The organism is Labrys sp. F242, assembly GCF_057813875.1.
Window position 1 is genome coordinate 1 of sequence record NZ_JBVASG010000006.1, and the last position, 56,608, is coordinate 56,608.

The 56,608-nt window shown below is 63.7% G+C and carries 48 protein-coding genes (1 of these 48 cut by a window edge); 21 read left to right on the plus strand and 27 right to left on the minus strand.

All coding sequences use genetic code 11. The features are described from left to right. Positions 1 to 247: 247 nt before the first annotated feature. The 6 genes from ACZYTC_RS28335 to ppaT are packed head-to-tail and all read right to left on the minus strand — an operon-like array spanning position 248 to position 6,554. Entirely contained in the window at positions 248 to 1,021 is a 774-nt protein-coding gene (locus ACZYTC_RS28335; RefSeq protein WP_488991109.1) for an ABC transporter ATP-binding protein, read from the minus strand. After that, positions 1,014 to 1,919, minus strand: a complete 906-nt coding sequence (locus ACZYTC_RS28340) for an ABC transporter ATP-binding protein (RefSeq protein ID WP_488991110.1) — start codon at positions 1,917 to 1,919, stop codon at positions 1,014 to 1,016. The genes ACZYTC_RS28335 and ACZYTC_RS28340 overlap by 8 nt, the downstream gene beginning before the upstream one ends. After that, entirely contained in the window at positions 1,916 to 2,746 is an 831-nt protein-coding gene (locus ACZYTC_RS28345; protein WP_488991111.1) for an ABC transporter permease, read from the minus strand. Before ACZYTC_RS28345 ends, ACZYTC_RS28340 begins: the two co-directional genes overlap by 4 nt. After that, positions 2,743 to 3,723 carry an ABC transporter permease gene (locus ACZYTC_RS28350; RefSeq protein ID WP_488991112.1) on the minus strand — a complete coding sequence of 327 codons (981 nt, stop codon included), beginning with the start codon at positions 3,721 to 3,723 and terminating at the stop codon, positions 2,743 to 2,745. The genes ACZYTC_RS28345 and ACZYTC_RS28350 overlap by 4 nt, the downstream gene beginning before the upstream one ends. 10 nt (positions 3,724 to 3,733) lie before the next feature. Further along, positions 3,734 to 5,347: an ABC transporter substrate-binding protein gene (locus ACZYTC_RS28355; RefSeq protein ID WP_488991113.1), complete on the minus strand. Its 1,614-nt coding sequence runs from the start codon at positions 5,345 to 5,347 to the stop codon at positions 3,734 to 3,736. Next, positions 5,331 to 6,554 (minus strand): pyridoxamine--pyruvate transaminase, encoded by a 1,224-nt coding sequence (ppaT, locus tag ACZYTC_RS28360; RefSeq protein ID WP_488991114.1) that lies wholly within the window; start codon positions 6,552 to 6,554, stop codon positions 5,331 to 5,333. Before ppaT ends, ACZYTC_RS28355 begins: the two co-directional genes overlap by 17 nt. A gap of 385 nt (positions 6,555 to 6,939) precedes the next feature. Here ppaT and ACZYTC_RS28365 point away from each other — a divergent pair, with 385 nt between their 5' ends. Beyond that, a complete protein-coding gene (locus ACZYTC_RS28365; protein WP_434959773.1) occupies positions 6,940 to 7,995 on the plus strand; it encodes a lysylphosphatidylglycerol synthase domain-containing protein in 1,056 nt (351 codons plus the stop codon). Between the two features lie 44 nt (positions 7,996 to 8,039). On the opposite strand, the gene ACZYTC_RS28370 is transcribed toward ACZYTC_RS28365, so the two are convergent. Further along, entirely contained in the window at positions 8,040 to 9,050 is a 1,011-nt protein-coding gene (locus ACZYTC_RS28370; protein WP_454819015.1) for a bestrophin family protein, read from the minus strand. Positions 9,051 to 9,159: 109 nt separating this feature from the next. Here ACZYTC_RS28370 and ACZYTC_RS28375 point away from each other — a divergent pair, with 109 nt between their 5' ends. From ACZYTC_RS28375 to ACZYTC_RS28385, 3 genes are all read left to right on the plus strand, one after another. Next, positions 9,160 to 9,558, plus strand: a complete 399-nt coding sequence (locus tag ACZYTC_RS28375) for a VOC family protein (protein ID WP_434959775.1) — start codon at positions 9,160 to 9,162, stop codon at positions 9,556 to 9,558. Between the two features lie 185 nt (positions 9,559 to 9,743). Next, the gene (locus ACZYTC_RS28380) at positions 9,744 to 10,259 is read left to right on the plus strand and encodes a hypothetical protein (RefSeq protein WP_434959776.1); all 516 of its coding nucleotides are present in this window, start codon (positions 9,744 to 9,746) and stop codon (positions 10,257 to 10,259) included. 57 nt (positions 10,260 to 10,316) lie between these two features. After that, entirely contained in the window at positions 10,317 to 11,462 is a 1,146-nt protein-coding gene (locus tag ACZYTC_RS28385; RefSeq protein WP_488991115.1) for a PQQ-dependent sugar dehydrogenase, read from the plus strand. Positions 11,463 to 11,469: 7 nt separating this feature from the next. Here the strand turns inward: ACZYTC_RS28385 and ACZYTC_RS28390 are convergent, their stop codons facing one another. Next, a complete protein-coding gene (locus tag ACZYTC_RS28390; protein WP_434959778.1) occupies positions 11,470 to 12,093 on the minus strand; it encodes a GNAT family N-acetyltransferase in 624 nt (207 codons plus the stop codon). 132 nt (positions 12,094 to 12,225) lie between these two features. Continuing rightward, positions 12,226 to 13,944 carry a caspase family protein gene (locus tag ACZYTC_RS28395; protein WP_441771477.1) on the minus strand — a complete coding sequence of 573 codons (1,719 nt, stop codon included), beginning with the start codon at positions 13,942 to 13,944 and terminating at the stop codon, positions 12,226 to 12,228. Between the two features lie 371 nt (positions 13,945 to 14,315). On the opposite strand from ACZYTC_RS28395, the gene ACZYTC_RS28400 reads away from it, so the two are divergent. Next, a complete protein-coding gene (locus ACZYTC_RS28400) occupies positions 14,316 to 15,203 on the plus strand; it encodes a cupin-like domain-containing protein (RefSeq protein ID WP_434959780.1) in 888 nt (295 codons plus the stop codon). Positions 15,204 to 15,265: 62 nt separating this feature from the next. Here ACZYTC_RS28400 and ACZYTC_RS28405 read toward each other — a convergent pair whose 3' ends face one another. Both ACZYTC_RS28405 and ACZYTC_RS28410 read right to left on the minus strand, forming a co-directional pair. After that, positions 15,266 to 15,850: a class I SAM-dependent methyltransferase gene (locus tag ACZYTC_RS28405; RefSeq protein WP_488991116.1), complete on the minus strand. Its 585-nt coding sequence runs from the start codon at positions 15,848 to 15,850 to the stop codon at positions 15,266 to 15,268. A gap of 272 nt (positions 15,851 to 16,122) precedes the next feature. Then, positions 16,123 to 18,168 carry a DUF4139 domain-containing protein gene (locus ACZYTC_RS28410; RefSeq protein WP_488991117.1) on the minus strand — a complete coding sequence of 682 codons (2,046 nt, stop codon included), beginning with the start codon at positions 18,166 to 18,168 and terminating at the stop codon, positions 16,123 to 16,125. 427 nt (positions 18,169 to 18,595) lie between these two features. Between ACZYTC_RS28410 and ACZYTC_RS28415 the strand changes: the two genes are divergently transcribed. Genes ACZYTC_RS28415 through ACZYTC_RS28425 form a run of 3 tightly spaced genes read left to right on the plus strand, consistent with a single transcriptional unit; the run spans position 18,596 to position 21,060 of the window. Then, a complete protein-coding gene (locus ACZYTC_RS28415) occupies positions 18,596 to 19,474 on the plus strand; it encodes a metal ABC transporter solute-binding protein, Zn/Mn family (protein ID WP_441771480.1) in 879 nt (292 codons plus the stop codon). Further along, positions 19,471 to 20,259, plus strand: coding sequence for a metal ABC transporter ATP-binding protein (locus tag ACZYTC_RS28420; RefSeq protein WP_441771481.1), 789 nt, complete (start codon positions 19,471 to 19,473; stop codon positions 20,257 to 20,259). The genes ACZYTC_RS28415 and ACZYTC_RS28420 overlap by 4 nt, the downstream gene beginning before the upstream one ends. Before the next feature lie 9 nt (positions 20,260 to 20,268). Beyond that, the gene (locus ACZYTC_RS28425; protein WP_488991118.1) at positions 20,269 to 21,060 is read left to right on the plus strand and encodes a metal ABC transporter permease; all 792 of its coding nucleotides are present in this window, start codon (positions 20,269 to 20,271) and stop codon (positions 21,058 to 21,060) included. A 7-nt stretch (positions 21,061 to 21,067) separates the two neighbouring features. Here the strand turns inward: ACZYTC_RS28425 and ACZYTC_RS28430 are convergent, their stop codons facing one another. Beyond that, on the minus strand, positions 21,068 to 22,474 hold the full coding sequence (locus ACZYTC_RS28430; RefSeq protein ID WP_488991119.1) for an aminotransferase-like domain-containing protein: 1,407 nt from the start codon (positions 22,472 to 22,474) through the stop codon (positions 21,068 to 21,070). A 173-nt stretch (positions 22,475 to 22,647) separates the two neighbouring features. Between ACZYTC_RS28430 and ACZYTC_RS28435 the strand changes: the two genes are divergently transcribed. After that, positions 22,648 to 23,508, plus strand: a complete 861-nt coding sequence (locus tag ACZYTC_RS28435) for a DMT family transporter (RefSeq protein ID WP_488991120.1) — start codon at positions 22,648 to 22,650, stop codon at positions 23,506 to 23,508. 225 nt (positions 23,509 to 23,733) lie between these two features. Here ACZYTC_RS28435 and ACZYTC_RS28440 read toward each other — a convergent pair whose 3' ends face one another. Then, the gene (locus tag ACZYTC_RS28440) at positions 23,734 to 25,281 is read right to left on the minus strand and encodes a serine hydrolase domain-containing protein (protein ID WP_488991121.1); all 1,548 of its coding nucleotides are present in this window, start codon (positions 25,279 to 25,281) and stop codon (positions 23,734 to 23,736) included. A gap of 344 nt (positions 25,282 to 25,625) precedes the next feature. Beyond that, entirely contained in the window at positions 25,626 to 26,534 is a 909-nt protein-coding gene (locus ACZYTC_RS28445) for an alpha/beta fold hydrolase (protein ID WP_488991122.1), read from the minus strand. Positions 26,535 to 26,672: 138 nt separating this feature from the next. Here ACZYTC_RS28445 and ACZYTC_RS28450 point away from each other — a divergent pair, with 138 nt between their 5' ends. The 5 genes from ACZYTC_RS28450 to ACZYTC_RS28470 all read left to right on the plus strand — a co-directional run bounded on the left by ACZYTC_RS28450 (position 26,673) and on the right by ACZYTC_RS28470 (position 32,571). Continuing rightward, on the plus strand, positions 26,673 to 27,452 hold the full coding sequence (locus tag ACZYTC_RS28450) for a class I SAM-dependent methyltransferase (RefSeq protein WP_434959790.1): 780 nt from the start codon (positions 26,673 to 26,675) through the stop codon (positions 27,450 to 27,452). A 102-nt stretch (positions 27,453 to 27,554) separates the two neighbouring features. Further along, complete coding sequence (locus ACZYTC_RS28455; protein ID WP_488991123.1) at positions 27,555 to 28,841, plus strand: chloride channel protein; 1,287 nt, start codon at positions 27,555 to 27,557, stop codon at positions 28,839 to 28,841. A 129-nt stretch (positions 28,842 to 28,970) separates the two neighbouring features. Further along, a complete protein-coding gene (gene sciP, locus ACZYTC_RS28460) occupies positions 28,971 to 29,246 on the plus strand; it encodes a CtrA inhibitor SciP (protein WP_068297942.1) in 276 nt (91 codons plus the stop codon). A gap of 512 nt (positions 29,247 to 29,758) precedes the next feature. Then, complete coding sequence (locus ACZYTC_RS28465) at positions 29,759 to 31,336, plus strand: gamma-glutamyltransferase family protein (RefSeq protein WP_488991124.1); 1,578 nt, start codon at positions 29,759 to 29,761, stop codon at positions 31,334 to 31,336. A 2-nt stretch (positions 31,337 to 31,338) separates the two neighbouring features. Next, positions 31,339 to 32,571 carry an amidohydrolase family protein gene (locus ACZYTC_RS28470; protein ID WP_434959793.1) on the plus strand — a complete coding sequence of 411 codons (1,233 nt, stop codon included), beginning with the start codon at positions 31,339 to 31,341 and terminating at the stop codon, positions 32,569 to 32,571. A 150-nt stretch (positions 32,572 to 32,721) separates the two neighbouring features. Here the strand turns inward: ACZYTC_RS28470 and ACZYTC_RS28475 are convergent, their stop codons facing one another. From ACZYTC_RS28475 to ACZYTC_RS28510, 8 genes are all read right to left on the minus strand, one after another. Beyond that, the gene (locus tag ACZYTC_RS28475; protein ID WP_488991125.1) at positions 32,722 to 34,368 is read right to left on the minus strand and encodes an AMP-binding protein; all 1,647 of its coding nucleotides are present in this window, start codon (positions 34,366 to 34,368) and stop codon (positions 32,722 to 32,724) included. A gap of 134 nt (positions 34,369 to 34,502) precedes the next feature. Continuing rightward, positions 34,503 to 36,239 (minus strand): tetratricopeptide repeat protein, encoded by a 1,737-nt coding sequence (locus ACZYTC_RS28480; RefSeq protein ID WP_488991126.1) that lies wholly within the window; start codon positions 36,237 to 36,239, stop codon positions 34,503 to 34,505. 176 nt (positions 36,240 to 36,415) lie between these two features. Continuing rightward, entirely contained in the window at positions 36,416 to 37,846 is a 1,431-nt protein-coding gene (locus tag ACZYTC_RS28485; protein WP_434959796.1) for a gamma-aminobutyraldehyde dehydrogenase, read from the minus strand. Between the two features lie 139 nt (positions 37,847 to 37,985). Next, positions 37,986 to 38,792 (minus strand): ABC transporter permease, encoded by an 807-nt coding sequence (locus tag ACZYTC_RS28490; protein ID WP_434959797.1) that lies wholly within the window; start codon positions 38,790 to 38,792, stop codon positions 37,986 to 37,988. Positions 38,793 to 38,821: 29 nt separating this feature from the next. Continuing rightward, on the minus strand, positions 38,822 to 39,766 hold the full coding sequence (locus ACZYTC_RS28495) for an ABC transporter permease (RefSeq protein ID WP_434959798.1): 945 nt from the start codon (positions 39,764 to 39,766) through the stop codon (positions 38,822 to 38,824). After that, the gene (locus tag ACZYTC_RS28500; RefSeq protein ID WP_434959799.1) at positions 39,763 to 40,797 is read right to left on the minus strand and encodes an ABC transporter ATP-binding protein; all 1,035 of its coding nucleotides are present in this window, start codon (positions 40,795 to 40,797) and stop codon (positions 39,763 to 39,765) included. The genes ACZYTC_RS28495 and ACZYTC_RS28500 overlap by 4 nt, the downstream gene beginning before the upstream one ends. 342 nt (positions 40,798 to 41,139) lie before the next feature. After that, a complete protein-coding gene (locus ACZYTC_RS28505) occupies positions 41,140 to 42,312 on the minus strand; it encodes an ABC transporter substrate-binding protein (protein ID WP_488991127.1) in 1,173 nt (390 codons plus the stop codon). 259 nt (positions 42,313 to 42,571) lie between these two features. Further along, positions 42,572 to 43,480, minus strand: a complete 909-nt coding sequence (locus ACZYTC_RS28510; RefSeq protein WP_434959801.1) for a LysR substrate-binding domain-containing protein — start codon at positions 43,478 to 43,480, stop codon at positions 42,572 to 42,574. A gap of 41 nt (positions 43,481 to 43,521) precedes the next feature. On the opposite strand from ACZYTC_RS28510, the gene ACZYTC_RS28515 reads away from it, so the two are divergent. Beyond that, positions 43,522 to 44,793 carry a BaiN/RdsA family NAD(P)/FAD-dependent oxidoreductase gene (locus tag ACZYTC_RS28515; RefSeq protein ID WP_434959802.1) on the plus strand — a complete coding sequence of 424 codons (1,272 nt, stop codon included), beginning with the start codon at positions 43,522 to 43,524 and terminating at the stop codon, positions 44,791 to 44,793. Here ACZYTC_RS28515 and ACZYTC_RS28520 read toward each other — a convergent pair. The 3 genes from ACZYTC_RS28520 to ACZYTC_RS28530 form a co-directional block, all read right to left on the minus strand. Continuing rightward, the gene (locus tag ACZYTC_RS28520) at positions 44,769 to 45,731 is read right to left on the minus strand and encodes a nucleoside hydrolase (protein ID WP_488991128.1); all 963 of its coding nucleotides are present in this window, start codon (positions 45,729 to 45,731) and stop codon (positions 44,769 to 44,771) included. The genes ACZYTC_RS28515 and ACZYTC_RS28520 overlap by 25 nt on opposite strands. A 102-nt stretch (positions 45,732 to 45,833) precedes the next feature. Further along, a complete protein-coding gene (locus tag ACZYTC_RS28525) occupies positions 45,834 to 46,439 on the minus strand; it encodes a methyltransferase (RefSeq protein ID WP_488991129.1) in 606 nt (201 codons plus the stop codon). Between the two features lie 68 nt (positions 46,440 to 46,507). Next, the gene (locus ACZYTC_RS28530) at positions 46,508 to 46,678 is read right to left on the minus strand and encodes a hypothetical protein (RefSeq protein ID WP_434959805.1); all 171 of its coding nucleotides are present in this window, start codon (positions 46,676 to 46,678) and stop codon (positions 46,508 to 46,510) included. 104 nt (positions 46,679 to 46,782) lie between these two features. Here ACZYTC_RS28530 and ACZYTC_RS28535 point away from each other — a divergent pair, with 104 nt between their 5' ends. Together ACZYTC_RS28535 and ACZYTC_RS28540 are read left to right on the plus strand one after the other, a co-directional pair. Next, positions 46,783 to 47,721, plus strand: coding sequence for a LysR substrate-binding domain-containing protein (locus ACZYTC_RS28535; RefSeq protein ID WP_488991130.1), 939 nt, complete (start codon positions 46,783 to 46,785; stop codon positions 47,719 to 47,721). A gap of 171 nt (positions 47,722 to 47,892) precedes the next feature. Beyond that, positions 47,893 to 48,366 carry a hypothetical protein gene (locus ACZYTC_RS28540; protein ID WP_488991131.1) on the plus strand — a complete coding sequence of 158 codons (474 nt, stop codon included), beginning with the start codon at positions 47,893 to 47,895 and terminating at the stop codon, positions 48,364 to 48,366. Between the two features lie 93 nt (positions 48,367 to 48,459). Here the strand turns inward: ACZYTC_RS28540 and ACZYTC_RS28545 are convergent, their stop codons facing one another. Next, a complete protein-coding gene (locus ACZYTC_RS28545) occupies positions 48,460 to 49,542 on the minus strand; it encodes a helix-turn-helix transcriptional regulator (protein ID WP_488991132.1) in 1,083 nt (360 codons plus the stop codon). Between the two features lie 209 nt (positions 49,543 to 49,751). Here ACZYTC_RS28545 and ACZYTC_RS28550 point away from each other — a divergent pair, with 209 nt between their 5' ends. The 3 genes from ACZYTC_RS28550 to ACZYTC_RS28560 are packed head-to-tail and all read left to right on the plus strand — an operon-like array spanning position 49,752 to position 53,577. Then, entirely contained in the window at positions 49,752 to 51,971 is a 2,220-nt protein-coding gene (locus tag ACZYTC_RS28550; protein WP_488991133.1) for a TonB-dependent receptor, read from the plus strand. Positions 51,972 to 51,973: 2 nt separating this feature from the next. Further along, positions 51,974 to 52,342 (plus strand): hypothetical protein, encoded by a 369-nt coding sequence (locus tag ACZYTC_RS28555; RefSeq protein WP_434959810.1) that lies wholly within the window; start codon positions 51,974 to 51,976, stop codon positions 52,340 to 52,342. Beyond that, positions 52,339 to 53,577 carry an MFS transporter gene (locus tag ACZYTC_RS28560; protein ID WP_488991134.1) on the plus strand — a complete coding sequence of 413 codons (1,239 nt, stop codon included), beginning with the start codon at positions 52,339 to 52,341 and terminating at the stop codon, positions 53,575 to 53,577. Before ACZYTC_RS28555 ends, ACZYTC_RS28560 begins: the two co-directional genes overlap by 4 nt. On the opposite strand, the gene ACZYTC_RS28565 is transcribed toward ACZYTC_RS28560, so the two are convergent. Beyond that, positions 53,559 to 54,785 carry an MFS transporter gene (locus tag ACZYTC_RS28565; protein WP_488991135.1) on the minus strand — a complete coding sequence of 409 codons (1,227 nt, stop codon included), beginning with the start codon at positions 54,783 to 54,785 and terminating at the stop codon, positions 53,559 to 53,561. The two genes, ACZYTC_RS28560 and ACZYTC_RS28565, sit on opposite strands and share 19 nt — an antisense overlap. A gap of 153 nt (positions 54,786 to 54,938) precedes the next feature. Here ACZYTC_RS28565 and ACZYTC_RS28570 point away from each other — a divergent pair, with 153 nt between their 5' ends. Further along, positions 54,939 to 56,608 carry the 5' portion of an IucA/IucC family protein gene (locus ACZYTC_RS28570; RefSeq protein ID WP_488991136.1) on the plus strand. Its footprint extends 121 nt past the window's final position, so the window shows 1,670 of its 1,791 coding nt (coding positions 1–1,670); the start codon lies at positions 54,939 to 54,941; its stop codon lies beyond the right edge, outside the window.

Genomic DNA, 56,608 nt, shown 5'->3' on the forward strand with positions numbered 1-56,608 from the left:
GCCCCCTTTTGCGGATTTTTGCAAAATCGTCATGTGACCAAACCGGGACAGGACAGGAGCTGACCCGCATCCCTATCGAAACCTCATTGAAACACCCGATTTTCTGCATCTGGAGGCCCAATCAGGAATAATTTACCATATTGCGGCGCATCAAAGATTTCCTGCGCTCTGTGGATAAATTCCAGTCGAAGCCAGCCCGGCGCGCCAAATTCAGATCAGAATCGGCTCAGCTTCGGCAGAAAAATTTTCAGAATCTCATTTTGGGCGCCGCAGCGACCAGCAAACGGGTCATTTCGCTTTGCGGCGCCGCAACAAGCCGGCCGGGCGGGCCGGCCTCGACGATCCGCCCGGCATCCATCACGCAGAGCCGGTCGCACAAGGCCGCCATCACCGCCAGATCATGAGCGATGAACAAAAGCGCCGTGCCGGCACCCTCCCGTATGTCGAGCAACAAATTGAGGATCTGCGCCCTTACAGCCACGTCGAGCGCCGAGACCGGTTCATCCAGAATGATCAGGGCCGGATCCGTCGCCAGGGCCCGGGCGATGGCAACACGTTGGCGCTGGCCGCCGGACAGCTCATGAGGGAAACGGCCAAGCAGCCGTTCCGACAAACCGACCCGGTCCATCAACGCCAGGATACGTCGCCTCTCCTGTTCGCGTGACAGCGCGCGCCAGATCCGCAGGGGATCGCCGATGACGCGCCCGACCCGGGCGCGCGGATTGAAGGCGGCCAGCGGATCCTGGAACACCATCTGCAGCCGCGGCCTGATACGGCGCAGTGCCGTGCCGGCAAGATGCGTGATCTCGTGTCCTTCGAAACGGATGGAACCGGAATCGACCGGCTTCAGCCTCAGAATCGCCCGGGCCAGGCTAGTCTTGCCAGCCCCGGAGCCTCCCGCCAGGCCGACGATCTCGCCCGGCGCGATGGCCAGGTCCACGCCATTCAAGATGACGTGCCGGCCGCCCGGTCCGCGGACGCTGCTGTGCAGCGCCTCGACTTCAAGCAGGGTATCAGCCATGGCCGGCATCTCCGGTCGCCTGCGGGATCCTCACGGCAAAATTCGAGGGATCGATTTCGGCAAAACGGCGCGAGCGGGAAACTCCGGCTTCCCGATGCCCAAGTTCCTGATGCCCAAGTTCCTGATACCCAAGCTCCTGGTACCCAAGTTCCCGGCGGGTCTGCAACAAGGCCTTAAGATAAGGGTGGGCTGGCGCCCGGAACAGCCGTTCCGCCGGACCGGCCTCGACCAGGCGGCCCTGATAGAGCACAGCGACATCATCGGCCAATTGGGAGGCCAAAGCGATGTCATGGGTGACGAAGACCAGGGTGAGCCCACTTGCCGCCATCAGTGTGCGAAGCAGCTCGACGATGGCGTGCTGGGTGATCGAATCGAGTGCGCTGGTCGGTTCGTCCGCGATCAGCACGATGGGCTCGCTGACCAGCGCTGCGGCGAGGGCGATGCGCTGCTTCTGACCACCGGAAAACTGGTGGGGGTATTTACGGGATGCGGTGTCAGGCTCGGGCAAGGCCACCCGCTCGAGCCAGTCCCTCGCCAACGCCAGCGCGTCCGCGCGGCTTCCTCCCCGGCAGGCTCGGCGCGCCTCGGCAATCTGGTTGCCCACCCGGATCAGCGGATCGAGGCTCCCACCGGGATCCTGGAAGACCATGCCGATATCGCGTCCGGGACGCGGTTCAGACGCAAAGCCCGGCCGGGTCAACCTGCCGGTGCTCACCGCATTGGCCGGCAGAAGTCCCGCGAGGGCGGATGCCAAGGTCGACTTGCCAGATCCGCTTTCCCCCAGCAGGGCCAGATGCCGTCCGGCCTCGATGTCGAGGTCGATGCCCTGCAAGGCCGGCTGCATGCCGGCGCGATCGCGATAGGAGACGCCGAAGCCGCGGAGGGAGAAAAGCTTCATGCCGCCGGCTCCCTCACGCGCAGCGCCTTGGCATAACCCCGCCCCGTAAGATGGATCGCCAGCACCATCACAACGAGAGCGAGGCCCGGCACCAGCGACAGCGATGGTGCGCTGCGCAGCAGGGAACGCCCCTCGGCCACCATGCTGCCCCAGCTCGGCCTGTTGGGGTCGCCGAAACCGAGGAACGCCAGGGCAGCCTCGATCAGCACCGCCGCTGCCGCGATGATCGCCGCGAGCGAGATCACCGGCGGCAGGGCATTGGGCAGGATCTCCCGAAAGCCGATGGCGAGCGGATGCATGCCGGCAACCCGGGCCGAAGCAACGAAATCGCGTTCCCGCAGGGAACGAATTTCCGCCCTTGCGATGCGGGCTGGCTGAGGCCAGGCACCGGCGGCGATGGCCAGCACGATGGCCGGCAGGCTCGGCCCGGTCACGCTGATCAGCGCCATGGCCAGCAGGAAGGCCGGTACCGTCTGGAAGGCATCGCTCAGGCGCATCAATATGTCGTCGGTCCAGCCGCCGAGAAAACCGGCCAGCGTGCCGACGAGACAGCCGAGCAGAAGGGAGGCCAGCGACGAAGCAAGTGCCACGAGAAGCGTGGTGCGGCTGCCCCAGGCAAGCTCGGCGGCAATATCGCGCCCTAGGCGATCGGCCCCCAGGGGATGGGCTGCATCGGCGAAGGGCGGGAGCAGCGGCGGCGCGGTGATGGCAAGCGGATCGCCCGGAAAGATCACCGGCGCCGTCAGGGCAAGCACACCAAACACGGCGAGTAACAACAGGCCGACACGCCCCTCCCCGCTGCGCAGCATGGCCATCAGCATGGTCATGCGACCTGCTCGCTGGCGCCGATGCGCGGATCGAGCCAGGCCTGCACGAGATCGGCCAGCAGATTCATGACGATGACGACAACGGCGCTGAACAGCACCACGCCGAGCAGCAGCGGGGTATCGCGGCGGGAGACCGCCTCTGCCGCCAGGCGGCCGAAACCGGGGATGGCGAAGACGCTTTCCACCACCACGCTGCCACCCAGCAGGGAGGCGGACTGCAGGCCGAGCATGGTAACCACCGGCGCCAGAGCATTGCGGGCGACATGGTTCAGCGCCAGCCGCCAGCCGGAAACGCCGCGAGCCCTTGCGGCCCGGATGAAATCGGCATGCCAGACCTCCTCCATGCCATCCCGCAACAGGCGCAGGAACAGGGTCATGTAGAGCAGGCCGAGCGCACTGACGGGTAGCACCAGATGCCAGGCGATGTCCCTGGCCCGTTCCAGGCCCGCCTTGCCGGAAGCCATCGTCTCGAAGCCGCTGGCCGGGAGCCAGCGCAGCATCACGGAAAATACCAGGATCAGCACCAGGCTGAGCCAGAAGCCGGGCATGGCGTAGAGGGCGAGCGAGCTCAGCGACAGAATGCGATCCAGCCAGCCATTCGGGCGTTTACCCGCCAGGACGCCGAGCACGATGCCGAGCAGGAAAGCCAGCGCCAGCGCCGAGCCCATGGTGATCAGGGTCACCGGCAAGCGTTCGAGCAAAATGCCGAGCACAGGCCTTTGAAAGGCGGTCGACCAGCCGAAATCGCCCTGCGCCAGGGCCGACAGATAGGCCTTGAGCCGAAAGGCCGGCCCCTGGTCCAGCCCCCACTCGCTCCGCAGTTCGGCGATCCTCGCCGCATCGGCACCGCCGATACCGGCGACATAGGCATCGACGGCGTCGCCGGACGCCGATTCGAGCATGAAGAAAGCGCCGATGACAACCAAGAGCAGAACCACGACGGCCCCACCCAGGCGTCGAAGTAAGCGCGAGATCACGGGCGGCTATTCACGGCGCCATCTCCGGCAAGGCGGTATCCGCCCAGGACGACACCGCCCAGCGCGGATTGTTGGAGACATTCTGCAAATTCTCGCTGGCCACGGTGATGAAGGAGAATTCGGCGACGTTGATGAGCGCGAGATCATCCACCACCAATTTCTGGAACTGCTTATAGAGCTCCGCTCGCTTTTCGGGATCGATCTCGATCGCTGCCGCGGCGATCAGCGCATCGGTCTTGGGATTGGCGTAGCCATACTGGTTCGAGAAGGGCACTCCAGCCGGGATGCCGCTCTGGAACAGGATGGTGGTCGAGATCGCCGGGTCCTGGCGGTAGACCGGCGTTCCGACAGCCAGATCGAAGGCGTGGTCGGTATAGACGGCCTTCAAATGGGCCGGCGAATCGTTGGAGACAATCTCGGCATCGATACCGATCTTAGCCAAGGCCTGTCGCAGATAGGCACCGAACTGCACGGTCTCGTTGAAGAAGGGCGCCGGCAGCAGCTTGATATGGAAACGGACACCGTCCGCGCCCTTCTTGTAGCCGGCTTCGTCGAGCAGGGTCTCGGCCTTGGCCGGGTCGAATTCATAGCGCTCGACATCGGGGTTGTAGAAGGTCTTGTCGGTCTGCGGCACGGGACCCGTGGCTGCGGTGGCATAGCCGCGGAAGATCGCCTGCACCACGAAGCCCTTGTCGATCGCATGAGCGATGGCCTGGCGTACGCGCAGATCCGCCAGTTCCTTGCGGGTATGGTTGATCTCGACGATCATCTGATAGGTCAGGGCCTCGTAGCCATTGGCATAGACCTTGAGGCCCGGCACCTTGGAGATGCGGTCGAGATCGGCCAGCGGCACGGCCGAGAAAGCAGCAAGCTGGATCTCGCCGGCTTCGAGCGCCGCGCCGGCCGACTGCCGATCAGACAGCACCTTGAACAGGATCTCGTTGAAGTGCGGCTCGCCCTGGGCCCAGTAGGCCTCGTTGCGCTTGAGCAGATAATATTCGCCCGGCTTGTGCTCGGCGAATTTGAACGGCCCGGTGCCGATGAGCTTCTCATTGGCCGGGTTCTTCATGATGTCGCTACCGGCAAAGACATGCTTGGGCAGTACCGAGGTCAGAGCCGGCAGGCAGTTGCGAATAAGCTGGAAGGGCGTCGGCGCCGAAAAACGCAGGATCGCCGTCAGGGGATCGGGCGTATCGACGCTGTCGAGATCCTTGAACACAACGCGGCCGAGATTCTGCAGCTTCTTCCATACCTCCAGGGCGGAGAAGGCGACATCGGCGGAAGTGAAGGGCTTGCCGTCATGCCATTTGACATCGGGACGCAGCTTGAAGGTGACGGCCTTGCCGTCCGCCGCCCCCTCCCAAGACAAGGCAAGCTTCGGCGCCAGACCGTCCGGACCGTTGAAATCGGCCTCGGCCAAGGGCTCGATCACCTTGCTGGCGACGAAAAATACGCCGTTCGAAGCAACGATGGCAGGATTGAGATTGGTCGGCTCGGAATCGGCGGCAACGGTCAGGCGACCGGCCGGCACCTCGCCGGCTTGCAGGCGATGCGGCAATCCGAGCGCCAGGGCCATCCCGGCACTGGCAAGCAGGAAGGAGCGGCGATTAAGCAGGATCGGCATGTGCAACCTCCCGGGAGGAGCCCTTCGAATCAGCGTGATTGGATGACGCCCGCTCGAGAATGGCAAGCGCGGCATTGACCCCGGTGCCCGCATCGGCCGGCCAGCAGAGATGATTAAGGGCACCACCGAGCGCGGCTATGGCTGTCACGGCTAGCATCGGCTCGGCTGCCGGCCCCATGTGACCAATGCGCAGCACCTTGCCCGCCGTCTCGCCACGGCCGAGCGACAGCATTACGCCGAAGCGCTCCAGCAGCGTATCGCGCAAGCGGATGTCTGCCATGCCCACCGGCACGTGGAAGACCGTGGCGGAGGGCGCAGCGATCGCTTCGCGCGCCGGCCATAGCTTCAGGCCCAGGGCCTCCAGTCCAGCCCGCGCTGCTGCCGCCGTGCGGGCATGGCGGGCCCAGACCCGTTCGGGTCCTTCCTGGAGATAGAGATCGAGCGCCGCGTCGAGGCCATGAATCTCGGCCAGCGACGGCGTGACCGGGAACGCCCTCCCCACTTCGGCCGCCAGTTCCCAATCGAGCAAGGACAGGAAAGAAGCGCGCGGGGCATCCGGATTGGCCTTGATTTTCTCCCAGGCTCGGTCACTGACGGCGAGCAGGCTCAGGCCCGGCGTGGCCCCCAGGCATTTGGCGGCGGAGGTAACGAAAATGTCGATCGCCGCCTCTGCCGGGTGCACGTCCAGGCTGCCGAAAGAGGAAACGGCATCGGCGATGACATAGGCACCGTGCTCGCGGCCAAGGCGCCCGATTTCCGCCAGGGGATTGAGCGTGCCCGAGGGCGTGTCGTGATGGCAGACGGTGATGATCGAAATATCGGGGCGCGCCGCCAGCGCCTCACGCACCCGATCCGGGTCGATCGCCTCGTCGAACGGCACCGCGAGCTCGATCACCTCGCCGGCATAACGACGGGCCCACCCTGCATAGCCCTTGCCATAGACGCCCGAAACGAGGTTGAGCACGACGTCCTTGCGGCCGATCAGCGAGGCGGCGGCAGCCTCGAGCCCCAGCAGTGCGTCCCCCTGCAGGATCAAAGGCAGATTCGAAAGGCGCAAGGCAGCCTGCAGCTTGCCGACCACCGAGCGGTAGAATTGCTGGAAAGCGTGGTGCCCGTCATAGACGGCGGGCCGCGCCATGGCGCTGAGCACAGCCGGATAGGCCGTAACCGGCCCGGTCGTCAGCATGAAAGGCGGTGGTGCAAGCATGGAACAGTCCGAGTGAAAAACGATTTGATCGAATGCTAGCTTCGTGGCGCTTTGCCGACAACGCATGAATTACAGCGAGTTAACGCGCCTCAAAAGGAAATACATGTTAGTTGCGTTAAAAGTAGGACTGTCTCCGGCGTGACTGTTCTGCGTCAGTTATCATCCGGTTGTCTTGTCTTCGACACGATCCCGTTGTTTATGGCACCAGCAGAGTTATGCGAAGAGGCCCTCGGATGGGCCTCTTCGCATAACTCTGCAAATGCCCGATAACAAGCAAATCCCTTTTGATGGCGCCCGTGACACCATCAAAAGGGATTTGCTTGGCGGGACATGGCGCAACGACACGCTTCGGCAACCGGTTCGAAACCTTACCCAGACGGATGTGATGAAGAACAAGCTCGAATATGTTTGGCCGGTCATCGGGCTCGCCGCCGTCATTTTCTCGGTCTACCTCCTGTCCAAGGAACTCAAGGGCGTCGAAGTCGGCCAGGTCTGGCAGGCCGTGGTCGATCGTGGGCCGTGGATGATCCTGCTGGCTTTCGTCTCGACCACTTTGGCCTACGCCGCCCTGGCTTGGTACGACCGCATCGCCCTGATGCATGTCGGCAAGAAACTGTCCTGGCCGGTGGTCTCGATCGTCTCCTTCGTCGCCTATGCACTGGGGCACAATATCGGTGTGTCCGTTCTCTCTTCCGGCCTGGTGCGCTACCGAGCCTATTCCAAGATGGGGTTGAACGCGGCCGAGGTCGCCGTCGTCACGGCGTTCTGCGCCTTCACCTTCGCGTATGGCGCCGTGTTCCTCGGCGGCATCGTGCTGGTGGGCGAGCCCGAGCTGCTCTCGCGCCTGTTCCACTTCCCCACCAGCGCCGCCTTCATGCTGGGTCTGGCCATGCTCGGCTTCGTGCTGCTCTATCAGGCCGGCTCGATCCTGCATCTCAAGCCCCTGCGCATCCGCTCGCTGCAGATCGCCTATCCCAAGCCCACCATCGCCTTCCGGCAGCTCTTCGCCGCGCCGATCGAAATCATCGGCGCCGCCGGCATCATCTATTTCGCCCTGCCCGACTCGCTCAATCCCGGCTTCTTCATGGTGCTGGGCATGTTCCTGGCTTCGTTCTGCGCCGGGCTGATCTCGAACGCCCCGGGCGGTGTCGGCGTGTTCGAGGCCGTCTTCCTGCTGATCATGCTGCCGGCTGGCGCCAATCCGAGCGATCCGGCAGTGATCCAGTCCAAGGCCGAGATCATTGCGGCTCTGCTGATGTTCCGCCTGCTCTATCTGCTCATCCCGCTGGCAATCTCCTGCGTCATCGTGCTTTACACCGAGCGCCAGTCCCTTGGGGGTCTTCTCGGCTCGGTCGTCGGCGGCAAGGCGGTAGAGAGCAAGGAAGCTCCGCCGGCAATCAAGCTCGAAACCGTGCGCCAGGATCCGCCCCAGCATTCGTGAGCCTTGCGCGGCAAGCTGCGGATCGCAGCTTGCCGGACAGCCTTTCAGCTCAACACGAAATCGACGGGCTTGGGTGCCTCGGGCAGATCGGTCTCGCCGAGATCTTCCAGAATGTTGATTTCGATGGTCCGGCAGATCGCCATCACCGGCAGGCTGTTCGGCGTGGAGCCGAAAGGTGCCACCAGTTCGTCACCGAGCACGTCGAGACCGAAGAAGGTGTAGGACACGATGGCCGCGATCACCGGCGTCCACAACCCCATGCTGTCAGCCAGCCCGAAGGGCAGCAGGAAACAGAACAGATAGGCGGTGCGGTGCAGCAGCAGGGAATAGGCGAAGGGCAGCGGCGTCTGCTTGATGCGCTCGGCTGCGGTGAGATCGGCCGAGAGCGCCGAGATTCGTTCCTCGAGGATTTGCCCCATCTGGGCCGAGATCCGTGCCTTGTCGAGGACTTCGCCAACCAGGCGGCTCATCTGTAGCAGCAGACGATTCGGCCCATGCCGGCTTGTGGTGATGGCTGCGCGATCGGCCGGAGCGAGATGGCGCAGCGCCGCCTCGTCCGGTGCCTCGTCCCGCAAATGGCAGCGCACCAGATCGCAAAAGGCGATGGCGAGAAGCGCCAGCCGCCGCGCCGCCGCCGGCTCGGCGGCAAGATAGGCAAGGGCCTGGCGTGAAAGGCCCCTGGCATCGATCACCAGCGCCCCCAGGATCTTGCGCGCCTCCCACCAGCGGTCATAGCTCGCAGTGTTGCGAAATGCCGAGAAGATCGAGAGCGCCACGCCGATCAGGGAGAAGGGCAAGGCAGCGATCGGCGGCACATGGATGAAGCCGCGGGTTTCCAGCAGCGTCACCGCGACCGAAATCAGCACCACCACCAGCATTTGCGGCCAAATCTGCGGCACAATGGAGCCGCGCATGATGAAAAAGAGTTCCCATGCCTGCGGGTTTTTGCGAACGATCATAAAGGGGCGATCCGATGAGGGCCTGCGGCCGCATGTGGCACGCAGGACGGGTTGTGCCACAGCGCGAGAGCGACGTGAATTTTCTCGCCGCCGCATCGGGATGCCGTATTGTCGCGCCCGTCCGGCCCAGCAAGATTCCAAACATGTGCAGAATTGCAGTACCGGCTGCCTGATCTTGGCCGGCGTTTCAAAACAGGGAGAGACGATGCCGCAGCATCTGGGTGCAATCACACTGGTCGTCCGCGACTATGACGAGGCCAGGGATTGGTATGTCGGCAAGCTTGGCTTCGACGTGGTCGAGGACAGCGATCTCGGCGACGGCAAGCGCTGGCTGCTTGTTGCCCCGCCGGGCGCCGGCCAAACCCGCCTGCTGCTCGCCAAGGCCGCCTCTCCCACGCAGACGGAGGCTATCGGCAATCAGACGGGCGGCCGCGTCTTCCTGTTTCTCAACACCGACGATTTCTGGCGCGATCATCGCCTCTATCTTGCGCGTGGCGTGCGATTTCACGAGGAGCCACGGGTGGAGGCCTATGGCACCGTTGCTGTTTTCGAGGACCTGTACGGCAATCTCTGGGACCTGCTGCAACTGGCGGCCCCGGCGTGAGATGCCGCGGCGGACATCGCGACGACGATCTTTTCATCCTTTAGGCGTCTTGGTGTCTGATCGCACACTGCCCTCTCTCCGCCTCGCGCGGAGAGCAAATGCGGTTGACGATGACCGCGAGATCATTTAAGTTAGCGTTCGTTCACTAACTTAAATGATCTCGAGCAAGCCAGCGGGACAGGACCATGACCTCTCCTACGCCGTCACAGACCAAGGCTTTCTCCACCGGATTGCTGGCCTATGGGCTCGCGAGCATCGTGCTCGCCTTGTTCTACTGGGGCGTCTATCTCTACATCGACAGCCTGCCCTGCCGCGAACTCCTGTGCAATTTCGAATGGATTCTGCTCTTCTTCGGCCCGATCGTGGCGGTGTTTCTGGTGGCACCGCTCACCAATTTCGGGCTCCTCCTGTGGGAGCGTCGGCGCTCGTCGAGCGTCTGGCCGTTGCTGCGCCTCGCCTTCAGCGCGATCGGCGCCGGCTTCTCGGCCCTGGTCGCGGCGACCTTCACCATCCAATTGGCGCGGCGCGGCATGGCCATGATCGATCTGTCGCCCCAGAGCCTGATCTTTGCCGTGATCTTCCTGACCGCGACCTGGCTCAACCTGCGCTGCGCCGAGGCCATCCTGCGCAAGGGTGGCATCTGTCCGTGGCGCCGTCGACGGACGACTTCGTCCGGTCATTGGAACGACGCAATCGGCTGAGATTGATGAATCCGGGTTCGCGCCGGCAGGATGCGCGAGCCTGAGGGGGAATCATCGATGCGCAATGCCGTCCGAATCACTCTGGCCGCCACAATCATCGGAAGCGCAGCTGCCCTTCCGAGCCTGGCCCGCGCCGAAGTGAACGCAGCGACCAGCCCCGCCTCGGCAAGCCGCCCTTTCAAGGCCACGACCATCGCACGTTTCGATACGCCCTGGGCTATCGCTTTCCTGCCCGACGGGCGCATGCTGGTCACGGAAAAGGGCGGGCGGCTATTCCTGGTGACGCCGGCGGGCGCCAAGACCGAGGTCGCCGGCGTTCCACGTGCGCAGGTCGGAGGCCAGAACGGCCTGCTCGACATTGCCGCTTCGCCCGGCTTTGCGCGAGATGGCCTGGTCTATCTCAGCTATGTCGAGCCGAGCTCGGGCGGCGGCACTCTCGCTTTGGCGCGGGCCAAGCTGACCGAAGCAGACGGAAAGGCGCGCCTGAGCGATCTTGACGTGATCTGGCGTGCTTCGCCGAAGGGCGGCGGCGGCCAGCCCGGCGGCATCATCGCCTTCGACCCCGACGGGCGCCACCTCTTCCTCAGTTCCGGCGACCGCATGGAGCCGGAAACGGCTCAGAACGCCGACAGCAATCTCGGCAAGATCCTCCGGCTCAATCTCGACGGTTCCGCGCCCGCCGACAATCCGATGGCGGCCCAGGGCGGCGTCAGGGCGCAGATCTGGAGCCTCGGCCATCGCAATCCCTATGGCCTGGCCTTCGCCCCCGATGGCAGCCTGTGGGAAAACGAGATGGGGCCGCGCGGCGGCGACGAGCTCAATCTGATCCGCCGGGGGTTGAATTATGGCTGGCCCGTCGTCTCCAACGGCGACAATTACAGCGGCGTTCCCATCCCCCGCTACCGGACCAGGCCGGAATTCGAAGCCCCAGTCGTCTACTGGACCCCGATCATCGCCCCCGCGGGCCTGGCCTTCCATTCGGGCAAGCTGTTTCCGCAATGGCGGGGTTCGGCCTTCATCGGCGCGCTCGGGGGCGAAGCGCTGGTGCGCATCGCCTTCGATGGCAAGAACGGGGCGCGCCAGGCAGATCGCTGGGACATGGGCGCCCGCATCCGTGACGTCGCCGTCGATCGCGATGGCGCGCTCTGGCTGATCGAGGACGATTCAGACGGACGTCTGCTGCGCCTGACGCCGGCAAAATAACGAATGATCAGCCGGTGAAGTCTGCCAGCGGCACATGCGCCGCCGCCTCGCGCGGCAGGCATCCGCTCAGGCGCGGATCGGCGCAGACCTCCACCTCGAAGGCGAAGGGCACGAAGCCCGAACGGCGGTAGAAGCCAAGTGCTCCAGGATGATCGAAAGTGCAGGTATGGACCCACAGCCGCTCGATCGGCCTCGCCCAGGCCTTGGCCAGAGCCTGGTCCATCAGGAAACGGCCGGCCCCCTGCCCGATGGCTTGCTGCACCAGGCCGAAAAAGGCCAGTTCGCACTGTCCCTGTTGACGGAAATCCAATTCGAGCAAGCCAAGTTGCTGCTTGCGCCCGCCGAGCACGTAGACTTCGACATCGGGGTGCTCCAGAATCGCCCTGAGTTCGGCGTCCGGCATGGCCAGGCGCGAAAACCACAGCCAGTCCTCGCCGACGGCCCGATAGAGGGCACGGTAGTCGGCCAGTTCAGGCTTCTCGATCCGCTCCAGGGTCAGCGGCCGTTCGAGCGGCTTGGCCGGCTTCGGCCTGGGCCTTTGCCGCATCTCGAGACAGGTGACCACATTGGCAAGCATGCCGGGCGGCACGCTGGAATAGCCGGCGGGAAGAACGGGAGTGGAGGAGGTCATGGAACCGAACAATGCTGACGTGTTTTGTGATCTCAATGAATCACTTCAAATCACAAAGATACGTCGAAGCAAAGAGCTGGAATAAGGAGGCCATTCCACCAAGTTGCGCTTTGCTCTCCGAATCTTCCGGCTTCAATCCTTCTCCACCGTGTTGACCTCGGACTGCGAGCCGTCACGCCAGGTGACCTGCACGCTGATCGACTTGGTATTGCCGGGCACCTTCAGATAGGTCTTGGCATTGTTGGGGATCGAATAGGGATCCTTCATATTGCAGACTGGCAGGTCGAAGCGGGTCAGGGGCGGCGCGCCATTGAGGCCATAGCGCACCTCGGTGACGGCGCAGCGATAGCTTACCATCGTGGTGAAATAGACCAGCACGCCGTTGAAGTCGCGAAACTCCACCCAGCTGCCCTGGATCGAGGTGAGATTGCGGCGCTGGTCTTCGTAGAGCGCGATATCCGGGTCGAATCGAATCGAGAAGGGACCGACATCGGCTCCGTCGATGCTGCGATAGCGCACCTGGACAATACCAGCCTGGGCGCGTGGCGACATCGAGAAGGACGGATTGGGCATGCGGCCACCCGTGCGCTGGTCGAGAACGTCGAGCAGGCCGGTCTCCTTGAATTCGCCAGCCTCGCCGATGCGGTACGACAGGGCTGTCGCCGGCTCGGGCAGGGACAATGTCACAGTCCAGCCGGCATTGGAGCGCGAGAAGCTGGCGATGGGTGCGCGGCCGATGGGCTGCATCAGTTGGCTCGGCTTGATATCCGGACTGACCAAGGCCAGTTGCTGGCCCGTCGCTGCGCCGCCTTGCTGGACGTTCAGCGCCTTGGCCGGATCGGTCGTGGGCGGATTGGCCGGGTGCTGCAGGGCGATCTTGGCGTCCTTGCCGCCGATGGTGACGCCCGGGCCGAGCTTCACACCGGGCCCGATGGAGACGCCCTTGCCGGCCTCGGTCCGTCCGACCGTGTTGATCTCGGTGGGAATATTCGGGCCCGCCCGTCCGGCCTGGCTGGCCATCGCGACCTGCTGGCCGGGCTCCGTTGCGGTACCGGCCGCATCCGACAGCACGACGTCGCCGATGACCTGGTCGTAATAGGCAGGCGTCTGGTCATGGCCGACACTGGCCGCCAGAGCGCGCACATCGACCTGTGTTTTCTTGGCAATCTCGACCAGGGTCTGGCCGGGCTTCGACAATTCGCCGAGGAAACTGCGAGTGAACACGGAATTGGGGTTGCCATCCTGGTCCGACAGCCGATCGAGCGCCTCCTGCTTGGCTCCCGCCGACATCAAGACAAAGACGCCCTCCGGCGCGTCGACACGGGCAAGGCCACGGGTCGCCGATGCCGAACGCGAGCGGTCATTGGCGAAGGGATTGTTGCGGCAGGCATCCAGCACCAGCACGGCAACGCCGGCTCCCCTGTCCCGGATCCCGTCGACCACGCGCTCCACCGAAAAGGAAGCGTCGCGGATGAGGTCCTGCTGGTTGGCCTGGACGGAAGGCACGTCGGTGGGCAGCAGATAATTGGTACCGCCGATCTCGAAGCCATGGCCGGCATAGTAGAACAGCGCCCGGTCGCCGGGCTGGATATCGGCGTTGAAGGCGACGAGAGCCCGGCTCATGCCGCGCTGATCGGCATTTTCGACCCGCCTCACCACATAGCCGAGCTTTTCGAGCTGGTCCGCGATGGCGCGGGCGTCCGAGACCGCCTTCTGGAGAGACGTGACATTGGCGTAGGAATTATTGCCGATGACCAGCGCGAGATTACGCGCCATGGCAGCCTCGGCCGCGCACAAGCCGAGCGCGAGCGATAGAACCAGACCAGTGAAGAAGCGTGCCGAGCGCCGCATGATACCCTCGAAACCGGCAGGATCAGTCAGGCGTCGCCGGCCGCGCCTTTATAATTCGCTTGGCGGTAGAAGGCACGATGTTTGCAAGCCGAACCGTGCCTTTGCGCACTTCAACCGCCTTCCGCACTGCGCCTGCAGGGGATGCAGGCGCTCGTCCTAGGCGCTCATCTTGCCATTCGCACCGCGTCGACTTCCCTTAAGTCATACGGCTTCTGATCGAGCGAGAGAACAACTCCCCCTACTAAAGATTGATTTGAACGCCTCCGAAAGACTCCTTCGCCCTCCTCGCCCGCAAAGTAAAATTCTGCGATAAATCAATAAATCATAACTCAACTACTGAAACATTCCGTCCAATTCAGAGGAAGCAAGGCATGCTGACGAAGCCATCTATTGTTCAGCATTCAGGTCAGTGGTCGACCGTGGAGCCGTTCGAGGAATGCCGGCGCCTGCTTCACAAAGCCGCCTTCTCGATGCAGCACCCTCTGGCCAGCCATCCACTGTTTTCGATCGACGCCTTGGCGAGTGTGGCGGAGGAAGCGGCCGAGCGCCCGGGCGACCTCTACTGGGATGCGGGCGACCTTTCGATCACCGACAAATGGGGCTCGGTCCCCAAGCCGGACATGACGGTGCGCCAGGTCATCGACCGGATCGAGACGGCCGGCGCCTGGATGGTGCTGAAGCATATCGAAATCGATCCCCGCTATAAGAAGCTGCTGGACGAGTTCGACGACTTCATCCGCCAGATTGCCGGCCCCGAAGGTTCCAAGCTGCTCAGCAACACCGAAATGCTGATATTCATCACCTCACCGCGGCGCAAGACCCCTTATCACTTCGATGCCGAGGTCAACGTCCTCACCCAGATTCATGGCACCAAGGACATCTGGGTCTGCGATCCGATGGATCGGAGCATCACCACCGAGGATGAACTCGAGCGTTATTACGCGGTGACGACCACGGCGGGCACCTTCAAGCCGGAAGCCGAGCGGAAGGCCCGCAAGATCACCCTTCAGCCCGGCGACGCTGTGCATATTCCCACGCATGGCGCGCATTGGCTGCAGAACCATGACAATATTTCGGTCAGCCTGTCGCTCAATCTCGAATTTCCGAATTGGAAGTACAAGGACGTCTACCGGGCCAATTATTATTTGCGCCGCATGGGCCTGAAGCCCCGTTCGCCCGGCCACTCGGCGATCGTCGACCGCTCGAAGGCCGCCACTATCGGCTGCGTCCGCCAGGTCAAGAAGCTGGTTGGTCGCTGAGGCAAGGCTCTCGTCCCACCTTGTCCCGCAGGGCCTCGCCCTGACGACGCCCGGCCGCGAGATCAGCGGAGCAAAGAGGCCCCCCGCCGGCCGATCCGATATACCGTTGCCGGCGGTATGTTGGCGAAGGCCCGGCCGATCCGAATCGCGCGCAAGCCGAGGCTTTCGAGCATCGGCCCCGACACGGGGCACCGGGCGCCATAGGTGAATTGATAGAACACTCCACCGGGACGCAGCGTCTCGAAGGCGCCAGCCAGTATGGCCTGAACCTTGTCCTTGGGCAGATTGAGGAGTGGCAGCCCGCTAACCACTGCGCCGACCATCGGCCCGGTGAAGAGGCCGAGCGTACCGAGGCTGGCGGCATCCTCTCGCAGCACGCGCGCCAGGGGAAAGCGCGAACGCAGCAGTTCGACGAAATCGGTGCCAAGCTCCAGCAGCGTAAGATCGTCCTCCTTGACGCCCCGGGCCAGCAGCGCGCGGGTGAAGACGCCTGTCCCCGGTCCCAGTTCGACGACGGGTCCCGAGGAGGGCGTGATCTCGCGGGTGATCAGTTCGGCAAGGGCGGGCCCCGAAGGCGCGACGGCACCCACACTGAGGGGATCTGAACTCAAGGCCCGCAAGAAGGGCAACACGTCGCGTAGGGTCATGCCATCGTCCGCACATGATCGAGACCACATGGAAGACCGCGGCTGAAGCACGCTCCACGCATCCACCGAAACGGATACAGCCTCGATCGCGCATGCACCGCCGGGCCTGTCGCAAAGTCGGGACGCGAAACGCGACTCAACCTTCGCCGGCAGGCACGACCATTTTGCCCGGCTGCATTGAGCCAGCATTGCAACCGTTCGACGGCTGCCAAAAAAGGGAGTTTATACGCTGATCGAGGCCGAGCCTGTCGGGCCGGCCTTGGCCCCCGCCGCTACAGGGCCCTCACGCGATCGCCCAGGACCTTGCGGGCCACTTCATATTTGGCCCGCGCCTCCTTGATCGCCACATCGAGCTTGTCGAGGGCCTTTTCCTGTTCCAGCATCTTCTGCGAATAGAGCCGGGCGAGGTCGGACCCCTGCGGCGCCGATTTCAGGTTTTCGCGGATGCGTTCCTGATCCTGGGTAATACCGTCGCGCTGTTCTTCGAGGCGGGCGGTGGCGGCCTGCGCCTCGTCGCTCACCTTGGCAGCCTCGGCAACCGTGGCAAGCCGGGCCTTGGTCTCGGCGTCGAGATCGGGCGCGGCCATCAGGGCCTGGACGCGCTCGCCCGTGACATCGGCAATCGCCATCGCCTCGACCACCGGCCGCTCAAGCGTGACCTTGTATTGCTTGGACTTGCCCGCCTCGACATCGAAGCGGATACGATAGGCCTGCCCGGCGATGGTCGCCTCCTCGGCCTTGGGCTCCACCAGGGTCCAATCGGCGACCCGCGGCTGCTCCACCACCATATGGCGCAGTTCACCGGCGCCATTCTTGACGCGATAGGTCGTGGTCTGGCGCAGGCGGCTCTCGACACTGAGCGTGCCGTCGACCACCTTGATCTTGGTGATCGCCTTGGCCGAACTCGACTCCGAGTCAACAAGCACCTTCTGGTCGGCGCCAAAGCCGATCAGACGGAAATCGCCGGTGGGCAGCAGCGGGAATTGCGCCTCGCCCGAAAACAGCGGCCCAGCATCGGCAGCTTCGTAAATGGTGGCGGACCCCGCCGGCAGCGAGGTGGTGGCGTCATTCTTCAAGGTCAGCGCCTGCCAGGGATTGCGGCTGCCGCCCTGATACCAGGCCACGGCCTGCGAGGGCATTTTGAGATCGACGAAGGGAATGGTGAGGCTTTCGCCCGAGCCAACGCTCACCAGCTTCGACAGGGTGAAGCTGGCACCGGCTGTGTTCTCCTCGGCGGCGCTGCCGGCTTCCTGCGGCTCGGCCATCCTGAATTCCTGCGCGCCGCCTCCCTGGCCGAGAAAAGCCTGGTTCTTGCGGAGCCGCGCGGACGGTGCGATCGGGGCGGGTGCAGCAGCAGGGGCCGGTGCCAAATCATACATGGGCTGGTCGATGCCTGCGCTGCCCGATGCCTTTAGTTCCAGGGCCTGCTGCCCGGCATCGGTGCGCGGCAATGCCGTCCGGCTCACCGGCGGCGCGATGGTCTGGCGCGTGACGTAATAGGGATCGTAGAGCGCCTGGCGGAAGGTAACCGGCGAGGCCGAGGACAAGGTCACCTCGACATCCTTCCAGGGATTGCCCGTCATGTTCTCCAGCACGACCCAGCCTTGCAGGCGCGCCCTGTCCTCGCTGGCCTTGGGCAGCGTCAGGCGATAGGCCGCCTTCCATACCGGGGCTTCCGCGACATAGCCGATGCGCACGGTGCGCTTGCCGCCCTCGGCGAGCTGGATGGAAATGTCGCGGCCGGAACGGTCCTGCGCCGTGCGCAGGGCCTTCAACGCCGTCTCGACCTGTTCGCCCAACCGCGCATCCTTGAACTCCAGCCCTTCGGCCTCTTCCAGGATGAACTGCTCGATCGCCACGCCCGAGAATACGGAGACGCGGGTGCGCGTCATGGTAGCGCCGTCCTTGCCGGTCACCGTCTCCGTCTGCACGCTGGCGATGCGCCCTTCGAGCTTGCGTGGGCCGGAAAGCTTGATCTCGGCTCCCTTCAGCGCCCCGATCAAGGCCGGCATGCTGTCGAGGTCGGATTTGGCGAAAGGCAGGGAGGCGAAGGTCTCGTCTGCACCGGCCTTGCCAGGCAGAGTGGCCGAGCCGGTGCCGGCCGGATCGAGAATCAGCACGCTCTTGAGAATGTCGTCGACCTGGTCGAGCCGGGCGCGCAGGGTCAGCGTCTCCTTGCCGGTGACTTCGGCGGCATATTCGAAATAGCCCATGCCCCCCGTGCCGAGCACGGCACGCTTGAGGACGAGTTCGGCGGCTTCGGCAGTACCGGTGAGCATGGTGGTGGCCATCAGGACAAGAAGAAGGGGGGAACGCATGAAAAGCCCTCTAAAGCGTTTTGCAATAGGACTGAACCATCAGGTATCGCAAAGACGCGCTAGCCAATCCATTGATTGGCTTGGAAACAAGGAGTTGAGAGCAAACAAGCGTCCAGCCCTGAACGCGCTTTGCTCTAAGAGATCGGCGACGGGTCTCGGTGCTGTTGTAGCAGCTTTACGGCTTATCCGAGGTGTATCGGGGGTTACAGACGAGTGCAACCGGGGTGGGTCGATCTCCAGATCGACCATCTTGGAAACGCAGCGTGTGAAAGAGGATGAAGGTGGTCGATCTGGAGATCGACCCACCAAGTCCGTTCGCCGTGGTTGACATCTTCCACCTCGCTTCATATGAACTGTTATATTATAACATTTCACGACCAGGACGGACGGACGGACAGTCCGCCTCTTTGCCCCTACGGAGATCACGATGCGTTCGATGATGTTTGCCGCCGTCCTGCTGGCTGCAGCAGCGATCATGCCCCACCCGGCCGCGGCCGCCGAGAAGATCAAGGTCGTCGCTGCGGAGAATTTTTACGGCGACCTCGCCAGCCAGATCGGGGGCGACCATATCGAGATCACCTCCATTCTTTCCAATCCCGAGGACGACCCGCATCTGTTCGAATCGAGTCCTTCCACCGCACGCGCCCTCTCGACCGCTGCGATCGTCGTCTATAATGGCGCCGACTACGATCCGTGGATGGACAAGCTGCTTTCCGCCTCTGCCAAACCTGATCGCAAGGCGATCGTCGCCGCAGAGCTGACCGGGCATAAGGCAGGTGATAATCCCCATCTCTGGTACGACCTGAAGACGTTCCCTGCCGTGGCCACGGCACTCGCGGCCGAGCTCGAAAAGCGCGACGCCACCCATGCCGCCGACTACAAGGCCAATCTCGCCAAGTTCGAAGCCTCCTTCTCCGAGTTGACGAAACAGGTCGATGCGATCAAGACCAAGTATAAGGACACGCAAGTGACCGCCACCGAGCCGGTTTTCGGCTATATGGCGGATGCCCTTGGCCTCAAGATGCTCAACCAGGATTTCCAGACCGCGATCATGAATGACAGCGAGCCGAGCCCCAGCCAGGTCGCCGCCTTCGAGAACAGTCTCAAGGATGGTTCGGCCAAGATCCTGTTCTATAACAATCAGGTCACCGACGAGACCACGAAGCGGCTCCTGCAGATCGCCCGGGATCACAAGGTTGCGGTGGTCGGCGTCACCGAAACCATGCCGGCAGGAACGGCGATCCAGGCCTGGTTCGACGGACAGCTCGGCCAGGTGGATCTGGCCCTTTCCGGTTTGACGCAGTGAGTGCTGTCGGATTCGAAAAAGTCAGCCTGACCCTCGGGAGGCGCCGGATCCTGTCCAGCGTCTCCTTTTCCATTGCCGAAGGCCGGTTCGTCGGCCTGCTCGGTCCCAATGGCGCCGGCAAGACCACGCTGATGCGCGCCGTGCTCGGCCTGGTCAGCCCGCAGGCCGGACGGATCAGTGTGCTCGGCGAAGCACCGCGGCGCGGCAATCCCAAAATCGGCTATATGCCGCAGATGCGCCGCAGCGCAGCCCAGCTCGGCCTCAGCGGCTACGAACTCGTGCTCGGCGCCATCGAAGGCACCCGTTGGGGGTGGCCGTTTGCCTCCGCGGCCGACAAGGAAGCGGCCTGGGCCGCAATCGAGCGTGTCGGCGCCGCCGATCTCGCCCGCCGGCCGATCTCCCAGCTTTCCGGCGGTGAGCGCCAGCGCCTGCTGATCGCCCAGGCCCTGATCGGCGAGCCCAGGCTCCTGCTGATGGACGAGCCGCTGGCCAGCCTCGACCCCGCCCACCAGCGCGGCATCGTCGAACTGATCAAGGAGGTCGCTTCAGAGCGCGGCATCGCGGTGCTGTTCTGCGCCCATGAGATCAACCCGCTGCTCAACGCCGTCGACCAGGTGCTCTACCTGGGCCATGGCCGCGCCGCGATCGGCACCGTCGACGAGGTCGTCAACCGCCATGTCCTGTCCGATCTCTACCGTACCCCCATCCATGTCGCCCGCGTGAATGGCCGCATCTTCGTGATGGCCGAGGAAGGCGAGCTGGAAAGCCATGTGCATGATGAGTGAAGCCCGGTAATGTTCGAGTATGAGTTCATGCGCAACGCCTTCATGGCCTGCACGATCGTAGGGATCGTCGCCGGGGCCGTGGGCTATTTCCTGGTGCTGCGCGGCGAAACCTTCGCCGGCCATGCCCTGGCGCATGTCGGCTTTCCCGGTGCCACCGGGGCGGCTCTGATCGGCCTGTCGCCCTTTGTGGGCTTCACCGTCTTTACCGTTCTGGCCGGCATCGGCATCGGCCTTTTGGGCGAGCGCGCCCATCGCGACGTCGCCATCGGCATCGTGCTAACTCTCTCGCTCGGCATCGGCCTGCTCTTCTTGTATTTCTACAAGGCCTATGCTGGCGCCGTGACCAATCTCCTTTTCGGCAATGTGCTTGGGGTCAGCCTGGGCACGGTCTGGGTGCTGGCCGGGCTCGGCCTCGCCTGCCTGATCGGCCTTGCCGTCATCGGACGGCCCCTCCTGTTCGCCAGCCTGCAGCCCGAGCTCGCCGAGGCAAAGGGCGTATCGACCGCGCGCATCTCGGCGCTATTCATGGTGATCGTCGCCCTGGCCACGGCCGAAGCGATGCAGATCGTCGGCGTTCTCCTGGTCTTTGCGTTGATGGTCGCTCCTGCCGCTGCCGCCATGCAGATCAGCCACCGTGTCCATCAGGGGTTGATCATCTCGATCGCTCTGGCGGTCGCCATCGCCTGGATGGGCCTGATCCTGGCCTTCTATACCGATTGGCCCACCAGCTTCTGGATCACGGCATTGGGGGCGCTCGCCTATCTTGCCGCTGGGCTGCTGACCCGCAAGCGCTGGCGCTGACCAGGCGTCATCGTCCCCCGGAGGGTATCGCTGCCTTCTCCATGACGTCGGCGAGGACCTCGAAAATACGCTTGTCGGCCGATTGCGCCACGTTGAAGCGCATGAAGCTGGTAGCGTTGTGCGAGACGCTGAAGACGTTGCCTGGCGCCATCACCACGTCCCGTTCCAGGGCCTTGCGGGCGATCATCGCCGAATCCAGGCCCTCGGGCAGTTCGGCCCACAGGAACATGCCGGCCTGGGGCTCCAGCCACAGGCGCAGGCCGCAGGCCTGCAGCCTTTCCGCGGTCACGGCCATCGCCTTGGCGAGGCGCGGTCGCAGCCCTTCGAGATGGCGACGATAACTGCCATCGGTGAGCAGGCGCAGCGTGGTCTGGGCCGCGACATCGCTGCAGCCGATACCGGTGGCAAGCGCCAGATCCGTCAGCCCTTCGATCCAATCGGCACGTGCCACGATATAACCGCAGCGCAAGGCGGCCGTCAGCGTCTTGGAAAAGCTGCCGAGATGAATCACCCGCTCGAAACCATCGAGCGCCGCCAGCCCCGGCGAAGGCCGGGCTTCGAAATCGGCGAAGATATTGTCCTCGACCAGAATGAAATCGTGCTGCTCGGCCAGTTTCAGCAGGCGATGCGCCGTACCCACGCTCACCGTTGCGCCGGTGGGATTATGCAGCACCGCATTGGTCAGATAGAGCTTTGGGCGATGCTCGGCGCACAGGCTGGCGAAGCGCTCGAGGTCCGGCCCCTGGCGCGTATAGGGCACGCCGATGATGCGCGCCCGCTGAGCCTGCAGCAGGGACTGGAAGTTGAAATAGCACGGATCGTCGACCAGTACGGCATCGCCCGGCTCGATCAGGAAACGGCAGACGAGATCGATGGCGCGCGACCCTGAATCGGTCAAGAGGATCGCAGCAGGTTCCACTTCCAAGCCCCGCTCCGTGAAGCGGCGGGCCAGATGCTCGCGTAGCGGCCATAGGCCCTGGGGCACGCTATAGGTCGAGATATTGGCGGTCTCGTCGCGTGCCACCGCGCGAAGCCCGCGTCGGACCATATCCTCGGGCAACCAGGAATCGGGCAACCAGCCGCAGCCGGGATGCAGCGCGCTCATCTGCTGGGTCAGGGACTGACGGTAGATCCAAAGGGGATCGATGGCGCGATCGAGGCTCGGCCCGCTCTCCGCCAGGGCGAAGGGACGAATACGGCCTGCCGCAAAGAATCCCGAGCCGGGCCGCGCTTCAACGGCGCCTTGCGCCACAAGCCGGTCATAGGCCTCGACGACGGTCGATTTCGACACGCTCTGCCGTTCGGCCAGCCGACGGATGGACGGCAGGCGCGCGCCGGGCGCCGTGGCAATCAGACGGCGGATCTCCGCCATCGTCGCATCGATCAGGGTTGAACCGCCGACTTGGTTCAGCATCCGTACCCCTCCATGACCCAGTACAGTTTAGATCAATTGTACTGGCCCGTCCCTGTCTTCGCCAGCCCCTTTCTGAGACAAGAAGCAGGACAGTCGAGGACTTCCTCCCGAAGGAGGCAATCGACCCAGGGCCGTTCGCCGGCAGAACGAACAAAATACGGAAAGATGCGGAAATGGACGACAAGTCGGCAGGCTGGCTCAACGGGTTCCTGGGCGTGGCGATCTTTTCGGGATCGCTGCCAGCGACACGCATCGCGGTGCACGATCTCACCCCCCTCTTCCTGACCACCGCCCGTGCCGCCATCGCCGGCCTGCTCGGCATCGTCCTGCTGCTCGTCCTCAGGCAGAAATGGCCACGCACTTCACAGATCGGCTCGTTGAGCCTGGTCTCCATAGGTTGCGTGGTCGGCTTTCCCCTGCTGACGGCACTTGCTCTGCAGAGCATCACCTCCTCGCGTGCCACCGTCTTCATCGGGTTGCTGCCGCTTGCGACCGCCATCTTCGGCGTATTGCGCGGGGGCGAGCGCCCTCGGCTCGGCTTCTGGCTCTTCTCGATTGCCGGTGCCGCCATGGTTGCGGCCTACGCCCTCAGTCAAAGCACGGCCGGCAATGCGCTCGGCGATGGCTTGATGGTGGCCTCCGTCCTGGTCTGCGGCCTCGGCTATGCCGAAGGCGCCCGGCTGTCGCGCGATCTCGGCGGCTGGCAGGTGATTTCCTATGCTCTCGTCTTGTCCCTGCCGGTGATGTTGCCGCTCGCCCTGTGGTGGCAACCAGCCGATCCCAGGACCATCGGCTGGCCGGCGCTTTCGGCTCTCGTCTATGTCTCGCTGTTCTCGATGCTGATCGGCTTCGTGTTCTGGTATCGCGGCCTCGCCCAGGGGGGCATCGCCGCCGTCGGCCAGTTGCAGCTGCTGCAGCCCTTCATGTCGCTGGCCCTGGCCGCGTTGCTGTTGCACGAGCAGGTCGGGCTGGCGGTGTGGGCCGTCGCAGGAGGCGTGGTGGTCTGCGTCGCCGGCGCCAAGCGCTATGCCTGATCTGACCCTGACGCCAACGCCCGCCTCCATGCGTGACGTCGATCCAGAAGAATCCCGCCGCTTCCCCTGCGGCGGAGCGCCCCCGGGAAGCGTGATTTCCGCAACTAGGCCCGCTCTTTCAAGCGGGCTTTTTTTGCCCTCATCGACAAGAGCGTGAGGCATGTGCTGCAACGACCAGTCTCCACGGCAGCGGAGAGCAATACGGCACGGCCATGAATAGCCGGTCTATCGGCTCAAGGTTCCCAGGCCGTCGGCGTTCAAATAGTCGACCGTCATCACCTTCGGATTGGCCTCCTGCCCCGAGAATTTGACGGAAGACAAGGAGCCTTCCGGGGCGTTCTCGCCGCCAGGGCTCATCGCAAACATGTCTCCGTCCCAATGGCGGAGCGGGAATCTCATCAGGCGCGGCCCGAGCACCAACACCAGATGATCGCCCTCCACCTCGACCGCGGCGGCTTCGAGATATAAATTGGTGTATTGGCCGGCATAGTTCGCGAGATTTCGTGCGGGCTTGGGACGCGCCGGCGGCGCGGCACCCGCAAGATCCCCGATCGGTTTGAAGAAGCCCATCATGCGCTGATGCGCAAGGCCATACCAGTCCCGCGTTTCCTCGCCATATTGCACGATGTCCATGAAGCGCGCCGCAATGGCCTCGGCGGCGCCGACCGGTGCACCATTGGTCAGGACCACGATGCCCACATCGGCCGAGGGCAGAATCTGGAAGGTGGTGCCCGCCCCCAGGAGGAAGGCGCCAGAATGGCTCATGGAGGTTCGGCCGTTGGCATTGACGTTCACGTTGAAGCCGTAGCCGTAGAAGCCGGTGCGTGCGTCGAGCGCATCGCCACGCCCATTCACCGCCTGGGGCGTGAGTGCTGGCAGGATGGCCTCGGGGGTCATCAGCGTTTCGCCGCCGTGCTTGCCGCCGGCAAGCAGCAATTGCAACCACTTTGCCAGTTCCGTGACATTGGAGGAAACCCCTCCCGCCGGGGCCTGCTCGTCGGGATTGCGGTCATAAAGGGGCTTGAACTCGCCGCCCACGAAAGCATGCAGGACGGCGCGGTTCGGCTGCGCCAGGAAGGCCTTGTGGAGGTAGCTGGTCGACCGCATGCCCAGGGGCTGGAAGAGCAGGCGATCGGCCAGGACTTCCCAACGCTCGCCCATGGCGGCGGCAACCGCTTCGGCCCCGATCGTCGTGCCGAAATTGGCGTAGTGATAGGAGGTTCGGAAGGCGTCGAGCGGCATCAGCCTGAGCCGTGGGATGATGTCCCGGCGTTCGAAGCCGAGATCCTCCAGATCATCCCCGGCCGCTTCCGGCAGGCCCGAGCGATGGGCGAAGAAATCCCCGATGGTGGCCTGGTTCGAGACATAGTCGTTCCCCAGCCTGAAATCGGGCAGATAGGCGCGGACGCGATCGTCCCAGTTGATGGGCTTGCCAGCTTGCGCGCTCTTGGTCATCGCGATCGCGGCCACGGTGGCGGAAATGGATTTGGAAACCGAGGCGACCTGGAACACCGTAAATTCATCGACCGGCCGGGTGGCATCGCCCTTGACACGTTCGCCATACCCTCTTGCGAACACTGTCTTCCCGCCATGCACGACGGCCACGGCAATGCCGGGCACATGCGACTTTGCCCTGATATCGCGAACGATGTCCGGCAGCCGGCCGACCGCCTTGTCGATGCCGCCCTTGTAGAGCGGCATGGCATCCTGCGGCGGCGAAGGGCCGAGATCGGGCTTGAGCGATTGCGCGACCGCCATTGCCGACAACGTCATCGAGCTGGCGACGATGGTTGCCGCCAGCGAGCGCCGAAACCGAGAGGCCGCTTTACTACCCTGGTGACACATCAGCATAGCCGAATTCTTTCGATTGCCTTGGAAAGACTCCGACTACCCTGCCCCTTCCAGTTTATTTTTGCCAGCGCGAAATAGCCTGCCAGCCTGTATTCAATCAGCATCGCGCGCTGTACGAAAAATACTACGAATTCAGCATGAAAGATGCGCCTGATTGCCGGCACGACAACTTTCAAAAACCATGAGGCTGCTGCCTCAATCAGAGCCTTGTACGGAGCCGGTCAAACGATGGCCGGGATCCGCATGCCTAGCTTTCCGGGCATGCATTACACCGCATGATGGGCGATGGCCTGGACCATCTCGTCAATGTCATGATCGTGGATTTCATGCCCTCCCCCTTCAATCCGGTGCAATCGCGCATGTGGCACGACCTTTGTGAAGGCCTCCCCGTGCGCGATGGGAAACAGCGGATCGGCCGTGCCGTGGATCGCAAGAACCGGCATATCGAGATCGGAAGCCTGCAGCCCTGCAGGCCCCTCTTCACGCACCAGCGCGAAATGGTTGGTGGCGCTGGCAAAGGACGGCGCCCGGGCCATGTCGCGGGCGATCAGCGCGCTTGCGGCCCCGGCATCATGCGGATGCCGGGTGCCAGCAAGCATGGCCGCATCGCGGCGCAAGAAATCGGCGATGGCCTCGAGGTCGGACCAGTCAACTCCCTCGGCTGCTGCGGAATGCTCCTGATAGGCTGTGGTCGAGGACGGCAATCCCTTGACCGCGAACGGCGATGTGCTGATCAGGGTGAGCGTCCGCACACGCCGGCGATGGCGCAATGCGGCCTCCTGCGCGACGAAGCCGCCCATCGACATGCCGACCAGATGCGCCGTTTCCAAGCCGTAACTGTCGAAAATGGCTATCGTATCGTCTGCCAGATCGCTGGGCGAGTAGCCGGGCTCGCCTTGTGGATAGTGAGTGGAAAGCCCGGTGTCACGCTGGTCGTAGCGGATCACATAGCGCTCACGACCCGCAAGTTCTTCACACAACCGGTCTGGCCACCACAGCATCGAAGACATCATCCCCATGATCAGCACGATGGGTGGGCTGGAGGCGACACCGAAAGCCTGGGTCTGGAGATCAGCCCCTTTGACTTCGACGACCTTCTCGGTAACCAGGCATGTGGCCCGTTCCATGAACGCGATCCATCTGATTGCAAATTGCAACTGGATTTCAGATTGCACATCTGATCCTATTGTGCAATCAGTTTGTAACGGAGGCTGTGGGTACGCGCCCAGGCATGGGGTGCTGCCCCCGCCAGCGACCGAGGAACTCAGCAGAGAGACGAACTTTCGTAGCCAAGACAAAAGCGGGTGGGTCTGATGGCGTTGCAATGTGCTGATTTTTATGACGCGGAATTATCGCGGCACAACCGGCACTTGCGGGCTGCCGCCAGGGTCGGCAAACGCGACCGAGTGCTCGATATCGGTTGTGGTGCAGGCCAGACCACGCGCGAGGCCGCCAGCATCGCGGTGGAGGCGAACGTGGTCGGCGTCGATACGTCTGCCGAGATGCTGGAAATCGCGCGGCGGCGTTGCCTGGAAGCTGGGCTGGGAAACGTCGTGTTTGAACGGGGCGACGCGCAGCACCACGCCTTCCCAGCCTCCAGCTTCGATTTGTGCATCAGCCGATTCGGCGTGATGTTCTTTGCCGATCCAGCGGTGGCCTTTGCCAATATTGCCCGCGCGCTGCGTCCGGGCGCGCGCCTTGTGTGGATGGTGTGGCAGAGCCAGGAGGCCAACAGATGGTCTGGTGCCATCAGGCAGGCACTGGCCCCGGGAGGCGTGCTGTCCATCGACGCCGGCAAGCCGTTTTCGCTCGGGGATCCCGCCGTGGCGACAGCGCTTCTGAGCACTGCGGGCTTCATCTCGATCGACTTTACCGAGGTGAACGAGCCGGTCTTCTACGGGCCGAATGTCGACGCCGCGTTCGATGCCCTCACCGGCCTCTATCTGGTGAAGGACACGCTTGCGCGCACGGATGAAACACCGGATCAGCCGCTGCAGCGGCTGCGTGACTTGCTGGACGCCCATATGACGACCGACGGTGTGCTTTTCGATTCGCGTGCATGGATCATCAGCGCCGAGCGGGCGAGTGATTAGGCGGGGCTGACTGGGTGCTCGCAGATCGCGATCAGGCATTCCTCCTTGCCGTCGCAAGGCTTTGGCGGTTTAGAAGGGGAAGCAAAGGACTTTATTCCCCCGATGACCTCTCGCGAATTGCCGATATTACTGCGCCGCCGCACCGCAACGACCATCGGTGCCGTCATTCTCGGCCTAGTCGCCCTCGCCTTCACCTGGACGGCGGACCAGGCCGCGAAACTATTCGAATTGATGGTGGACAAGGCCCCCTACGCACCGCTGCTGGTGACGCCCTTGGGGCTCGCTCTCCTGGCCTGGCTCACACGGCGTTTTGCGCCCGCGGCCCGCGGCTCCGGCATCCCCCAGGTGAGCGCCGGCGCCCGCGATCCCCAGCATGCCGTCGTGGCGGGCCTGATTTCCATGAAGGTCGCCGCCTTCAAATTCGTGGCGACGATCGGCGCCATCCTGGTCGGCGCCTCGGTCGGCCGCGAGGGACCGACGGTGCAGATCAGTGCCGCCCTCATGGCTTTCATGCATCGCCTCCTGAAGATCGATCTTTCGCCCGCCGTGATCATCGCCGGTGGGGCGGCGGGGGTCTCAGCCGCCTTCAACACGCCGCTCGCCGGTATCGCCTTCGCCATCGAGGAACTCGCCGCTTCCTATCACCAGCGCCTCGCCTTGCTGGCCATGGCGGCCGTGATGATCTCGGGCCTCGTCAGTCTCGGCATCGCCGGTGACTACATCTATTTCGGCTCCGTGCACGAGGCGCTGCCGCTCGGCGCCGCCCTGCTCATCGCGCCGCTGGCCGGCGTGATCGGCGGTATCACCGGTGGCCTGTTCTCGCGGCTGATTCTGGCCTTCGGCGCCACCGCCCTCTCCCCCATTGCGGCCCTGCGCCGCCGGCCCATCTGGCTTGCCCTGATTTGTGGCCTCCTTGTCGCGATCCTTGGTGTTCTCAGCCAGGGCGCAACCTGGGGCACCGGCTATGAGGTCGCCCGCCGCTTGGTGGAATCCCATGCCGAACCCTTGTGGTTCGGACCGGCCAAATTCTTCTCGAGCCTGATCACCGTGCTGTCGGGCGTGCCGGGCGGCATTTTCGCGCCCTCGCTCGCCACCGGTGCCGGCGTCGGCAATCTGATCGCCCTTGCCTTTCCCGGCCAGCCGCTCGGTGCCATCGTGCTGCTCGGCATGATCGGCTATTTCGTCGGCGTGGTGCGGGCACCGCTCACAGCCGTCATCATCATTTCGGAAATGTCGGACAGCCGCGCCATGGTACTACCGCTGCTGGCCACCGCCATCATCGCCGACGGCATCTCGGCTCTCATCTGCCGGGAAAAGCTCTACCACGCTCTGGCCAAACCCTTTCTGCCGCCAGGCAAACGAATAGATGGCGACGAAGTTAAGGCCTGATTCAGCTTGTTGCCGAATTGTAATGATCGAAGCGAGATCAATGGCTTTTCTCAATTTCCTTCAACAATTTTTAAGCGAGCCCCCCTAGCCTGCAGCTTACATGGTCATTCGAATTGTGTGAGCGTACCCATGACCGAAACTCTTCGCCCTCGGGTGAAATATGTCATTGGCCCCGACGGCAGCCCCCTGACCGTCGCGGACCTGCCGCCGCCTGGTACCCAGCGATGGGTGATCCGGCGCAAGGCAGAAGTGGTTGCCGCCGTACGTGGCGGACTTCTCAGCCTCGAGGAGGCCTGCAACCGCTATGTGCTGACTACCGAGGAATTCCTGTCCTGGCAGGCCTCGATCGACCGCCATGGCCTGGCGGGCCTGCGCACCACGCGCATTCAGCATTACCGGCAATAGATCTGGGATCAGGCCGTCCGGCCTGCTCTTTCCGCTTGCAGCGGATACGACAGTCCAAGAGCAGATTGCGATGACCAAAAGTCGCAACCTGCTCTTTTTTTATCGGACGGCGAGCCACGCATCCACCGCCTATAATAGCCAGTTGGTCTGCGAGATCGGGTTCATGCACCCCGCACAAGGGGTCTTGGCGTCATACCACGTCTCGAAGATGCTGACCGGTCGAAGCATGACCTTCCTGGAAACGCAGGCGTCCTCGCCCGCTCTTTAAAGCGCTCCGACTGGCGAATCGGAGGAGCAGACGAGGACGCCAGCGACGCCACGAATAGACAACGTCCGGACGCCTTGGGGTTGGCCTGTCCAGCACTGTGAACGCTTCGCTGTCGTCTGCCCATCGCAGGGATTTCCGCTGGGTGCACCGACGTCGGGGCCCGGAAGAATTCGAACGCGCTTACGCCGGAAATGGCCCGGAACTTGCTTGACTGGGGGCCTGTTCACCCAATCGCAGCGATTGCATGAAGACCGTCCCACGGCAAAGGCCCAGCGAGAACGCGACGTCGAGCGGAGGCATGGTCGTCGCGCCGCACTGGCTCGCCACAGAGGCCGGAGCAAAGGTCCTCAAGCGGGGGGGCAATGCCATCGAGGCGCTGGTTGCCGCAAGCGCGTCACTCTCGGTCCTCTATCCACATTTTTGTGGTCTCGGCGGGGACGCGGTTTGGCTGGTTGCCGATCGCACGGGCACTGCCACCGTCTTCCTGGGCATTGGCCAGGCGGCGAGGTTCATCCCCGATCTGTCTGTCATCCCGCTTCGCGGGCCGCTTTCGGCCATAACGACGGCATGCCTGGTCGACAGTTGGGGACAAGTCCTCGATTACTCCCACAGCCACTGGCAGGGCCGATTGTGCATCGCCAGCCTGCTCGACGACGCCGTCGCGCTGGCACAAAACGGCTTCGACGTCAGTCCTTCTCAAGAATTCTGGCATCGTTTCCGCGGAAGCGAGGTCACGCAATGGCATGGCTTCCAAGGGGTCTTCTTCCGGAACGGCATACAGCGCCAGCCGACTTTGGCGAGTTCGCTGCGCGCCATAGCCGATCACGGCGTGCGCGAGTTCTACGAAGGCGAGCTCGGCGCGCGCATCGCGTCGGGCCTCCGAACCGCCGGTTCACCCCTGACTGCTGCGGATCTCGCCAGCACCCGCACACTCCGTGAGCAGCCACTGGCGCAAAGCTATCGCGACGTGACCCTTCTTGCGCCGCCGCCGCCGACGCAAGGCGCGACGACGCTCGCCATCATGGCTGTCTTGTCTTCCTTCGATTTGGGCCGGCTCGACCCTGCCTCGGCCGAATTCTACCACCTCCTCGTGGAAGCCGTGAAACAGGCCTTCCTCGATCGCCCGTCGATCGTCGACCCCGCCTTCACAGACGTGAATGTCGCGCAGTTGCTCGATGGGCGCCGACTGGCTGCGAAGGCACGCTCTATCGATCTGGACAGGGCGTTGCCTTGGCCGCACCCCTTCCAGACCGCCGACACGGCCTTCCTGGCAGCGACGGACAGCGCGGGCAGGAGCGTTGCCATGCTGCAGAGCCTCTATTTCGACTGGGGCAGCGGCGTCGTCGCCGGCGACACGGGCATCCTATGGCAGAACCGCGGCGCGGCCTTCAGCCTCGATCCAGCGAGCCCGAACTGCATCAGGGCCGGTAAGCGTCCCTTCTACACGTTGAACCCCGGCATCGGCTTGAAGGACGGGCGCCCCTGCCTGCTTTACGGCACTCAAGGCGCCGACGGACAGCCGCAGACCCTCGCTCTGCTGCTGTCGCTGCTGATCGACCACGGGCTCGATCCGCTTGCGGCCCTATCCCGGCCGCGTTTCCTTCTGGGGCGCACCTTCTCGGACAGTCGCGACAGCCTGAAGATAGAGGCCCATGCCGGAGGTTCGCTCATTGCCGAGCTTGCAGACAAGGGACATCAGGTGGGCCGGATCGAACCCTTCAGCCAACTCGGCGGACATGCCGGCATCATTCGCCTGCGACCTGACGGGACGATCATAGCCGCGCATGATCCGCGCAGCGATGGCGGGGCGATTGGCCTTTGACGATGGACATTCCCCCAGCTGACCTGTTTATCCGCAATGCCCGCCTGCCGACCAGTGAGGAGCCGGTAGACTTGGCGATACGCGACAAGTCGATCGCCGCGATCGGTCGAGAGCTTCGTTGTGAAGCGATTGAAATCGTAGACGCCGAAGGTGCGCTGGCTTGCAGCGGCTTCGTCGACAGCCACATCCATCTGGACAAAGCTTGTATCCTCGATCGCTGCCGCATCTGCGAGGGTACCTTGGCGGAGGCGGTGCGCGAGACGGCAAGAGCCAAGGCGTCCTTCACCGAGGCGGATGTCTATGCACGGGCCGCTCGTGTCGTCGAGCAGGCCATCATACAAGGCACCATGGCGATGCGCAGCTTCGTCGAAGTCGATCCGCGGGCCGGGTTGCGCTCCTTTGAAGCCGTCAAACGCGTTCGCCGGGATTACGCGTTCGCCATCGATATCGAGATCTGCGCTTTCGTGCAGGAAGGGCTCACCAACGAGCCGGAAACGCTAGGTTTGTTGAATGAGGCCCTGGCGGACGGAGCGGATCTGGTGGGTGGTGCTCCCTACACCGATCCTGATCCGGCTGGACAAATCAGCCTGATCTTCGACCTCGCGCAAGCGCACGGCGTCGCTGTCGACTTCCATCTTGATTTCGATCTCGCACCCGAAAAGAGCAATCTGCCCGTCGTCCTGAAGGAAACGATACGACGCGGTTGGCAGGGGCGCGTCTCGCTCGGACACATGACGAGCCTTTCGGCGCGGCCGTCGCATGAAGTTGAAGCGATCGCGACAGGGCTCCGGGAGGCCGGTATTGCAGTGGTGGCCCTGCCAGCCACCGACTTGTTCCTAAATGGCCGCGAGTATGAGCGACTGGTGCCGCGTGGGGTCGCTCCGACCCATATTCTGGCTTTGAGGGGTGTGAATGCCTCGATCGCCACCAACAATATTCTCAACCCCTTCACGCCATTTGGTGATGCCTCACTCCTTCGCATGGCGAACCTCTATGCCAATGTCGTTCAACTTTCGCGCACCGAGCATCTACGGCTCATCTTCGACATGATCGGTCCCCTTGCAGCGCGCGGAATGCGGCGCGCATCCGGCCTATCGGTCGGAGCGGCAGCCGACATCGTACTGATCGACTGCGTGACGCCCGAACAGGCGATACGCGAGAACAGCCGCGTGATACGTGGCTGGAAGCGCGGTCGCCCGACATTCCGTACGACGAGGCCGGAGATCATTCGTTGAGGATAATGATGTCGCCGGGCTGCTAAGCAGGAAGCAGTCGAGTTTCCCCAGCTAGAGCAAAGCGCGTTTGGACGGAAACGATTGTTTGCTCTAACTCTCTGGTTCGACACGTCTTTGCGATTCCTGGCGATTCCGCCAAATCGCAACGCTCTAGCTCCGCAGATCCTTGCGCAAGATCTTGCCGACATTGGACTTCGGCAAATCATCCCTGAATTCCACGAATTTCGGCACCTTGTAGCCGGTGAGATGCTGCTTGGCATAAGCACGTACGGCCTCGACCGTCAAAGTGGGGTCGCTCCTGACCACGAAGGCCTTGGGCGCCTCGCCGGCCGCGCCATCGGGGACACCGATCACCGCCGCTTCCTTGATTCCCGGCATCTTGGCCAGCACGTCCTCGACCTCGTTGGGGAAGACGTTAAAGCCCGAAACTAGGATCATGTCCTTGCGCCGGTCGACGATATGGAAATAGCCGGAAGCATCCATCACGGCGATGTCGCCGGTGAGGATCCACTCACCGCGCATCACCTTGGCCGTCTCGTCCGGCCGGCGCCAATAGCCGGCCATCACCTGCGGCCCGCGCACGGCCAGTTCGCCTGGCATGCCCAGCGCCACCTCGTTGAAATCATCGTCGACGCATTTGACATCGGTGTCCGGCAAGGGAACGCCGACCGCGCCGTTGTGCCCCGAGCCGAAAGGGTTGAAGCAGACGACCGGTGACGTCTCGGTCAGGCCGTAGCCCTCCCCGACCGGCACGCCAACGCTCTTGTGCCAGCGCTCGGCCACCGCAGCCTGCAGCGCCGTGCCGCCGGCAATGCAGACCCTGAGATGGGGCTTGGGCATGGACGTGAACCAGGCCTCGTTGAGCAGGCCGTTATAGAGTGTGTTGACGCCGGTGATGTAGCTGACCGGATAGTTTTCGAAAGCCTTGCGCAAATTGCTCAAGGGACGCGGATTGGGCACCAGCAGCACATGAGCGCCCCGCGCCGTGAAGGTGAGGAAATTCACCGTGAAGGCGAAGATGTGATAGAGCGGCAGCGCCGTCATGATCACGTCGTCCCGCGTGAAGGCACCGCCCCCGAAGGCCAGCACCTGCATGACGTTCATGACCAGGTTGCGATGGGTGAGCATGGCGCCCTTGCTCACGCCGGTGGTGCCGCCCGTATATTGCAGGCAGGCAGTCGCCGAAGAGTCCATACCGGCGGTGATGTCGGCAACCTTCAGGCCGCGTGCGAGCTTGGCCTGGCCAAGCGCCAGGGCCTGCTTGAGGCGGACATGCGGGAAGGTCGCGGCCGGGATCTCCTTGCGCACGTGTTTTTGCACCAGGCCGATCACGGTGCGCGGCAAGACCGGGAAAAATTCGGCCGCGCTGATCATGACCACATGCGGCACCTTCACCGTCGCGAGGGTCTTGGCCGTGCGGTCGGCGAACATGTCGATCACCACCAGCACGGAAATGCCACCATCGGCGAAGACCGCACCGGCCTCCTCGGCCAGGTAGAGCGGGTTTACATTGACCAGCACGCAGCCTGCCTTGAACACGCCGAAAGCGACCACAGGATAGGCGAGCCCGTTGGGGGCCTGGATGGCCACGCGCGAGCCGGGCGGCAGTTTCAGCTCGCCATGCAGATAGGCGGCGAACTGATCCGACAATCGATCGGCCTCGCTATAGCTGAGCGAACCGTGCATACCGTTGGGCATGACGCAGGTGTAGGCCGTCTTGCGCGGGGTCTCGCGTGCGCTCTGGACGATCATGTCCCCCAGCAATCTGTAGGGCACTTCCCCGACATGCGGTTTCATGTCTCCGTCATAAGCTGCCAACCATGGCCTTTGCGCAGACGAAACCGCCGTCATGATTCCTCCCAACCCGTTTATGGTTGGCGATATCATGACGGAATTGTCGCGGTGGGCAAGTTGTACGACGGCAACGCACATTAATTTGGCGGGACGAAGTAGAATTCCGTGGTCAGGCCCGACAGACGTTCGGGACGCTGCTTGTCTCCCGTCGCTGCCTTCACATCGGCCGTCACTCTTTTCATCAGCGTCTCGACCTCGACGCCCGGCGCACCGACATTGGCAAGGAAGGCCTGCGTAAAGGGGCTGTTTCGCCCAGTGCCGTCGGCGGCCACGTCATTGGGCTGGGTGGCGAACACCACGAGCGTATCGGGCGAATCGACGGTGAGGCGGGCAAGGCCGCGCGTCTCGGCATAGGCACGATTCTGCGCCTTGAGCTGGGCCTTGAGGGCGTCGGCGAACGGATTGTTGCGGCAGCCATCCAGGAAGACCAGCGTGGTCTTGGCCTGCGAATCCACGGTGTGCAGCAGACGCTGCAACGACACGTTGAACTGCTGGACGTCGAACAGGCTGCGCACCCTGGTATCGACGGGCAGCAGCCAATTCTCGCCATCCACCTGCATGGCATGGCCAGAATAATAGAAGACGGCGACATCGGCGCCCTGCGCCTTGGCGACGAACCGGTTCACCGTGTCGGAAAAGCCCGACAGGGTGAGATCATAGCCCGTCACCACGTCGAAGCCGAGCTGCTGCAAGCGGGCACTGACATCGGCGGCATCATTGTGGGGATTGGCAAGAGCCGCCTGCGGATAGGCGCCGTTGCCGATCACCAAAGCGACGCGGCGCTGTGCCTTGATGGCGGCGAGCGCGCCGGCCGCAGGCGCCGCAATGGTGCCCGGTGAGGGAACAGACGCCGCAGCACCGGCCTTTTCGACGTCGGCCAACAGGTCGCGCGTATTCAGGAAATCAGATTTCTGGGCAAGAATGTTGCGGAAATCCGCCGCGGCCAGATCGAGCTTGCCCAACTCCTTATAGGCCTGCCCCCTGCCATAGCGCGCGTTCAGATAGGACGGATCGAGCTCCAGCGCCTTGGTGAAATCGGCGACCGAGCGCTCATAATCCTTCTTCATGCCATAGGCGCCGGCCCGCCCGCTCAAGGCAAGGATGGTCTCCGGCTTGAGGGCCAGGGCCCTGTCGTAGTCGGCAATCGCTTCGTCGAAACGCTTGCCGATCATATAGTTGTTGCCGCGATTGACGAGCGCATTGACATAGCTCGGATTGAGCTTGAGCGCCTGGGAGAGATCCGAGATCGCCCTATCGGTCTGCTTGAGTTCGGCATAGACGTTCGCGCGGCCGCTATAGGCGTTGAAGAATTTCGGATTGATGCGGATCGCCTCGCTATAGCTCTTGATCGCCTCCTCGTAGCGGCCCTGGTTGAAATAGACATTGCCGCGGCCGTGTTGGGGATTGGCATCGCGCGGATCGAGCTTGATGGCCAGCGCGAAATCCTTGAGGGCGAGATCGTTTTCGCCGCGCCAGAAATGGACGTTGCCGCGACCGACATAGGCGGTCTCGTTCCCGGCATCGAGACGCAGCGCCTCGTTCAGATCGGCCAGCGCCTCATCATAACGCTGCAGGCTGACATAGGCGTTGCCACGATTGGAAAAGGCATAGGTGCGAAACTGCTTGAGCTTTCCCTCGGGCAAATCGAGGAATTGGGTGCAGGCCTTGACGCTAGCGGCTGGATCCTTCCCGATAGCCCGGCAGACCTGCCAGATCGGCTCGACAGCGGCCGCGTTGGCCTTGGTCATTGCCGGCGCCGCCAGCAGAGCGCAGACCAACAGCGCGGCCGAGGCAAGCTTCTTCGCAAGCTTCATGGCAATCACCTCGTTCATGAAATGACATGATGAAATCAATGGCTTGCGCGGGCTGTTCCACGCACAACACCAGACCATGCCCGAACTCGGCATTGCTGTCCAAAACGAAAGGATGGGCCTTGGCGGAATGCAAGACCCATCCTTGCTTTGCTTGCGAAACGGTCTCGCGCCCGGAATCAGCCCATCTTGACCATGACGTGGCGTGCCACAGTGTAGTCCTCCAGGGCATACATCGACAGGTCCTTGCCATAGCCGGAGGACTTGACGCCGCCATGCGGCATCTCGCTCACCAGCATGAAGTGGCAGTTCACCCAGGTGCAGCCATATTGCAGGCGCGAGGCCATCTGCATGCCCCTGGAAAGGTCGCGCGTCCAGACCGAGGACGCCAGGCCGTAGTCGGAATCATTGGCCCAGCCCAGGGCTTCCTCGACATCGTCGAAGCGTGTCACCGAGACCACCGGCCCGAACACCTCGCGACGCACGATCTCGTCGCTCTGCAGGGCCCCGGCGACCACGGTGGGTTCGTAGAAGAAGCCCTTGCCGGCCGCTTGATGGCCGCCGGTGGCGATCTCGATATGCTTGTGCTCGGTAGCCCGCTCGACGAAGGAGGCGACGCGCGAACGCTGGCGCGCGGAAATCAGCGGGCCGATGTCGTTCTCATCGTCATTGGCCTGGTTGTATTTGAGGCTCTTCACCGCGCCGGCAAGATCAGCGACCAGATTGTCGTAGATCTTGCTGCCGGCATAGATGCGGCAGGCGGCGGTGCAGTCCTGGCCGGCGTTGTAGTAGCCGAACAGCTTGACGCCCTCGACCACGGCCTCGAGATCGGCATCGTCGAACACGATCACCGGCGCCTTGCCGCCGAGTTCGAGATGGGTACGCTTGACCGTCTTGGCGGCGGCCTGCAGAACCTTCTTGCCTGTGGCGATGTCGCCGGTCAGCGAAACCATCGAGACCTTGGGATGATGGATCAGGGCATTGCCGACACTCTCGCCGCGTCCAACCACCACATTCACCACGCCTTCCGGGAAGATCTCGGCAATGCTGGCCGCGAGCTTGAGCAGCGTCAACGGCGTCTGCTCGGAGGGCTTGATCACGATGGTATTGCCGCCCGCCAGCGCCGGCGCCAGCTTCCAGGCCGCCATCATCAGGGGATAGTTCCAGGGCGCGATCGAGCCGACCACGCCGACGGCATCGCGCCGGATCATCGAGGTGTGTCCAGCCAGATATTCGCCGGCCACCAGCCCGTGCATGTTGCGCACGGCGCCGGCGAAGAAGCGGAAGCAATCGACGACGCCGGGTATCTCGTCCTGCAGCACGCGGATGCGCGGCTTGCCGCAATTGAGCGCCTCGAGCGTGGCATAGGCCTCCGCATCCTTCTCGATCGCATCGGCAAGCTTGAGCAGGAGAGCCGACCGCTCGGCCGGCGTGGTGCGCGACCAGCCGGCGAAGGCCGTGGCCGCCGCCTCCACCGCCTCGTCGACCTGCTCGACGGAGGCCTCGGGAAGATCGATCAGCGTCTCCTCCGTCTTGGGATTGAGTACTTTCTCCGGTGCCTCGGTGCCGGGCACGAATTTCGACCCGATCAGCATTTTGGTGTCGAGCATGGCAATCTCCTTGGGTCAGGGCGGATGTGAAGGCAGGGCTGAGGGCGGCATGCACCATGCCTTACCCTCCTACGGGAAGTGATCCTGATGGGGTGCATGGCTGCCGCGGCGCCCCATCGCTTGCAATCGGGGCCTGTACCTATTTCCCCGAACCAGCAACGTTCTCGCCCTCGCGGGTCAGGTAATAGGCCGCGAGAATGGGTATGGCGGTGACCAGGATGACGATGACGGCGACGACATTGGTGACCGGTCGCTGGCGCGGCCGGATCAATTGCTCGAACATCCAGATCGGCAGGGTCTGCTGCTGGCCGGAGGTGAAGGTGGTGACGATCACTTCGTCAAAGGACAGAGCGAAGGCGAGCATGCCACCCGCCAGCAAGGCGGTGCCGATCGAGGGCAGCACCACATGGCGGAAGGTCTGGAAACCGTCGGCTCCCAGATCCATGGACGCCTCCATCAGCGAGGGCGACAGCCGGCGGAAACGGGCGACCGCATTGTTGTAGACAACCACGATACAGAAGGTGGCGTGGCCGAGCACGATGGTCCAATAGGAAAAAGGAATGCCACCTTCGTGAAAGGCCGTGCGCAGGGCCATGCCGGTGATGATGCCCGGCAAGGCGATCGGCAGGATCAGCAGCAGGGAGATCGACTCCCGGCCGAAGAAGCGGGTGCGCGAGAGCGCCGCCGCCGCCAGCGTGCCGAGAATGATCGCCAGCAGGGTGGAAAGCAGCCCAACCCGGACGGAGAGCGACAACGCCGCCCAGACATCCGGGCGCTCCCAGGCCACACCGAACCATTTCAGCGTCAGGCCCGGCGGGGGAAACTGATAGCTGTTTTCTTCCGTGGTGAAGGCATAGAGGATGATGAAGACCAGCGGGACGATGAGGAAGGCGAGCGAAGCGCCGGCGGCAACGCGCAGGCCGAAGGAAGCACGATTCTCAGTCATGGCAGCCTGCCTCGCGGACTTGTCGGAGATCACAGCGCATCGAAGGCTCCCAATCGCTTGGCGACGGTCAGGAACACCGCCATGATCACCACCGGGACTACGGAAAAAGCTGCGGCGAGCGGAATGTTGCCGGCCGTGCCCTGCTGGACATAGACGACCTGCCCAAGGATGAGCGATGAGGGCCCGACGATCTGCGGCACGATGTAATCGCCCAGCGTCAGGGAGAAGGTGAAGATCGCGCCCGCCACCAAGCCCGGAAAGGCCAGCGGCCAGATCACCTTGCGGAATGTCTGCCCCGGGCTGGCACCGAGATCACCGGAGGCCTCGATCAGCGTGGCTGGCACCCGCTCCAGCGCCGCCTGCAGCGGCAGGATCATGAAAGGCGTCCACAGATAGAGGAACACCAGGATCATGCCTGTATAGCTTACCGACAGGGAGGGGCCGCCGACCACGGGCAGTGCCAGCCAGGCTTCGAGCAAACGGCCGAGGCCGATCCCGTTCATGGCCCAGCCGACGATGCCTTCCTTGGCGAGCAGCAATTTCCAGGCATAGACCTTGACGAGATAGCTCGACCACAGCGGCATCATCACCGCCAGATAGAAGGCGGCCTTCATCCGCCCCCTGGCGTAGCGGGCAGCATAATAGGCGATCGGAAAGGCAATTATCGCCGACAGCACCGTCACCACCGCCGAGACGGAAAGCGTGCGCATGATGATGCTGAAATTGGCTGGCGAGAACAGCTGGCCATAGGTGCTCAGGGTCGGCTCGCGCACCACCACGCCGGAGAAATCGTCGATGGAATAGAAGCTCTCCATCAAGAGCATGAAGAGCGAGCCGAGATAGACGACGCCGAGCCACAGCAGGGGTGGCACCAGCAACAGCATGAGATAGAGCCCGCGCCGCCTGACCAGCAGGTCGGAAAAACGTCGCAACAGTCCGTCGGCAGGGGCCGCGATGGTGACTGGCGTACTCATGCGCCCTCCATCACATGCAGGGCTTGAGCGGAGAAATTCAGCCGCACGGTCGCTCCTTGGGCCGGCATCCCGGCCGTCGCTGAAGCCGGAATGGCTGCGATCAGCCGGCCACCGGTCTCGGCCGCCAGTTCCACGCGGTTGACGGCACCATGATAGAGGATCTGGGTGATCGTGCCGGTGATGGTGATGGTGTCGGCCGCTGGACTTGTCCCGTCGACAAGCAGACCGATCTTCTCCGGCCTCAGGCTGGAGGGCTTGTCGATACCGAGCCAGGCCTTGGTTTGCGCCGGTTCGATCACATTGGAGCTGCCGACGAAATCGGCGACGAAGCGGTTGCTCGGCCGCTCATAGATTTCCTGCGGGCTGCCGACCTGGGCGATGCGGCCATCGTTGAAGACGGCAACCCGGTCGGCCATGGACAGCGCCTCGCTTTGGTCATGGGTAACGAACACGAAGCTGAGGCCGAGCGAACGCTGCAGCGATTTGAGCTCGCTTTGCATCTCCTCGCGCAGCTTGAGGTCGAGCGCGCCGAGCGGCTCGTCGAGCAACAGCACCTTCGGACGAACCACCAGCGCGCGAGCCAGCGCGACGCGCTGACGCTGGCCGCCCGATAGCTGTCCAGGCTTGCGATCCTCCTTGCCGGCGAGCTTGACCATGGCGAGGGCCTCGCGCCCCTGTCGATAGCGCTCCTGCCTGCCGATGCCGCGGATCATCAGGCCGTAACAGACATTGTCGAGAATGTTGAGATGGGGAAACAGGGCATAGTCCTGGAAGACGGTGTTCACCGGCCGGCGATAGGCCGGCATGCCTTCCACATGCTCGCCGAAGATCTCGATATGGCCGGCCGTAGGCTGTTCGAAACCGGCGATCAGTCTCAGACACGTCGTCTTTCCGGACCCCGAAGGGCCGAGCATGGCGAAGAACTCACCCGGCGCAATGTCGAGATTGACACCGTCGACGGCCTTGACGGCGCCGAAATGACGCTCGACGCCTCGGAAGGAAACGGCGGGTATGGTGCTTGGCTCAGCCATGGGGCGTCCCGATGCTTGCAAAGTGGGTTCTTGCAAAGTGGATCCTGGATGCGTCGCAGAATATGACGAGCACCCCAGCCGTACCGAAAAGGGCACGACTATCCTTCCCCGGTTTCGGGGAAGATGGCGCCGCGCAGCGGCGGCGGAAGGGGTAGGGTAGAGTCGCGTCGGACGGACGACAGAGCGGCGAAGTCGCGCCACCCGCCTCCATCCGGCCCGGCCCCAGCGTACACAAGTTGTGCGTGCGACTTCCCCGAAACCGGGGAAGGATTTCCGCGCTCTGTCTTGAAAGCGCCGGATGCGCGCGCCCTAGCCGATGGAGCGGATAAAACCCGCCACCCCTTATTGTCCACCAATGATGGCGATGTAGTCGCTGGCCCAGCGATGATAAGGCACGCAGGTCCCCTGGCTTTCGCATTTGGAGACCGGCGTCTTCCAGAAGCTGATCTTTTCGAAATTCTCGAAGCCATTGGCCTTGCAGCCATTCTCACCGAGCAGCGTGCTGGCCTTGCAACCCGCGGGCACCGCCGGAAGCGAACCGAACCAGGCGGCGACGTCACCCTGCACCTTGGGCTCGAGCGAATGCTCCAGCCACATATAGGCGCAGTTGGGGTGGGCGGCGTTGGCCGCCAGCATGGTGGTATCGGCCCAGCCCGTCGCTCCTTCCTCGGGGAAAACGGAGGCGATCGGCTTCTTGTCCGCCTGCAGCAGGTTGACCATGAAGGGCCAGGACGAGGAGGCGACCACGCCCTCGTTCTTGAAGTCGTCGGACTGCACATTGGCATCGTGCCAGTAGCGCTGCACCAGGGGGTGCTGCTGGCGCAGCAAATCGAGGACCGCCTTGTATTGCTCCTCGTTCAGCTCATAGGGATCCTTGATGCCGAGTTCGGGCTTCTTGGCCTTGAGATAGAGCGCGGCATCGGCGATGTAGATCGGCCCGTCATAAGCCTGGATACGGCCCTTGTTGGGCTTGCCGTCCGGGAAATTCTGCGGCTCGAACACCACGCTCCAGCTCTTGGGCGCTTCCTTGAACACCTCGGTGTTGTACATCAGCACATTGGGGCCCCACTGATAGGGAACGCCATAATGCTGGCCCTCGACGGTGAACCAGGGCGCATTCTGAAGGCGTTCGTCGACCGTCTTCCAGCTGAGAACGAGTGAGGTGTCGACGGGCTGTACCTTCTTGCCGGCAACCAGGCGCAGAGAAGCATCACCGGAGGCCGTGACGAGGTCGTAGCCGCCCTGGTTCATCAGCGTGACCATCTCGTCCGAGGTGCCGGCAACCTTCACCTTGACCTTGCAGCTGGTCTTCTTTTCGAACTCGGTGACCCAGTCATAACTCTTGTCGGTTTCGCCGCGCTCGATATAGCCGGCCCAGGCGACGATATTGACCTCGCCCTCCCCCTTGCCGACTTCGGCAGCGAAGGCTGGCAGCGCCAGAGCCGCCACGCCAGCCAGCGCCAGAAACGATCGAGACTTGAGCCATCGAGACTTTTTCACGCCAGATTTGGACATGCTGATCGTTCCTCCGGTTGCCGTTTGGATGTAGGACGCGTTGTTGATTGCGGCGAGCATGCCTTGGAAAAGCCACACACGCCACACCATTCGGGAGATCGGTGATATCGGAAAAATCGATACCAGCACCAAGGGATCGTTTCGCTATATCCCATGGTGGTCGGACGCTTTGCGTCGCTGTGGAGGCGGCTGAAATTCACGCGTGGGTGATGGCGGACCATTGCTTTAAGCCATTGCTGCCGCGTCTTTTTCTAAGAAATCAGCGCCCGCGTCCGGCCCGATAGGTACGCGCCACGGCGACGAATTGCGTGGCGATGGCGTCCAGCGGCGAACCGCGCCGCCAGCCGATCACCACTTCTACCGGCAAAAGCGCCTCGGCGAGGTCGCGCGCCTCGATCTTGTCGCCTTCGAGCGACCAGGGCCGATAGGTAAGATCGGGCAGGATGGCGACCCCCGCCCCCGTCGCCACCAGGCTGCGGGCGGCCTCCACCGAACGGGTGCGGATCGCCACCGGCGGCCGCACGCCGGCCCGCCGCCAGGCATATTCGGCCGCCTCCGCGATCTCGTCCAACATCAGCAGCACGAAGGGCTCCTCGGCGAGATCGGCGATGCCGATGCTCTCGGCCTCGGCCAGGCGATGGCCGATCGGCAGCCAGAGGCGATAGGGCGAAGCCTCCATCGTCTCGACATGCAGAGCCGCCGAACTGCGTTCGGTGCCCGCTACCATCACCGCGACGTCGAGTTCCCCACCGACCAGCAGATGATCGAGATAATCACGCCCATCCTCGATGATCTCGACGGCGACATGCGGGAATGCCCTGCGGAAACGGGCGAGCAGGTCAGGCAGCACATAAGCGGCGACCAAAGGCGTCACCCCGACGGCGAGGCGCCCCTCGATCGGCGCCGTGTCCGAGCGCAGGGCGCGGCGAGCATCGGCGATCTCGGAGAGGATCTTGCGGGCATGGCGCAGGAACTGGTGCCCCTTCAGCGTGAGCTCGACGCCATGGGCACGCCTGTCGAACAGCGAAAAACCGAGATCGCCCTCCAGCTCCCGAATGGCCTCCGTCACCGTCGATTGCGAGATGGAGAGCTCGTGCGAGGCGCGGGACACCGCCCCGTTCTCGGCCACCGCCACGAAATATTGGATTTGCCGGAAGGAGAATGCCATGAGGGCAGTGAGCACAACGCGAACGGGAAATAAAGACGGACGTGGCCGACTTGAGCGACATCATCATCATCGGCGCCGGGCCAGCGGGCCTGATCGCCGCCGAAAAGCTGGCCGAGGCCGGGCATGGCGTGGCCATCTATGAGCGTATGCCCTCGCCTGCCCGCAAATTCCTGATGGCTGGCCGAGGTGGGCTGAACCTTACCCATGGCGAGGATCTCGATGGTTTCCTCGCCCGCTACGGTGCCGCACGAAGCTTCCTCGAGTCCACCCTGCGCGCCTTTGCGCCCAGCGATCTCGTCGCCTGGGCGGAGGGGCTGGGCGAAAAGACCTTTGTCGGCTCGAGCGGGCGGATCTTTCCGGAAAGCTTCAAGGCCTCGCCGCTGCTGCGGTCCTGGCTCGCCCGGCTCGCTCACCTCGGCGTGACCTTGCACATCCGTCATTGCTGGACGGGGTGGGACGATGACGGCTCTCTGGTCTTCCTGGATCCGGACGGCACGCCTCTTCACCGCAAGGCCGATGCGACCCTGCTCGCACTCGGGGGCGCCTCCTGGCCGCGGCTTGGCTCGGATGGCGGCTGGGCCCCTCTGCTGCGCGAACGCGACATCGCCGTCACCGAATTCGCCGCGGCAAACAGCGGCGTCGAAATCGCCTGGAGCCGCGCCTTTACGGAAAAATCGGCTGGCGAACCGCTCAAGCGCATCGCCGTCTCCATTGCCGACACTACGCGCCGCGGCGAGGCCGTCATTACGGAACAGGGGCTGGAAGGCGGCGTGATCTACGCGCTCTCCCCTTTCGTCCGCACGGCGATCGCCAAGCATGGACATGCCGAGATCGGCATCGACCTGCGTCCCGATCTCGACGAAGCGGCGCTGGCTCGCTTGCTCGACCGGCCACAGGGCAGCCAGTCTCTCTCGACCTATCTGCGCAAGGCCGCCAAGCTGGCGCCGCCAGCCATCGGCCTCCTGCGCGAAGCCACGAACAATGCCTTGCCTCGTGATCCTGCTACCCTGGCCCGCCTGATCAAGCATGTTCCCCTGCAGGTGACGGCCCAGCGCGGCCTCGAACGCGCCATCTCCACTGCCGGCGGTATCGCGCTTGGCGAGGTCGATACCCATTTCATGCTGCGCAAGGCTCCCGGCGTCTTCGTCGCCGGCGAGATGCTGGATTGGGAAGCGCCGACCGGCGGCTATTTGCTGCAGGCCTGCTTCGCCACCGGAGTGGCCGCAGCGAAGGGTATCGAGGCCTGGCTGAGCAAGGATTTGAGCGGACAGGATGTCCGCGGTCCTTCCTACACAGCGCGCAAGATGGTCTGACGGTAGAGATCAAGCAAGGGTTGCGCCTGGACCTCAACGCAAACCGCGTGGCTGGGGCGGCCATCCCAGTCGTTGGGCGGAAAGCCGATCTCGGCAGGCCGCTGGATGGTCTGCCCGAAGGCAAGACCCTCGCATACCACTCGGACCGGCCCCGAGCGGGTCTCGAACAATTCCGGCGCCACCAGATAGATCGCCGCCGAGGCATCATGTACGGAAATGCCGGCGAGCCCCTTCTCGAGATAGAAATTCTCGTAGAAGCGCGTGATGTCCCAGATGAAGCGGCCGACTTCGCCGGCCTCCTCGCTGAGCCGGCGCAGGTAATCCTGCGGCATCAGCACCTCGTGGGTGACGTCGAGGCCGATGACGGCTACAGGCCAGGGCGCGGCGAACATTTCATCGGCGGCATGCGGATCGCCATGGATATTCGCTTCCGCGGCCGGCGTGACATTGCCCAGGTGCCCGCGATAGCCGAAGGCGCCGCCCATCACCACCACCTGGCGAACCAGGCCGGCGATCTCCGGATCCTCGCGCAGGGCCAGCGCCAGATTGGTCATGCGTCCGACCGCCAGCAGCGTGATCTCGCCGGGGTGCCTGTGCACGGTCTCGATGATGAAGCGATGGGCGGGTGTATCGATCGCCTCGGCCTTGATATCCGCAGGAATTTCGACTTCGCCCAGGCCGTTATGACCGTGGACGACGGCGGCATGGTGGGCGTCATCGCCGGTCACCGGCCCCGCCGCCCCGCGCGCCACCGGCGCCGCGATGCCGAAGCGCTCCTTGAGATAGAGGGCGTTGCGGGTGGTCGTCTCGACCGGTGCATTGCCATGGCAGGTGGTGATGCCAACGAGCTCGATGTCCGGATGGTAATGCAGGAAGAACAGCGCCATGGCGTCGTCGACGCCAGGATCGGTATCGTAGATGACTTTATGGCTGGGCATCACAGGCAAACCGAGAAAAAACGCGGGAACCTCCGCGTCTGCGCCCGGGCGTGGGGAAAGTCAACGCCGCGAAGCCCCTGCGACACCCCGGCAGCGCCCGATTCATGACTTGACGGCCAGGAAGGTGTTCCAGGGATCGCCATCCGGGTCGATGGAAAACTCGTCCCACAGCAAGGTCAGTCCGGCTTGTTCGAGCCGCAAGCCAAACGCATCACGTCGCCAATAGACCGTATGAAAGTTCCCGACGGTCTCCCCGTCGCCGTCGCGCATCGAGACGAGAAAAGGCGCACGGGGACGCAGCGATGCGGCGACCTTGGCCAGCACGTGATCGATCCGATCGCGGGGAACGTGAATCAGCACACATAGGCCGACGACGGCATCATAGGGACCGCCGAGATCGTCCGTGACGATGTTGAGCAATTCGCCATGCTTGCCGCGAGCGGCCTGCAACTCGAGGAACCGGCGGGTCGCATCGGTTCGGCGCACCGTGACTCCGAGCGTCTCCAGGAAATCCGCCTCGCGGCCGGGCCCCGATCCGACCTCCAGGATCAACCCGCCTCGTCCTGCCATTTCAGCGGTGCGCCGCAATGCCGCCTGGTCGCGCAGATTCGGCATTTCGGGAATGCGGGCATAGTAGCGATCCGCGCAGCCCTCATAGGATTGGATGGTCTGGCGGCACTGTTCGAGCGCCTCGGTCGTCCTGTTCATGACAATGGCCTCCCTCTTCTTCCGGATGGGCCTTCCCCCATCCTGTCACATCGCGTCGGCAGCGCGGGTCAGCGCCAGCGGACACCCCCGACAACCCGGTTTCCGTCGATCAGGCCCAGGTCGCGCTTCAGGTCATCGCAGAGGTCGCGGGGATAGAGCAGGCGGTGGGCGCGCGACCGGAACGGTGCGGCGAAAAAGTCGAGGATCGAAAGCCTGTAGCGCTTGATGTGTTTCGTCATGTTCGTGGTCCTTTCGGGTTGGAGCGATGGAAACATCCTGCCGCCGCCGAGCCTTGGATTCCAATCGAACGTCACGTAGTATGCATCAACTGGATTGATGCATCATGCGTTGGGATCTGCCGCCTCTGGGCGCCATTCGAGTCTTTGAAGCCGCCGCGCGGCTTGGCAGCTTCACCAAGGCCGCCGAGGAGCTCGGCATGACGCAATCAGCCGCTAGCTATCAGATCAAGGTTCTCGAAGAACGCGCTGGAACACCGCTTTTTATCAGAAAAACAAGGCAAATCGCGTTGACCGAGGCCGGTGAACAACTTGCCCCTCTCGTCTCCAACGCGTTCTCGGCGCTGTCGGACGCCTGGTTCGCAACCAAGGGCGGCGCATCCGGAGTGCTCTCCGTCACGACGATCGATACCTTCGCGTCGAACTGGCTTGCCGTCCGGCTTGGAACATTCCAGTTGATGTATCCCGATCTGGCCGTGAAGATGGACATTGCATCGCGCTCCCTCGATATCGCTCGCGAAAACGTGGATGTCGGCATCCGTGTCGGCGCCGGAAAATGGCCCGGATTGTCGGCGCACTACCTGTTCAAGGCCGACTATTCGCCGATGCTCAGCCCCGCACTGGCGGAGAAGGTCGGCGGCATCCGCGCACCCGAGGACCTCTACAAGGTTCCCCTGTGCTGCCCGCAGGATCCCTGGTGGGAGGTCTGGTTCAAGGCAGCAGGAGCCAGATTCGAGCCGGATCGCGTGATCCCCGGCCCGACCTTCGGCACACAGGCCTATGAGGCGACTGCGGCGATCACCGACCAGGGCGCGGCGATGCTCACATGCAACCTCTACACGGCCTTCCTCGACAAGGGCCAGCTCATCCAGCCCTTCGACGTCACCGGGTCGGATGGCGATGGCTACTGGCTGGTGCATGCCGAAGCGCGGCGCACGACGCCCAAGATCAGAGCCTTCCGGGACTGGATCCTCGCGCAGACGGCCGAGGTCCGCAACCGTGAGAAACGCGAGTTGTGGTCCACCGGAGCAATTCTAAATGGCTAACCTCTGCCGCTCAGGACAGCACAAGGTGGGGCGAGTCTCCGCCCACCCTGGAATTCCTATAAACTATTGAAATAACAAGAGATTTTCTTGAACAAATCAGTTCGGCATGCTCCTATGCGCGCCGTTGCCAATGCCGGGACCTTGACCCCCGCGGATTGAAGGACTGATATCATGACCCTGCCCAGCCCCGCTGCCGCACGCCCCGTCGGCTATCACATCGATGCCCCGGCCGAGAACCTGCTCTTTTCCGTCTATCGCTGCTGGATGGCCGGCTACGCCACCGGCGATGCCGCCTGTTGGGACATCGCCTGGGAAGGGCTGGCACGCGAAATGCCTGAGGAAAACGCCAAGCCGCTATTCGGCGAGTTCCATCATTTCGTGCGCACGCTCAGGGCGACCGCCGATACCGAGATCGGTTGGCGGCCGGCGGCTTGCCGTGCCCTGTGCCGCGACGAATGCCTGGTACTCGCCATGGTCGATGCAGCGCAACGCGACGACAGGGTGCAGCTCCTTCATGCCGCTTCGTATCTGCTGAAGAGCGAAGGTTTGCACCGGGCGCTCGACGCCACCACCGCCTTGCCAAGGCCCTCGCGCGGGTCGGGCTGTTCATCGCTCCCGTCAGCCCCTGCGCCCTCGATACCATGACCCGGATGAAGCCGCCCTCGGCCATCGCCCACTGAAGCAAAGTGCCGAGACTCAGGGCCGCCGATATCGATGCGGCCCCGATACGATTCGCGATCAGGCGCTGCCCGCCTCCGGCAATTCCGGCCTCAAAGGCTCGGCAAGCACCAACCGGTGCTTGGCGCGCACCAGGCGCGGTGAGGTATCGAAACGCCTGCGGAAGGTGCGGTTGAAATAGGACAGGTCGCCGAAGCCGACATCGAAGGCGATCTCACTGATCGAACGCTTGCCCTGGTCGGGCGATTGCAACCGACGCATTGCCCTGTCCAGCCGGCGCTGCAGCACGAATTCCGAGAAAGTCTCGCCTTCTCCTTCGAACAGCTTCTGGAGATAGCGCGTGCTGATGCCGTGCCGCAGGGCGACCTGGCTTGCGTTGAGCGCCTGGTCGTCGAGATGGGCCTCGATATCCGACTTGATGGCATTCAGCCGCGAGGCGGCACGATCCTGCACGGTATGGAGCACCTGAGCTTCGGCCTCGCCGCACAGAATGTCGACGAGATCGCCCATATAGGCACAGGCATGTTGGAGTAGCACCGGCCCGCTCATCGGCAACAGGCCCCGCATCAGCGCCGCGCCATAATTGCCGAGCAGGACCAGCGTGTCATTGTTTTGCGGGAAGACTCGCAGACTGGCCGAGCATTCGAGCATGCTCGCGGTGATGCGCTCGCGCGCCAGGACCAGACAATCGACACGGTCGACATGCCGTAGCCACAGACTGGCTGGCCCGCCGCCCGCCAGGAATATGGCCTCCCTGGCAGAGACGACCGTGCGCTGCCCGCCCCGCTCCACCTCCATGCGGCCGTTGGAGGGGCGCAACAGCACCCCGCCCGCCCCGAGTTCGGTAGCATCCAGGACGAGCTCTCGGTCTTGGAAAGGGGAAAAGCAGGAGACGGGGCCGATGTCCGGCTCGAGGCGCAGCAATGCCCGGGCGCCGAGCAAGACCGGGTCCGACGGGCCGAGCCTGCGTTGCGAGGCCATGCGGCCGCTGGTCCGCAATGCAACCAGAGCCAGTTCCTCGCCCGTCAGCCCATGGCCAAGCAGCCAGACAGGCCTGAGCCTTCCCGCATAGGCCTGCTGGGGCGGCAAAACGGCGTGGTCTGCGCCGGCAGTTCGCTTCAGTCCATCAATCAATGCGCCCAAGTCCAAGAAATCATGTAACGCGACAAGTAAGACCGCTCGTCAATATAGAATGCGGAAGGCCGGATATCCAGAAGTATATGATTTCTCTTCCCAGATTATAATCGTTATAAACTGGGAATATACTACGAATATACAACAGGAATTCGCCTGATACCGCCAAATATAACTTAGATTTGGATCGAGAGTGGCTGGAGGTCAAAAAATTCATCATGCGCAAGATATCCGTATCGGCGGCCATGTTTCTATCGGTTGTTTCGCCTGCACTGGCACAGCAGTCGCAGCAGGAGCCGATTGAGCTCGATCCGGTCACCGTTACCGCCGCCCGCGCCGAAAGATCGGTCTCGGATATTCCGCAATCGGTGCAGGTGATCGACAGGCAGGAGATCGACAAGCAGCTCCAGCAAAGCTCCAGCGCCTCGGCGGCTCTGGCCAAGCTGGTGCCGGGATTCTCGGTTTCCAACCAGACGGTGTCGGGAGCCTCCGAGAGCTATCGCGGCCGTGACCTGCTCGTGCTGGTCGACGGCGTTCCCCTCGGCACGCCGCTGCGGGACGTTTCGCGCATCCTGTCCCTGATCGACCTCAACTCGATCGAACGCATCGAAATGGTGGCCGGCGCCTCCAGCCTCTATGGTGCCGGCGCCACGGGCGGCACCGTCAACTTCATCACCAGGAAGGCCGAGCCCGGCAAGCCCCGCATCACCGTGAACACGGCGCTGCGTGCCTTCACGGCGAATGCGGTGGATTCGGTCGCTCCGGAGCTGTCAGCCAGCATCTCCGGCAAGGCCGAGAATGGGCTCGACTATGTCCTGAGCGGCAGTGGCTATCTCGGTCGGCGCACCTATGACGGTTCGGGACGGGAATTGCCGTCCGATGCCATGCTGGGCCAGGGTGGCGGCGACCGCTTCGGCCGGGTCAACCTTCTCGCCAAGCTCGGCTATGACTTCGACGCCGCCAAGCGGCTCGAATTCTCGGCAGGCTGGTACTATTTCAACCAGACGCCACGCTACATGACCGACTATTCCGGTCCCTATGCCCGGCCGAGCTATCTCCAGCCTTATACGGGGCAGAGCGTTCTCGAAGACACCAAGTCCCTGTCGCTTCGCTACACCGATAAGGACTTCGCCCTCGGCAGCCTCAACATCGTCGGCTTCTACAACAACATCAAGAAGCGCTTCAATTATTCGACCTTTTCGTTCCCCTACAATTCGCAGGTCTATTACTCCTTCGACCCCGCTAATCCAACCAGCCCTGACAACCAGACCACACTCTATTCGGATCGCGGCGGCATCAACCTGACCATCGACACCCCGCTCGATGCCATCTGGGAAGGTGCCAAGCTCACCTGGGGCAGCGATCTCATCCTCGAGAAGACCCATCAGACGCTGACCAACGGCCAGGATGTCTTCACGCCCCTGCAGCAGGTGACCTCCGCGGCCTTCGGCCAGTTGCAGCTGCCGCTGACCGATCGCCTCACCGTACGCGGCGGCATGCGTTTTGAGCATTTCGCCCTCGACGTCGACGACTTCACCCGTCCGGCCGCCTATGCCGCCGTCGCCTCCAGCCGCGATCCGCGTGGCTATCAGGACTTCGTGCTGCCGGCCCTGCGCGTCACCGGTGGAAAGTTCAGCTATTCGAAGCCGACCTTTAACATCGGCGGCACCTTCAAGCTGACCGACACCAGCGAAATCTTCGGCGGCTTCTCGCAAGGCTTCGCTCTGCCCGATGTCGGCGCCTATACCCGCCGTGCCGGCCTGTCGCTCGCCTATGCCTGCCCTCTCACCCGGCCAAACTGCCTACCGGCAGGCACGAGCATTTCCTACGCCTCCATCAGTCCCGAGGCCCAGATCGTCAACAATTACGAACTCGGCATCCGCGGCAGCCATGACCGCTTCAAGGGCAGCCTGACGGGCTTCATCTCCACCTCCAGCAAGGGCGTGACCTTCGACCCCATTTCCAACAGCATCTCGCAGCAGAAGGAATTCATCTATGGCGGCGAGTTCACCGGCGAATATGCCTGGACCGACCAGCTGACCATCGGCACCGTGCTCGGCTATCGCGAGGGGCGCTACGATTCCAACAAGGACGGCAAGCTCGACAGCTGGCTGCCGAACAATCGCATCGCCACACCCTTCCGCGGCACGCTCTATGCCAGCTACGTCTTCGACAATGGTGTGTCGGTGCGCGTGGAAGGAGAGGGTTTCTCCGGCCGCGACAAGGCGATCGACCTCAAGGGCACCCGCTACAAGATCAAACCGGGCGCCACCATGAACGTCGCCCTGTCGGCACCGGTGAAGGGCGGCGAAGCCTATGTGTCCGTCGACAACCTGTTCGATACCCGCTTCCAGAACCCCACGGCCACCTCCGTGCGCAACCTCCCTGTTTATTCCTGGGGCCGCACGGTGACGCTCGGCTATCGCAAGACATTCTGATCATGGTGAAGCTCGACAAACACGGCCCGCTCATGATCCTGCGCTATCTGCCTCCTTACGAGGAGCGGGACGAGCGGGCCTATCTCGACGCCCTGATCGAGATAGGCCGCAACGAGAGCGCCTTTGCCCTGCTGGCTGTCTTCGCCGGCGGTGGCGGCCTCTCCCAGGCCGGCGAACGCGAGCAGGCCCTCTGGTTCAAGGCGACGCGCGAACGCTTCGAACGGCAATGCCGCGCCCTCGCCATCGTCCGGCCGGACGCGAACCCGCGCATGATCGAGACCTTCCAGCGCCTGTGGTCGATACCGCTGACGGCGACTTCCGACGAACAGGCGGCCAGGCGCTTCATCACGCAGCATATGGAGACGGCATGAGCGCGCTCGTCCAGGATATCCCAGCCTCCAGGCCCGGCCGGCTGCGTCTGTTCGCGGTGCTGGGCGGCCTCTACTTGGCCCAGGCCATCCCCTCCTATCTGATCGCCGCCGCCCTGCCCCCCGTCATGCGCGAGGCAGGCGTCTCGCGCACGGCGATCGGCTATCTCAGCCTACTTTTCCTGCCGCTGGTGCTGAAATTCCTGTGGGCGCCCCTGGTCGATCGCATCAGGCCCTTCGCCCGGGCGCATCGGGCGGGATGGGTTGTGATCACCCAGTTCGGGGTGATCGCCTCCATCCTGGCGCTGCTGCCGCTCGGCCCCACCCATGTCGGCGGCATTCTGGGGATCGGCCTCGTCACCGCGCTGCTGGTCTCAACCCAGGACATCGCCACCGACGGCTATGCCGCCAAATATCTGGCACCGGAGGACCGCCCCATCGGCAATGCCATCCAGGGCGGCTCGGTGGCCTTCGGCGTGGTGATCGGCGGGACGCTCGGCCTGGTGCTCTACCACCATGTCGGCTGGACCGGCATGCTCCTGGTCATCGCCGCCTTCTCGGCCCTGCCGCTGATCGCCGCCTTCGCCATGTGGGAGGCACCCGCCACGCCGTCCGACCGGCTGACGCGGCCCTCCATCATGGCCTTCCTGCGGCGCCCGGAAATCCGCACCGTGCTGTGGATCGCGCTGATCTATCGGATGAGCGAGGGCCTGGTGAAGGCGATGGAAGGCCCCTACCTCGTCGATGCCGGCGTGCCGCTCGACCGCATCGGCTATCTTTCCGGCATATCGGCGGCGACGGCGGGCCTCGCCGGATCGGCGATCGCCGCACTCCTGGTCAAGCGCTGCGGCACCGCCGCCACACTCGGCCTGCTCGGCGGCTTGCGCACCTTGTGCTTCGCCCTCTTCGCCGCCCACGCCCTCGGCCTGGTCACCGGCTCCTGGCCCCTGTTCGGCGCCGCCGGCTTCCAGACATTCATCCGCTACATGGAGATCGTCGCGCTCTACAGCCTGTTCATGACGGTGACTTCGTCGGACCAGCCCGGCACCGACTTCACCATCCTGGCCTGCGCCCAGATGGTGGTCTATCTCGTGGGCTCGCTGATCTCGGGCAAGCTCGCTGACCTCATGGGCTATGGCGCGCTCTTCGGCCTGGCCACCGCCCTCTCGGCCATCGCCGTTCTCGCCACCATCCGGCTGCTGGCGAACGTGGCTCGCCCTCAGGGAGCCACGCCATGATCCCGGGAAGCATCATCCCGGAACACCTCATCCTGGGCGCGGTCATCCAGGCGCAGCAAGGCGAGGCAGGTTATCACCGCGATGCCGACGGCCACGGCGAAGGGCAGTTCCGGCGACACGGCGAAGGCCGCGCCGCCGCAGAGTGCGCCCAACCCCTGTCCGGCAGCGTGGGTACTGGCGAGCCAGCCGGCGGCTCCCGCCTGGCGATGCGCCGTAACACGCTGGCTAAGGCAGGCGGTATAAGCGGGCGTCGCCACCGCCAGCCCGATGCCGGCCCACACCGCGCCGACCGGCACCAGCCAGGGGAGCGGCGCCAGGATGATGGCCAGGCACCCCAGTGCGAAGCCCGCAACGCCCCAGCGCATGTTGCGCCCCAGTTGGAAGGCAAGGCGCGGCACGAGCAGGATCTGCGTCGCGATCATGGCGACCGCAACCGCGGCATAGGTGGCACCTCCCAGGCCCGCAGCGGCAACGGCATCGAGGCCGAAGCGATGCTGCAGGAAAAGGCCGAGGACGAGCTGGATCTGGCCGAAGCCGAAGGTCAGCGCAAAACCGACGGCGAGCAGCGGCAGGATGCGCCGGATGTTGGCGCGCCTGCTCGAGGTTTCATTCTTCTTCCCGGTCGTGGGAGAGACCGGCAGGTTTGGCGCCCACAGCAGCAGCAGCGGGCTGGCGACCATCATGACGACAGGCACTATGACGCCGGCTCCTGCGCCCAGCGTCACCAGGGAACCGGCGATGCGGCCGACATTCAGGCCCGCGCTGAGATTGGCAAGCGCGGCCGGCCGGCGCTCGGCAGCGCTGCGCTGCACGATGGCGGCCTGGGCGTGTGGCATCACCCCGGCAGCACCGACACTGTAGAGCAGGCGCGAGACCAGGAGCAGCGCGAGCGCGGCTGCGGGCACACCGACAAAGAGCGCACCCGCGAACAGGCCCTGGCCTGCAACCATCAGGCAGGTGAGCCCGGCGAAGAACGGCCTGATCCGCCACGCCGCGCCATGATGCCCCCAGAGCGGGGCCGCCACCAGGAAAACCGCCGCGCCCAGGAAGGCAACGGCGCCGATCTGTGGCGACGCCAGGCCCGTCCTTTCCGCGACGATCGGTACCAGCGCCAGCAGGGCCGACTGGCCGAAGCCCGACGAGGCGGCGATCAACGACAGGCGAAGGCTGTCCGCACGCGAAACAGAGGGGGCGGCATCGGCGGCCATGCTTTTCTCCAAACAATTTCCTTGATCCAACTAGAAACAAACTCTAGGTAATTCAATAGTAATTTTAGAAAACTCGTAGAAATATTATAAATTGTACAAGTAGTGATTTATATAACTGCTTTACAATTTGGAGTTCTGCTGAAGAGGAACACCATGAACGCCATCGACCTGATCAGACGTTCGATCGATACCGCCCATGACGTCTCCACGCGCGCCTTCCTGAACAGCCTGATGCGCGAATGGCAGGGCTGGACTGTGGAAGATGAAGAGAGCAGCGCCGGGGGCGGTCGCCTTCTTGCCCGCTTTCCCCTGCCGCGCCGGGGCGGCCACGTCGCCATCGAGATGACGCATCGATCGCGGGCGGCCTATCACGGCTTCCGTCCGCCCTTCCTGGAATTCTCAGGGACGGCGCCGCCGCGCCCGATCAGCTTCCAGGAGTTCGTCTTCCTCCTCGCCAGTGAACCGGACATCGTCGGCAGCGGCGACAAGGACAGGAGCCTGACCTTCCTGTCGCGAGTGCTCGACAGCATCCGGAACATCGAGGATGTGGCAGCGAGCGTCCCTTCCCCCGATGCCTATTTCGCGCAGCGCGACCCCAGCTTCGCCGAGGCGGAGGGCTCGCTGCGCTTCGGCCATGCCGTGCATCCGACCCCGCGCAGCCGGGACCAGTTCACCTTGGAGGATTCCAGGCGCTTCGCCCCCGAATACCGGCGCGGATTCACCTTGCGCTGGTGGGCCGCCGATTCCGCTCTGGTGCGCCAGGACAGTTCGCGCTCCCAGACCGCGGCCGAGCTTTGCCAGAGCCTGGCCGCCGGCGACCCCGCGATGGATCCCGAAATCGTGCAGGCCGCGAAGGGCCGCGTTCTTCTGCCGATGCATCCCTGGCAGGCGGCCCAGTTGGCGCTCGACCCGGCCATTGACGGGTTGTTCCGCCGGGGCCTGTTGAAGGATCTCGGCCATGCCGGCTCGCTTTGGCAGGCGACCTCCTCGCTGCGCGCCATCCATGCCTCCCATGCCGACTGGATGCTGAAATTCTCGCTGAGCCTGCGCCTCACCAATTCGCGCCGGGTGATCGAAACCCGCGAATGCGAGCGGGGCATCGAGATCGACCGCCTTCTGGCTGGCGAAGTCGGCCAAGCCATCGCCCGGCGTTTCCCGAGCTTCAAGGTGATGGGCGAACCCGCCTATCTGCTGCTGCGGGATGCCGGTGGCCAGGCGCTGCCACAGACCACGGTGATCTTGCGCGAAAACCCCTTCAAGGGGGCAGGCCAGCCACCGGCCGCCGTGCTGGCTGCTCTTTGCGAGATCTATCCCGACGGGCATGACAGCGCCCTTGCCGCTATCATCCGGCGCATTGCCGGGCAGGAACCGGCCGATCCCGCCGCGGTGGCGCGCCGCTGGTTCCGCCAGTTCCTCGACAAGGTCGTCGCGCCCTTCCTGCTGATCCAAGCCGATATCGGTCTGCTCTTCGGCGCGCACCAACAGAACATCGTGGTGGAACTTGCCGAAGGTTGGCCGGTGGCCGTGCATTTCCGTGACTGCCAGGGCACCGGATATATCCGCGAATTCCTGCCCGAGCTCGCCAGGAAGGCTCCCGGCAGTCCGATGAAGGCAGGCCATGTCTTCAACTCGGACGAAGCGGCCCAGCTCGTGGGCTATTACCTCCTCGTCAATTCGGTCTTCGCGGTGATCGGGGCGCTCGGCACCTCGCGTCTCATCGCCGAGGACGTCCTGATCGGCGATCTGCGCGCCTTCCTCCAGGAACTCGCCGCCCTCCCGCTCGCCGACAAGACCTGCCTCACCTACCTCCTCACCGCGCCGAC

What these genes read in the sequence shown, in the direction of transcription:
- ACZYTC_RS28410 (WP_488991117.1), bottom strand. Translation starts at nt 18,168, where the DNA reads ATGCGTTCCCCCCTTCTTCTTGTCCTGATGGCCACCACCATGCTCACC.
- ACZYTC_RS28335 (WP_488991109.1), bottom strand. Translation starts at nt 1,021, where the DNA reads ATGGCTGATACCCTGCTTGAAGTCGAGGCGCTGCACAGCAGCGTCCGC.
- ACZYTC_RS28390 (WP_434959778.1), bottom strand. Translation starts at nt 12,093, where the DNA reads ATGACCTCCTCCACTCCCGTTCTTCCCGCCGGCTATTCCAGCGTGCCG.
- ACZYTC_RS28480 (WP_488991126.1), bottom strand. Translation starts at nt 36,239, where the DNA reads ATGAAGCTTGCGAAGAAGCTTGCCTCGGCCGCGCTGTTGGTCTGCGCT.
- ACZYTC_RS28510 (WP_434959801.1), bottom strand. Translation starts at nt 43,480, where the DNA reads ATGGCATTCTCCTTCCGGCAAATCCAATATTTCGTGGCGGTGGCCGAG.
- ACZYTC_RS28455 (WP_488991123.1), top strand. Translation starts at nt 27,555, where the DNA reads ATGACCTCTCGCGAATTGCCGATATTACTGCGCCGCCGCACCGCAACG.
- ACZYTC_RS28400 (WP_434959780.1), top strand. Translation starts at nt 14,316, where the DNA reads ATGCTGACGAAGCCATCTATTGTTCAGCATTCAGGTCAGTGGTCGACC.
- ACZYTC_RS28495 (WP_434959798.1), bottom strand. Translation starts at nt 39,766, where the DNA reads ATGAGTACGCCAGTCACCATCGCGGCCCCTGCCGACGGACTGTTGCGA.
- ACZYTC_RS28555 (WP_434959810.1), top strand. Translation starts at nt 51,974, where the DNA reads ATGGTGAAGCTCGACAAACACGGCCCGCTCATGATCCTGCGCTATCTG.
- ACZYTC_RS28470 (WP_434959793.1), top strand. Translation starts at nt 31,339, where the DNA reads ATGGACATTCCCCCAGCTGACCTGTTTATCCGCAATGCCCGCCTGCCG.
- ACZYTC_RS28490 (WP_434959797.1), bottom strand. Translation starts at nt 38,792, where the DNA reads ATGACTGAGAATCGTGCTTCCTTCGGCCTGCGCGTTGCCGCCGGCGCT.
- ACZYTC_RS28530 (WP_434959805.1), bottom strand. Translation starts at nt 46,678, where the DNA reads ATGACGAAACACATCAAGCGCTACAGGCTTTCGATCCTCGACTTTTTC.
- ACZYTC_RS28375 (WP_434959775.1), top strand. Translation starts at nt 9,160, where the DNA reads ATGCCGCAGCATCTGGGTGCAATCACACTGGTCGTCCGCGACTATGAC.
- sciP (WP_068297942.1), top strand. Translation starts at nt 28,971, where the DNA reads ATGACCGAAACTCTTCGCCCTCGGGTGAAATATGTCATTGGCCCCGAC.
- ACZYTC_RS28345 (WP_488991111.1), bottom strand. Translation starts at nt 2,746, where the DNA reads ATGACCATGCTGATGGCCATGCTGCGCAGCGGGGAGGGGCGTGTCGGC.
- ACZYTC_RS28385 (WP_488991115.1), top strand. Translation starts at nt 10,317, where the DNA reads ATGCGCAATGCCGTCCGAATCACTCTGGCCGCCACAATCATCGGAAGC.
- ppaT (WP_488991114.1), bottom strand. Translation starts at nt 6,554, where the DNA reads ATGCTTGCACCACCGCCTTTCATGCTGACGACCGGGCCGGTTACGGCC.
- ACZYTC_RS28465 (WP_488991124.1), top strand. Translation starts at nt 29,759, where the DNA reads ATGAAGACCGTCCCACGGCAAAGGCCCAGCGAGAACGCGACGTCGAGC.
- ACZYTC_RS28540 (WP_488991131.1), top strand. Translation starts at nt 47,893, where the DNA reads ATGACCCTGCCCAGCCCCGCTGCCGCACGCCCCGTCGGCTATCACATC.
- ACZYTC_RS28440 (WP_488991121.1), bottom strand. Translation starts at nt 25,281, where the DNA reads ATGACGTTGTCGGCAATGGCGGTCGCGCAATCGCTCAAGCCCGATCTC.
- ACZYTC_RS28475 (WP_488991125.1), bottom strand. Translation starts at nt 34,368, where the DNA reads ATGAAACCGCATGTCGGGGAAGTGCCCTACAGATTGCTGGGGGACATG.
- ACZYTC_RS28435 (WP_488991120.1), top strand. Translation starts at nt 22,648, where the DNA reads ATGGACGACAAGTCGGCAGGCTGGCTCAACGGGTTCCTGGGCGTGGCG.
- ACZYTC_RS28380 (WP_434959776.1), top strand. Translation starts at nt 9,744, where the DNA reads ATGACCTCTCCTACGCCGTCACAGACCAAGGCTTTCTCCACCGGATTG.
- ACZYTC_RS28430 (WP_488991119.1), bottom strand. Translation starts at nt 22,474, where the DNA reads ATGCTGAACCAAGTCGGCGGTTCAACCCTGATCGATGCGACGATGGCG.
- ACZYTC_RS28520 (WP_488991128.1), bottom strand. Translation starts at nt 45,731, where the DNA reads ATGCCCAGCCATAAAGTCATCTACGATACCGATCCTGGCGTCGACGAC.
- ACZYTC_RS28355 (WP_488991113.1), bottom strand. Translation starts at nt 5,347, where the DNA reads ATGCCGATCCTGCTTAATCGCCGCTCCTTCCTGCTTGCCAGTGCCGGG.
- ACZYTC_RS28560 (WP_488991134.1), top strand. Translation starts at nt 52,339, where the DNA reads ATGAGCGCGCTCGTCCAGGATATCCCAGCCTCCAGGCCCGGCCGGCTG.
- ACZYTC_RS28535 (WP_488991130.1), top strand. Translation starts at nt 46,783, where the DNA reads ATGCGTTGGGATCTGCCGCCTCTGGGCGCCATTCGAGTCTTTGAAGCC.
- ACZYTC_RS28565 (WP_488991135.1), bottom strand. Translation starts at nt 54,785, where the DNA reads ATGGCCGCCGATGCCGCCCCCTCTGTTTCGCGTGCGGACAGCCTTCGC.
- ACZYTC_RS28500 (WP_434959799.1), bottom strand. Translation starts at nt 40,797, where the DNA reads ATGGCTGAGCCAAGCACCATACCCGCCGTTTCCTTCCGAGGCGTCGAG.
- ACZYTC_RS28425 (WP_488991118.1), top strand. Translation starts at nt 20,269, where the DNA reads ATGTTCGAGTATGAGTTCATGCGCAACGCCTTCATGGCCTGCACGATC.
- ACZYTC_RS28370 (WP_454819015.1), bottom strand. Translation starts at nt 9,050, where the DNA reads ATGCGGCGGCGAGAAAATTCACGTCGCTCTCGCGCTGTGGCACAACCC.
- ACZYTC_RS28450 (WP_434959790.1), top strand. Translation starts at nt 26,673, where the DNA reads ATGGCGTTGCAATGTGCTGATTTTTATGACGCGGAATTATCGCGGCAC.
- ACZYTC_RS28415 (WP_441771480.1), top strand. Translation starts at nt 18,596, where the DNA reads ATGCGTTCGATGATGTTTGCCGCCGTCCTGCTGGCTGCAGCAGCGATC.
- ACZYTC_RS28395 (WP_441771477.1), bottom strand. Translation starts at nt 13,944, where the DNA reads ATGCGGCGCTCGGCACGCTTCTTCACTGGTCTGGTTCTATCGCTCGCG.
- ACZYTC_RS28505 (WP_488991127.1), bottom strand. Translation starts at nt 42,312, where the DNA reads ATGTCCAAATCTGGCGTGAAAAAGTCTCGATGGCTCAAGTCTCGATCG.
- ACZYTC_RS28340 (WP_488991110.1), bottom strand. Translation starts at nt 1,919, where the DNA reads ATGAAGCTTTTCTCCCTCCGCGGCTTCGGCGTCTCCTATCGCGATCGC.
- ACZYTC_RS28405 (WP_488991116.1), bottom strand. Translation starts at nt 15,850, where the DNA reads ATGACCCTACGCGACGTGTTGCCCTTCTTGCGGGCCTTGAGTTCAGAT.
- ACZYTC_RS28550 (WP_488991133.1), top strand. Translation starts at nt 49,752, where the DNA reads ATGCGCAAGATATCCGTATCGGCGGCCATGTTTCTATCGGTTGTTTCG.
- ACZYTC_RS28485 (WP_434959796.1), bottom strand. Translation starts at nt 37,846, where the DNA reads ATGCTCGACACCAAAATGCTGATCGGGTCGAAATTCGTGCCCGGCACC.
- ACZYTC_RS28365 (WP_434959773.1), top strand. Translation starts at nt 6,940, where the DNA reads ATGAAGAACAAGCTCGAATATGTTTGGCCGGTCATCGGGCTCGCCGCC.
- ACZYTC_RS28525 (WP_488991129.1), bottom strand. Translation starts at nt 46,439, where the DNA reads ATGAACAGGACGACCGAGGCGCTCGAACAGTGCCGCCAGACCATCCAA.